Below are 57,671 nucleotides of genomic sequence, written 5' to 3' on the forward strand. Positions count from 1 at the left end.
ACTGTACAATCTTGTACATCACTGGCCACATCGGATATGGGGCTTTCTATTATTAAAAGAATCCTGCTCAATGGTATTGATAAAGGAATGGGAATCTACGGGAACAAAGAGGCCTTTCTTCAGAATAATATGGTAGACAAAGCGCTTCCAAAAGAGCTGAGAGATATCAACTCCATGCTGGAAAAAGTAGCTCCGTCGCTGGTAGCCAAAGAAAGAGATTATATTGCACAGGCAGCAGCTTATACAGTAAACACCTCAAAACCTATTTTACAAGATGCTGTAAACAGCCTGAACGCTCAGGATGTAACAAGAATTATGCAGGGAACCACTGCTACACAGATTCTGAAGGAAAAGACCTCCCAGCAGCTTATTTCTGCTATTGCTCCCAAAGTAGATGAGAAACTGAATGAATATGGAATTGTAAAAACAATCAATTCAGCATTATCGGGAAGTAATTTTCTGAGCGGTCTTTTAGGAGGAAATAAAAATACAGTGAACTCAGGTGGATTGAGCCAGCTGGCTTCTGAACAACTGGTCAATGGATTATTCAATATTATTGAAGATTATGAGCACCAGAACTCCAAATCTCTGCTAGGACCATTTGGAAAATAAGAGAAATTTCGTTATATTTATATTATATTAACAATTGGAGATGGACATATTACAAGGAAATCAACACGCAAATCCTGAAGATTTTTATAAGTCTTTGAAGGAGAAACTGGAAGATCATCATGATTTTCCGGAAGATTATTTATTTAAATTTATTATTCCTACAGACCAGTCAAAACTTACTGAAATTTATAAGGTTTTTGATGGTATCAGATTCACATTAGGAAACCGTGAAAGTAAAAATGGAAAATATACTGCCTGTAACATTAATGCATTTGTTTTGGATGCGAATCAGGTTGTAACGATTTATCAGGAAGTTGCAAAAATAGAAGGCGTTATTCTATTATAAAAACACAGACCGTTTCATAGTAATGAAACGGTTTTTTATTGTATAAAAAATAAACAAGAACAGCATGAACATCCAATTGATCCTATTTAATGTTATTTTAGGAATATCTTCCACCAGCTGTATGCATCAAAACAATAGAGGAAATAACGAAGCTAATATTACCTCTGAAGTCCAGAAACAAAGAATTGAAAAGATCCAGTTAACGGAGAGAACAAGAGGATTTAGCAAAAGCATTGTTCTTACATCAGCTTCAAAAATGGTGAATACAAACGAAGTGATAGACAATTCTAAGACTGCTCCTTCAGAATGGAAAAACATCTCCAAGCTGGCAGAAAGTATTTCCTTATCCAAAATAGCAGATCTCCCATCACCAACTACAGGAAGACATTCTGACCGTGCATTGGCAGCTACCATTATTATTACTTCCAATGGAACGGATTATACGTCTGGAAGTTTCGACTCCGGCTACCCTCCAAAAGAGCTGGAAGCTTTATATAATGCTATCATGGGAACCCAAAGTGAAAAGAAAGCTCCATAAAATAAAAAAATCCGCTCTTTTATAGAACGGATTTTTTTTGCTATTTTATTTCTCAATAAAGAATTTCACATTTTCAATAGGCCTTCCCAGCATCGCCACTGAGCCTTTTACCAGAATCGGCCTTTGGATCAAAGATGGATTTTCAGAAAGAATCCTGATCCATTCTTCTTCAGAATAGTTTTTATCTGCGTAATTTTCAACATACATCTTGTCCGTTTTACGAATGATATGAAAAACACTCTGATTCAGTTTTTTCAGTACAGTTCTTATCTCAAGAATACTTAACGGATCCTCAACAATATTAATGATCTCAAAAGGTACTCCGTTTTCGTCAAGATACTCCAGTACGGCATTTGACTTTGAACAGTTCCCGTTATGTAAAACTTTAACTACCATGATATAATTATTCAAAAAGTTAAACTTGTTGTAAACAAATTTAAAAAGAATTAAATTGAGTATGTCTTAATGTTCTGATAAAAATATGTTAAAACAGCCCGTGAAGTTCTGTTTCAATTTTCTCCAGAATCAGCCCGAAATCTTCCGGTTTTTCAACAAAATCAAGATCATCTACTTCAACAATCAGAAGCTTTCCTTCTGTATAATTGGAGATCCATTTTTCATATTTCTGGTTCAGCTTTGAAAGGTATTCAATACTGATAGATGCTTCGTACTCACGACCTCTTTTGTAGATTTTTTTTACCAGATTGGGAACATCTGATTTCAAATAGATAAGCAGATCCGGAGCCGATACAAAAGACTTCATCAAATCAAAAACGGACGAGTAATTGTTGAAATCTCTGTCCGAAAGAAGATTCATATCATTTAAGTTTTCTGCAAAAATATGGGCATCTTCATAAATGGTACGGTCCTGAATGATATTCTTACCACTTTCTCTGATCTCCTTCACCTGACGGAATCTGCTTCCCAGGAAATATACCTGCAGGGCAAAACTCCACTTGCTCATATCCGAATAAAAGTCTTCCAGATAAGGATTGTGATCTACGTCTTCAAATTGTGCATCCCATCCGTAATGCTTAGAAAGCATCGTCGTCAAAGTTGTTTTTCCTGCTCCGATGTTTCCGGTAACTGCAATATGCATATTCTTTTTCCTTGTATTTACTGATTAATAAGCTTTTCTACTTCTACAGACTGAACTTCGGAAACATCTTCAATCAATTTCTGTAGGGTATTGTCTGAAGGTTTCTCTACTGTATTCTCATTGGGTTTTTCTTCAGTTTTTTCTACGGGTTTTTCTGTAGAGGGCTGTAGAGTTTCCGGCTGAGCATCCAGCTGTTTTTGCTGTTTGGCTTTCTTTACTTTTTCAAGGCTGTAAAGATAGAGTTTGTTCCCTTTGATTTCAAAATAAGAAAGGATGTTTTTATCCACAATTTGCGCATCCTGATCTTCAAAAACGGTTACCATTCCTTTTTCAGGAACATATTGTGAAATGAAATTATTCGCAATGACCAGAATGGCATCATTCTCTCTTCTAAATCTTTTCCCGTTATCTAAAGGAGCTTCGAAAAGTTTTTCAAATTTCAGGCTATAAATCCTGATGTGTTTTCTCGTTAAAATATAGACTTTATTTTCATAAACCAGCATATCCGTCAGATCCTCAAAACTAATGTCAAAAGGGTATGAATTGATCGTTGTATCGTTTCGGAAATTATACTGTATCAGCCGTTTTGTACTGTCATCCAGAAGCCACAACTGCTGCTGATCTTCTGCATAAGCCATTCTTATAAAACCAAATTTCTGCTTAAAATCCAGCTTTTGAATTTCATTCATATTCTGGTCTACGAATTTCATATCCTGTGCATTTTCAGAAAATAAAGGCACATTCAGAGGATTTTGTACCGACTGCACTTTGTAGGGAACAGTAAACATCATTTTGCCAATCTGCTTTCCTAAAGAATCATATTTGGTAAAACTAAAATCTTTGTTTTTATAGATATACAGACTTCCGTAGTCATCGGCAAGCATATCTTTGGCTTCCTTCAATTTCAAAGTATCCAAAGAAATAACATTCTGCGCCGAAACCGTACAGAAAAGGAAAAAAAATAGTATGTTTAAAAACTTCACTCTGTTTTTTTAATGTGTTGAATATACTGAAAAATAATTTCATCCAAAAGAGGGTAAAACTTAATAAAATTTTCTTTACTAGTAATCAAAATCGAGACCATCTTGCCGATGAAAAAAGAACACTCTACCCAATGTAAACCTTTTGATATATTGAAGGTTACTTAAAAGCAACTTCATAAATTTTTGACCAGTTTTTACCCGTCACCAGCATATTGTCCCCTTTAAATGCAATTCCATTTAAAACATGTTCACTGTCACCTCCATTATTCTCCTTTGTCAATTGGGTAAAATCAAACTTCCCTACAACTTCTCCGGTTGCTGGATTAATCTTTAAAACAACGGGTTTATGCCAAACATTGGAATAGATAAAACCATTGTGGTATTCCAGCTCATTCAGTTGATCATAAATTGTGGTATTTCCTGCGACACAAACCGTCCTTACTACTTTTGACGGATTGTTTACATCCAGAAAGTAAAGATTTTTGGAACCATCTGTAGCGATCAGGTTTTTCCCGTCATACGTAAGCCCCCATCCTTCTCCGATGATGTTGGGTAAAGGAAATTCGGATATCTTTTTCAACGTATTTTTATCGTAAATAAATCCAATTTTATTCTGGTAAGTGAGCTGATATATTTTATCGCCAACAATGGCACAACCTTCAGAAAAAATCTTGGCAGGCTGCTTTGCAACAATCGCAGGAGCAGTTGATCCTAAAGTATATTTTATAAGCTGCGAGGCATTGTTCATCCCATCGCTTTCATACACTGTATTTCCTTCTACCACAAAACCTTCAATAAAATTCTTCGGATTATGAGGATAGTCAGCTACTATTTTGTAGGGAATATTCTGTTCGGGGATTTTTGAAAATACATTGATGGTAGCATCCTGATTCAGCACTTCACCTCCTTTTGTTTTGATGATAAAGATGACATTGTTATCTCCCAAAGTGAAAAACTTCGGATCAATCGCTAAGTCCGTTGTTTCTTTATCTCTGAAGCTGACCGCTATGCTTTCTGTATTTTCTGTAATTTCTTTCGGCAATTCAATTTTATCTCCGAAATGATAGCCTTTTTTCTCTTTTGAGTTATTATAATCTGCCAGAGAATCAAGCATTTTTTCGTTGTTACTACATGATGCAAGCAAAAGAACTGCTGCAAAACCAACAGTAATATTTCGTTTAATAAAATTGTTAATCATTTATCAAAAATACTAAAATTTTAATCCTTAAAAAGGAAAATAGCGCCCCATAGAGCGCTACTATATTTTTCATTAATCCATGAAGGTCTTATTTGATCTGAACTTCATAGATCTTTGGCCAGTTTTTCCCTGTTACCAGCATATTATCTCCTTTGAAGGTAATTCCGTTCAATACATCATCACTTCCTTTGGTATTCTGTTTTGCAATTTCTGTAAAGTCAAACGTTCCAACGACTTCTCCATTGGCTGGGTTGATCTTTAAAACAATAGGTTTCTGCCATACATTCGCATAGATAAATCCGTTGTGGAATTCTAGTTCATTCAATTGGTCATATGCCTGAGAACTTCCTGCAACAGCGATATATTTGATCAGTTTTGAAGGGTTATTTACATCGAGGAAATACAATAGTTTACTCCCGTCAGAAGCGATAAGGCTTTTTCCGTCATACGTCAATCCCCAACCTTCTCCCAATACATTGGGATAAGCAAATTCTGACAACAGCTTTAAAGAACTTTTATCATAGATATATCCTTTTTTACTCTGCCATGTCAATTGATATACTTTATCTCCTACGATGGTACTTCCTTCAGAAAAGTCTTCCTGAGCCTGTTTGGTAGAAGCAAGCGGAGTGGTTGTTCCCAACGTATATTTTAAAATCTGAGAAGATCCGTTTTGCCCGTCACTTTCATAGATGGTATTTCCTTCGATCTGGAATCCCTGTACAAAGTTTTTAGGATCATGAGGATATTCTGCTACAATCTGATATGCGATATTTTTTTCAGGATTTTTTGCAAATACATTGATGGTAGCATCCTGGTTCAGGACCTCCCCCCCTTTTGTTTTGATATTGAATGTAACGGCATTATCACCCAGTGTAAAAAATTTCGGATCAATAGTCAAATCCGTTGTTTCTTTATCCCCGAAACTGATCGTTACGCTTTCTGCATTTTCTGTCACCTCTTTCGGAAGCTCAAACTTATCTCCGAAATGGTATCCTTTCGCCTCCATAGAAAGATTATAGGTATTTAATGTATTAAGAATCTCTTTATCCTTATTACAAGATGCCAATAATAAAATCGCTGCGAAACCTGCTATTATATTTTTTTTCATTGATTTTCTAAATATTTCCCCAAAAATAGCAAATTTTATTCCGTATTGCCAAGATTATCTACAGCCTGTCCAAATTGTAATCTATATCCGTTGTTGTCATAGACTGCAAATTCTCTCATTCCCCATTCAAAAGTCTCAATCTCATAACAGACTTTGGCTTTTGTTTTAAGGTCTTCCCAAAGGTCATCCACGTCATTTACGTTAAAATAAAATGATCCTGAAAAGCCAATTGAAGCAGGATTTTCATGCCGGTTAGGCTGAGAAAGCATAATAAGTACCTCATCTTTACGAAGAGAAGCCCATTGCCAGTCGTCATTTCTATCCATAAGGGTAAAACCAAGGATATTCATATAAAATGCTATGGTCTCATCAAGATTTTCTGTCCAGAGAATAGGACGAAGTGCCGTAAACTGTGTCATAATTCCTTTAATTCAAAAGTATTTTTATGAATTTTCATATTCAGGGAAATCCATGTTTCTTGATCAATCTTTGCTTCGCTTTTAACGTTAGGATCGAATGCAAAACCAACTTTCCTGTAACATTCAATAGCTCCGGTATTCCAGTCGTAAACGTTAAGTTCTGCAGTTTCTTTATCAAAATGACTGAAACCGTATTTCAGAAGCTCCTGCATTACTTTTTTGCCATACCCTTTTCCCCTGTTGTTTTCATCCCAGATCAGAATTCTTCCCAAAAGGAATGTCTTTTCTTTCAAAAAAATCTGAGCATGCCCCATTGTATTTCCGGTCTGGTCTGTAATTTTAAATAAGGTTCTGTTTTTATCAGACAAATCGGTTTCCAGCTGTTGTTCTGTAAGCGGAAATTGGTAGGCAGGTCCGGCAAACTGAAGAAGCATTCTTTCATCGGTTATCTTTGAAATAAGCAACGGTACATCTTCAATTGTAAAAGGCAGTAATGTAATCATGATTTAGTTTTCCAGATATATTTTTAAACTTTGTCCTACGATAGCTTTCCAGCCTTGTGTAAAGTTTTCTCTTGAAAATCCGTCGCCTAAATCTATGAAGTTTTCAATTCCCTCATGGGTCAGCGTTATCACAGTCTGTCCATCTTCAGATTGTAATTCCCAGGTGACCACTGTTTTCAAAGGTGAAGAATCAGGATATGACCATGTATGTTTTAGCTTCTGATTGGGTATTATTTCTAAAATTTCACCTTGATGATGGTATTTATTTTCCCCGCCAGGTTCGTAGAAATTGAATTGCTTCCCTATTTCTAAGTCAAAATCCTGGATATCAAAATACCAGGATTTCATTTCATTTTTATCGGTTAATGCTTTCCATACTTTTTCAGCCGGAGCATTTATTGTGTACTGAACAGTGATTGGTGTGTTCATATTATGGATTTAATATGTTTAATTTTACAATATTTTGGTTGAAATATTTAACTACAAAAGTCACATTTTTTTTAAACACTTAAGTTGTTTAAAGTTTAAGTTTCTACTAGCGAGAAGTACACTTAAGTTCTGAAAATCCTAAGATTTTCATTTTGTAAACTTTTTACAAGTGCCTGTTCATTTTAGACTAAATTCTTTTGTGACTTTTGCGGTTTTCTTTTTAATTACCCATGTGAAAAGCCGGTGATCTTCGCTTCATCAAAATCCAGCTGCATTTCAATCGCTCTCATCACATGATCATCAAATATCTTTTCTCTTTTCATTCTGTGCAATTCGTTTCTCTGTGCCTGAATAACCTGGCGCAAGACATCTTTATTTTCATTAATCGCCGTTACATAATCTCCTGTGGAAGCCATACATTGGGCTTTGTCTGCCATCAGCATCATTTCGTTTTCCAGTTTATGTTTCTGATGACGTACCAGACTGTTTGTTACGGCCAGCTCAGAAAAATCATTATCCAGTTTATGCAATGCTGTTTCTTTCAACTTACGCATAAGAATTACTTCCTGTTTTTCTTCCGGCAGTTCACTTCCGGAATCCTGGATATTCAATAATTTCAGGATCGGACTCAGCAATAATCCTTGTCCTACCAGAGTAATCAATATGATAACGAAAGTTACAAATAAAATAATATTCCGGTGGGGAAATGCTTCTCCGTTTGGTAAAAAAGCGGGTATCGACAATGCTGCTGCCAATGAAACCACCCCTCTCATCGCTGCGAAACTGATGATAAACGGCTCCCGCCAATCCGGTTTGGGAACTTTGAGTCTTAATTCTTTGGAGCATACTCTTGGGAAATACATCAGTGCATAACTGTATAGAATTCTTGTCCCGATAATAGCTCCCCCAATAACCACACTGTAGAAAATACCTTCTGAAATGGTGTATTCTTTCATTCCTTCGACTACGATAGGAAGTTCAAGACCAATCAGGATAAAGATGATCGTATTCATCAGGAATATCAGGACACTCCACACATTTCCGGACTGAATCCTTGAGGTATGGCTTAGATAACAATGCGAATTGTATGACATCAGCAATCCTCCGGTAACTACTGAAAGCACTCCGGAAAAATGAAAATGCTCCGCTCCTACATACATGATATAAGGTACAATAAGTGTGATGATCGTATCTATATTGGAGTTAGTAGGAATGATCCTCAATAATGCTCCAAACAGAAAACCGACAGCCACCCCTACTGCGATTCCTCCAATTGCCATGGTAAAGAAATCCTGAACAGCATCTCTCCAGATAAACTGTCCTGAAATAACTGCTGCCAGAGCAAATTTGAATACAATCAAACTGGATGCATCATTAATCAGACTCTCCCCTTCCAGAATACTGGTGATCTTTTTAGGGATTTTCATATGCTTCAGTACCGAAGTAGCCGCTACCGCATCCGGCGGGGAATTGACCCCTCCCAACAGGAATCCCATGGCTATTGTAAGGCCAGGAATGATAGAGGACGAAAGATAAGCCACGACTATTGAGGTTAAAAATACCAATCCAAAAGCCATTGAAAAAATCTGCTTTCTCCATTTATGAAAGTCCTGCCATGAGGTGAACCAAGCCGCTTCAAACAAAATAGGCGGCAGGAAAATAAGGAAAACAAGGTCCGGTTCTATTTCAATACGGGGCATCCCCGGTATAAAGCTTATCAATAATCCCGCAATCACAAGGAAAATCGGGTAAGCGACTTTTAATTTTTGCCCGATCATTACCAATATCATCACAGACAGCAGTACTGCAATGGATATTATAACATAGCTGTGAATCATTTTGAGTCAGTTTTTTTTAAGTGTTATTTTTATTTCCGGATATAACTTAATGTATTATCCAAACCTATAAGGTTTCCTTTATATTCTAAGTCCAACTCTTTTAGTTTTATAAGAATATAAAACTGAAGGGGTTAAAGTACAATATTATTCTTCGGAGTAATGGCCGGCGGAAGGTCAGATTCATCCAGCATATCTCTCATATCAATTTCAATGGTACGGCTGATCTGAGTGATGGGAACATCATTGGGACTTCCTTCAAATGGATTGACAGAAGCTTCTCCTACACTGTCCAGGGTATGAAAACACCATGTTACCAGTAAAGAAAACGGAATATTAAACCATATTGCCCATCCTTCCACGATGGTTCCTTCTCCTAATTTATCAAATTCTTTCAGCAATCCAAAAGGCACAAAGACAATAAATAACAGCAAAAGATAAGTGGTAATGGAAGAAAAATTTCTGGGATAAGGAAAGTTTTTAATTCTTTCTGCTTTTCCCTGACTATCGGTAAACTTTACCAATTGCTGATTGATCTGTGTCCATTGAAAATCGTTCAACTCTCCTTTTTCATAGGCTTCAGACAATGCTTTACTTTGGCTGGCCATCAATTGTGTTGCTCTGTTCTTTTTGCTTAAAATATACTGGACTTCAGGTTCTGAAAGATAATTTTTTAATTCCTCATCCAGTTTGGAAAGTCTCTCCGGAATGTCATATTTTTTGGAATATTCATCGAACTGGGCTGTCCCCATGTTTTCCCATGCTCTTGGCTCGCGAAGCTGAAATCTCAGCGCTGTAAGCCATGCATAATGACGAAGAAACATCTCTTTTACTTTAGCGGAATCTTTTGAAATCAGCGCATCTCTGAGAATATATCCAAAACTGCGGCTGTCGTTAATGATAGCTCCATAAATCTGTCTTGCTTCCCAGAGCCTGCTGTAACTGGCATTGTTTTTAAATCCTACAATGAACGCTACTGCGGTTCCCATGATCGCAATCGGCTGCCAGGGAACAGAGAGAAATGTCCAGCCTAAAAAGTACAGGACTGTAGGAATAGCTGATAGTACAATCAGTGCGTAAATACTTCTTCTGGTCCAGCTAATGAACTCATAAGCTCCAAACCTTTTTCCTGAATGCATAAGTGTTTATTTATTTGTGTTTATTATTTTATTTTTTAAATAATGATTTCATCAGAGCATTCAGCGATACCGATCAATATTAGTTTTTAGTAAACGGAATATTGTTATAAAAACCAATCTGAATCTGCCCCCGGTTCCTGTTTTCCTGAATCTGATTCATATAACCTGCTTCAATCCTCATGTTTTTATTGATGACATATCCTAAAGCTCCATAGACTCTGTTTCTATCGAAAACCGGACTATTAAAGTGAAGAAAGATCTCATTATATACCGAAGCATACAAGGTTTTTGGCAGCATTTCCTTTTGGGTAATCGGAATATTCACTCCAATCATATAACGGAATCTCATCCTGAAATCATCTTCCAGAAAACGTTCTTCCAAACGGTAACGGTGCTGAAGATTAAAACGTCCGAATTTCTGCTTGGTTATAAACTGCTGGAAAATTCTGTGTTCAATATTTTCTTTTTTCTCACCATTTACATAGGGCTGGCTCAGAATGAAACCATATCCTAGTAAAACATTATTGTTATTTTCTGTAAGATCATATCCAATCCCTGTACGGATCAGCAATTGTTCCAGGTCTCCTACTGCGTCGAAATTACGGTACTGAATCTCATTGTGCCAGTTCAGCTTCTTGCTGATCTTGTTATTTCCAAAATACATATACCATGCTCCCATATCATTTTTTTGAGCATATGTCAATATTGATCCTAAACTTAATACCGTGAATGCCAACTTCGTAAAAACCTTTCTCATGCTTAATAATTATTATTATCTATCGTTTTTAACAAAATTAATAATTTAAATCAATAATAGCAAACAATATTTTATACTGTGATTTAAAGAGATTCTGATGAAATGGCTGACAACTATTATCTATAAAGTATTATCCAGGAACCTGTTCTGCCAGAATATCATTTTCATTCTGGTCAAAATAAGTACAGGTCATCGCATGGAGATCCATTGTCCAGCCGTTGATTCCGTTTTCTGCACAATCTTTACAAAAAGTCATGTAATCTGTTCCTCCCCGTTGGTGAAGCTTCAGCCTTACTTTAAAATTTTCAAGGTTTAAGGTATCGGAAATGGTGAGAGAATCATACTTGTTTCCGGTCTGCACAGATTGCTTTTCGGCATTGAAGTATTGGGTATTTCCTTCCGAGACATATGCTTTGTAGTGAGAAACACCCAACGCCTTTATAGCTTGGATATATTGGGGGAAATCGGCTCCGCTTTTTACTTTTTGGTGTTCTGCTTTAATGTTTTCAATTGTAAATTTCATTCTTTTGTATTTTCTGAGTGTTACTTTTTAAGGGTATAAAATTATTATTTTTTCATAAACAAATCATCTGCATCTGCTTATAAAAACAAAAACTCATGTCATCAGAAAATATAAATTTTATTTAATTTGTTAATGAAAACAGTTCTAAGAATACTTATTCGAACCTGTCTTTTAAGTAGTTCATATCTGCAATCTTACTCTCTATGGCATACACCACTAAACCTGCCGTATTTTTGGCCCCGGTTTTCAGCAGAAGACTGTTGCGATGCCCTTCAACGGTTCTGGAGCTTAAAAAAAGTTGATCTGCGATTTCAGAAGTGCTGTATTGTTTACAGATTAATTCCAATACCTCTTTTTCTCTTTTGGAAATGTGATTGGCATCAAAAATACTGGAAACTTTCTTTTTAGGTTCTGTAAGGTTTTGATGTAATGCTTCCATTACGTCATTATTATAGAAAAAACCTTTACTATATACTTCCCGGATTGCAGTGAGTAATTCTGCGGGACTTGAGTTTTTTTTAAGAAAGGAACAGGCTCCCGACTGTATCATATTGACAATAAATGCTTTGGTATTATAGCTCGTCAATGCAATAATCTTGATCTGAGGATATTTGATATGGATTTGTTTGGTCGCTTCTACTCCGTTAATTTCCGGCATATTGAGATCCATCAGAATGATATCCGGCAGTTCTTCCAGCGTTATAAGTGCATCAAGCAGCTCTTTCCCATTGCTGAAATCGCTTACCAGCTCAATATCTTTCTCTCGCTGTATCAATAATGAAATTCCCTGACGAAACAGCGCTTCATCATCTACAGTTATTACACGAATCATATCCTTTTCCATCTTATAAATATTTAAAATGTAAATTCAACAGTAATTCCTTTAGTGTTTTCACTTTCAATGTTCAGTGTTCCATTGATAAGTTCTACCCTGCTTCTGATATTGCGCAACCCTAATCCTCCTTTCAAAGTATTTTCATCAAGATTAAATCCTTTACCATCATCTTTATAAATACAGGTATTCTTTCCGTCTCTCCCCAAAAATTCTATGTCAATATGAGTACTTTCACCGTGTTTTATAGAATTGTTAATGAGCTCCTGAAGTATTCTAAAGATATGTAAATTTTTTTCATCTTCTGCTTTTGCAAAATATAGACTGTTAGAATAAGTAACCTGTAAGGTTTTGGATAGGTTAATTTCTGAGCACAATGCATCTATTGCAGCATGCAGTCCAAATTTTTCTAAAATGGGAGGAAGCAGATCATGAGAGATTTGTCTGGCGCTTTCGGCAGTTTTATTGACCAGATGTATGATTTTATTTTTCTGATCGTTGTATTCTTCTCTGGCCATATTATCAAAATCCAGGAGATGGATATGTAAAGAAACCACGCTTAGTTTTGAGCTGATGTCATCATGCAGATCCTGAGCGATCCGCAGCTTTTCTTTTTCCTGAGCACTTATAATAGCGTGGGTAAGATCTTTCTCGTATCTAACCTCCAGCTCTTTTTTCTGAATAAGATTTCTTGTTATTTTCTTATTTGAAAAATAATAAAATATGATCAGGGTAACAGCCAATAAGGTAAATGCCAGAAAGGTATAAACGATAGTGGAAATAATTGTATTCTCATTCATCTTGTAAAATCATAACAGTAATTACACATTTTTTCTACGGGAAGAAAGATATTCTGTCAGAATAAAAATCTGGTACACAATAAACATAACAACATTGAATACCCATATTTCTTTATGCAGTTTCCTATTCATCACCGTATACAGATTTCCGGACAAAAATATAACGGTACTGCTTATCAGATACAGTAAAAGTCCCAGACTTATATAATTGTATTTCTTGTTTGTATCCAGTATATTATATAAATGAAATAATGCCAGAATTATAATAGAATAAGAAGTGACAAAAATTTCGAATAGATTAAAAACATAATATTTTTCCGGATATATGATATACTGTATAACGAGAACAATAGGAATGATAATTAAAAGAGTACGTGCCGTTTTCTTCTGATATTTTTCCGTTAAAATTTCATGAAAGAACAACCCCAGTAACAAAAACTGACCTATCAGATAATAATGAGAGAAAAACAGATTATTAATCTTCTGATAATTCATTACATAGAAAACAATTTCACATAGTAATATCAAGGCCAAATAGCCGATGAAAAATGCATAGGCTTTTCCAGAACCGGAAAAGCCTATGCAATATACTGCCAGATTAATCAGCAGAATGCCTTTTCCAATTAATGACAATATTTCAATCCAATGATCCAATGATCTCTAGTTTTTCAGATTACAGATTCAACCATTTCACAACGGAACATACACTTGGACAAGGGGTCGTCATATCATACACATAATATCCTTTATCATAATCTACAATATCATTATCATCTGCATCTACCCCCACCATCAGAAATTTAAATTCTCCTTTATTGGTAATTGCATTATAGCCCCGATATTTTTCAAATCCTTTGTCTTTAATGAAAATATCATGAACGTCTTTTGCAGGGATAAGGTGAGCCCGTATAGACATTCCGTCAATCACTTTTGTATTTTGCCAATTTGCAATCCATGTTTTAGCATCATCTAATGATACTGCATGTTTAGGTAGTTCCATAGTTTTTCTTGTTTTAAATTATATAATAGGTTTAGAATAAAATTACTGTAAGTGCACATTACAAGTTATGAAAAAAAACTAACCATACTGTGAAATAAATTCATTTTAATTAACATAATATCCATTTTTCAAAATTATAACAATACCAAATAATAAAATCGCGTATTTCTACGCATTTTTCAATTTGGCATTTAATACGCTGTTATCGCTTTGTATTTCACTGTTTCTTTGTGGTATCCTTTATAGGAAAACCTCGTGAGAATACAAACAGTACCGGAAGCTTATTGTCTTCTGTAAACACTAAAAAATCTGTATCATGAAAAAAAATATCTTTTTTGCAATTTTTGTTATCCTAAGCAATATTGCAGCGATCAATGCACAGATAACCACTGTAACTTTTGAAACTTCACCTGGCGGTAGTACAAGTTTTACCAGCAATGGATATACATTCAATATTGTTTCACAAGCCGGAACTTTTAGAATTCAAAGCAATTATCCGGGCACCGGATGGAACGGAACAACTAATGACAATGTCTATATCGACAATACAGGAACAACCAATATCAATGCTCCTTCCTTCAGTGTTAAAAGCAGTTCTTCATTCACTGTGTCTAAGTTTTGGGTATTCTTAAGCAATACTGCTTTAAACCAGACTACCTCATCAGGAACGCTGATCATTACAGGAAAATTAGCAGGAGTTACAAAGTTCACCACCACAAAAACATCTGGCTTTAATACAACATTCAATGCAACAGCGGGAACAACAGGCATCAACAACGGGTTTACTCTGATTGATCTTGCTACCCTGAATAATCAGAATAACAGCAATACAACTATTGATGAAATCCAGCTGCAATCCACCGGAGGATACCTCTATATGTGTCTCGATGCGTTTACATGGACAAAAGTTTCAATGCTGGGAACCTCAGAAAACACGATCAAAGACAAAGTGAATATTTATCCTAATCCAACTTCAGGAGTCTTCCATATGGATCTGAAGAAAAATGATAAAGTCTCTTTATATGATCAGTCTGGAAAACTGATGAAAGCTACAGAAGCGGTAAAAGGTGAAAATAAGTTTAACATCACTGAACTGCCCGACGGAATTTATCTCATCACAACAGAATCAGCAAGCTATAAAGTCATTAAAAAGAACTAAGAAGCTATTTCCTACAAACAGCTTACAAAACATACTAAAAAAACCGACAGATATCTGTCGGTTTTTCAATATTTTGAATACAAAAATAAATTTACGGATGTTGCTGCATTTTAGCAGGATCATCATAATTTACCATCCAGTTGATCCCGAACTTATCAGTAAACATTCCAAAGTAAGCTCCCCAGAAAGTATCTGCCATTGGCATAGTTATCTGTCCGCCAGCAGAAAGACCACCGAATAATTTGTCTGCTTCGTCTTTAGATTCTGCGTTCACAGAAATAGAAAAATTGTTTCCTTCTTTGAAGTTAGAAGCCCATTCTCCACCTGTATCACTTCCCATTAATATTGTTTCCTTAGAAATAGGAAGAGAAACGTGCATGATTCTGTCTTTATCTTCTGCAGAAGCTTCTTTCCCTTCCATTGGAGGCATTTCCCCAAATGTTCCGATGTAAGGATATTCTCCGCCAAAAACCGACTTATAGAAATCGAATGCTTCTCTGCAATTCCCATTAAATGTTAAATAAACGTTTACTGATGCCATAATTGTTTTTTATTAGTTAAGTTTGTTTTAAGTAGTCTTTATTGATTTTCAGATGTTTATCTGTGTTGATCTATAAGAATCATGTTCCCATCAGGATCTTTCAGATAGATATGTTCTGGTCCTGAAGTGGTTTCATCCGCTTCTTTCCCGATTTCTATCCCGCTTTCTTTTAATCTTTTCTGAATTTCACGCACATCTTCAAAAGATTCGAGATTCTGTGCATTTTCGTCCCATCCCGGATTGAAAGTAAGCATATTTCCGTCAAACATTGCCTGGAAAAGTCCGATCAATGTTGAACCATTCTTCATAATCAGGTAATTCTGTTCTGCAGCTCCTGCCATGGTTGTAAAGCCCAGTTTCTCATAAAAGTCCTTAGATTTCTGAAGGTCTTTTACACTTAGGCTGATTGAAAATGCTCCTAATTTCATATTTTTTTTGTTTTTAAAGCGAGTTGATGTCCTGCGAAAACCAGTCCCCAAACAAGAATTCCTGCGATCCAGAACCAGATTGGAGTAGGTAATGTTACCATCATATAAATGGTCATCAGTAAAAAAATAATTCCACAGAGTATTGCCGCTGTATTTTTCCCGTTATTTGAAATTTTTGTCGCTGTAAATCCGGAAAGAAAGGCAGCTAATGCATAGGCAAGAATGATAAAAAATAACGCCATAAAAGGAGCTTCACCCACATACACTTTCAGTGCCTCCATATCTCCGGCACCCGCTTTTGCAGGAGGAGGATATAGATAATGGCCAATATTTTCTACTAATGTAATGCATAGAGATCCCGCAATAAGCCCCACTAACACTGCCAATATTCTTCTCAGCATGATTATTGGTTTTTTAAATGGGTTGCAAACTCCAGAGTTCCATCGTAGCTTTTCCAATCGCCTACAAGCTCAATGTTTTGTCCTTCAATTTTTTCTGTTTTCTTATTCCATTTGAAGTTGTAGACCAATTTTCCTTTAAGAAGCCCTGAATGTTTTCCTTTGTTCTCTTCCGCCAGCTCATATTCCCCAAATACAGTTCCCTGCCTTTTGGAATCTTTATATTTCGAAATGGTAATCTTACCTTCAAATTTTGTATAGTTGGTATCTACAAGAGTGTATCCTGAAACAAAATATTCCTGATCATTCTTTTTATTCTGCTCAGAAATATTGATCTTAAGCTTCAGTTCCTGACCTTTGTTTCCAATAGTTCCTATATAAGGTTTACTATTGTTCAGCCAGGTATTTGAAATATCAGGCATCTGCCCCAACACAAAATTGGCGGTCAGAATGAGGAGTAATAAAAGTTTTTTCATGCAGTGATTTTTAAACGCCAAATTGTGACAGGTGGTGGTTCAGATGTTTGGCAAACATATTATTCCACTCCTGAGCTTTTAATTTTCCGAAAGAGAAAGATTCTTTACCATCAAAAGCATCTGCTCCCAATTGCTGGGTCTTTTGGATAAAACCAATCAATCTTGTTTTTTCTTCGTGAAAATTTTTTCTGGTCGTTATCAAAAACTGCGGAGCGGTAGGAGAATCTCTTGGATATGCTTTCTCTCCTACTACTTTAGGTTTTACAAAGGTCTTTAATATAAATTTTGCAATAGATCCCGGTTTCTTATGTTTCTCGGGTTCATAGATCATCTCATACGTTATACTGCAGTGTGCCAACATCTGATCTACCGTCATTTTACCCCACAAACCATGGGTATCTTCCACCAGTCTGTTTATTCTATCAATATAGTTTTGAGCATCTTTTGCATCAAATACATTTTCCATATAATTTCTATTTTACTATGGACAAATATATTAGTTTTTTCGTTTGATTTTATAGTCGGTTGAAAAAATTGAGAGTTGCCGGCAACAAATTAATCAGCAACAAAAAAACTATTCAACATCCTCCTGAGAAGTATTCTCAACCACAATTTCCTGTGGTGCTGCTTTTTTGAAAATAAACCAAAGTTTGATTTTTAAAGCAATCCAGCCTATAATCGCATATACTACTAAAAGAATGCTTAAATGTTTCAGATAAGGGAATGTAAGTTCTACCGAACCTTTTTGAATTAATAGAATTTTAAAGGCCTGTAAAAAAGGAGTTAACGGAATAATATTGGCAATAAACTGAACGAAACCAGGCATTGCATTCAAAGGCCATGTAAAACCACTGATGATGAAAGCTGGTGAGGCAATTACCATAAGAATCTGTGTTGCCTTCAATGCGTCAGGAATCAGAATACTGATAAATACTCCTAAAAATGAAGCTGATCCCACAAAAACGGCTGTCAAAAGAATAAAATTGAGTATTCCTTGAGGCATCGGAACGTGGAAAATCATATGCATAAAGTAGTAAATACCAACAATCAGAATAGAAAACACCCAAATTGGAATCACTTTAATAAGCATGGTTGGGAAGGCCCATTTTTTCATTTTCAAATATTCTTTCACAAAAGATCCTCTTTCAAATTCGGCAGCAAAACTTACGGCCATCGCCAGGAGGATTACCTGCTGTAATACCACTGCCAGCATCGCCGGCCACATGAAGATAAGGTAGTTTCCCGTTGTGTTGAACAGGGTAATATAATTGGCTTTGAACGGTTCGTACTGTGTAGCCGCTTTCGCAGCAGGCATCCCTGCTTTCTGAAGGGCTTTGATGGAAGCTCCGGCAGAAAATGTTCCTATGGTCAGCTGAAGCGCTTTGGAAGCAAAATTTGCAGTTAAAACATTCCCTGTATTGATATAAACATTGAGTTCAGGGTATTTTTTCTGAAGCATATCTCCTTCAAACCTTGAAGGAATAATCACAACAGCCGCTGCTTCATGTCTGATCACCTCATCTTTGATGCTCAGAGGTTCCTGCAGGTATCTGATAATTTTGATGCTTTTATTATCATCCAGCATTTCCGTCAATTGGTTAGACAAAGGAGTATTGTCTCTGTCGACCACCAATACGGGAGTATTTTCAACTTTTCCGCTTTTGTAGACAAACCCCAGCAAAGTGGCATAGAAAACGGGAGCCAAAAAGAACACCGTCCTTAAGGTAGAATTGCCGATAAAAAGTTTGAACTCTCGTTTTAAAAGACGGAAAAATTCTTTCATCTGTATATTTTTATATTGTGAAGAACGAAATGAAGCTTACTTAAAGCTCATCTGTTCGTTTCAATTTATTTAAGGATTACATTGGCATTGACCAAAATACTTTTAGCCTTATTCATCTCTTTGGGTTTTACTTTGATCTCGTAGATTGCGTCCTGCAATTGATAGTCAGGATAAGCAGTAGTAATATCTGCGTACTTTGTCAGCTGCTTGATATACACAATATTTCCTGTCAGGTTTTCTTTATTATAAACCACTTGCATATTGACCTCCTGCCCTTTTTTATATTTTGAAATAGAACTTTCCGGGATAGTAAATCTGAAGTAGGTGCTTTCCGGAATATATCCGTTGAACAGGGCAAAACCAGCGGTTGCCAACTCACCAGTGTTCAGGCTGATGGTTTCTATTTCCATATCGTTGGTCGCAATGATGTATCTTTCAGAGTAAGCCACATTAGCTTCCTGTAAAGCTCCTTTGGCCTGTGATGCCTGACCTGCTGCCATTTCCACTTTTTCGAAACGGGTTCCTCTTTGTACATCATCCAGTTCTGCTACAACAGCATCATATTGTGCTTTTGCTCCCTGCAATTTTGCATAGATTTCGTCATGAGCCTGCGGAGACATTAAGCTGTCACGGAACATATTGTTTGCTCTTTTGTAAGATTTCTGTGCAAATTCATATTGTTCTTTCAACCCTTTATATTTTGCCTGAAGCTGCCTCATCTGATCGGCTGTAGCTCCGTTTTTCGCCATCTGCTCCTGGGCTGTGGCAGCACTTACGGCACCCTGAGCCTGGGCTATTTTTGCAGAAACTTCCGGTACATCAAGTTGTGCCAGGGTATCTCCTTTTTTCACAGTTTGTCCTTCGGAAACATATATTTTTAAAATCCTTCCGGTTACCTTAGGGGCAAAAGAAATCACATCTTTTTTTGTTTTACCTTCTGGATCTTTGATCTTTTCATTTTTTTTGTCACAGCTCCCCAGCATAAAGAAAGCAGCGAAGAGTATAGATATATTTTTATGCATCATTTAAATTTTTAAGGGATTAAATAAAATTTGGTGATATCCAGTTCCTGGGTAGATCTCATCAGTTCTATTCCCGCTCTTCTCTGGTTGAAAATGGCATTCTGATATTCCAGTTCGACAACTTCAAGGTCGTTTTCTGCATCGATCAGCTGAGAAGATTTACTCATCCCGTATCTGAATTCTTTTTCTGCCTGTATAAGTGCATTTTTTGCCAATTCTTTTTCTTTGGCTTTTAATGGGATCTGCGCAGAAGCAATATCATAGTTGGTTTGATTATTGGCTAGATTCAGTGTCAGTTTTTTCAGGGCATCTTCTTTCTGGTTTTGGAGTACTTCTTTTCCGACTTTGGCTGTTTCTTCTGCATGTTTTCCTTCTTTACCGTCGAAAATCTCCCATTTAAAGCCTACTCCTGCTGTAATCAATGGAAATACGTTGATATTATTGGGTCTCCAGTCCAGTTTTTTCCCTTCATATCCAAGTATTGGGACTGCCGGAATAACGTTTTCTGAAGACTTGATCCTGTTACCATACAATCCGATATAATAGGCGGAAGCCATCAACTGTACTTTAGGAATCATCCATGTTCTTTCAGCTTTTATTTTATAGTCAGCTGCACTAATGCCGTGTTCTAAGGCACGGATTTCGGCTCTCTGTTCTATTCCTTTTTCTGCAGCAAGCAATTCTACCGGTGACAATACCGGATCAATCATTCTGAGTCTGTCTCTGCTGATTCCGGTTAAAATATAAAGCTGGGTAAGAAGCAGTTCCTTCTTTCCTTCATATTCTACCATTTTGGCATCTAAAGTAGCCTGAGCCAGTTCGATTTTCTTATGATCGTAAGGTGTAATCAGTCCATAACCAAGCGCTTTATCTGCTGTCTTTCTGTTAATGTCCAGTCTTTTTTTACTTTCATCCAGTACTTTTTTAGACTGATGGATCAGGGCTAATTGATCATATGCTTTAGAAATAGTGGCAATAACCTCATCTTTTGTTTTCTCCAGCAGAATATCTTCAGACTTTTTCTTTTCTTCAACGGCTTTTTTCAGGTACTTGACCTTTCCTCCTGAATACAGAAGCATTTTAGCATCTGCCTTGGCAATCCCTGAAAAACCTGACACATTGAAATTATTGTTAAAAGCTCCTTCCGGAATATTGATAAAGGGAGCGAGATTGAATTCCGGTGACGTCAGTCTTGCTGTTCCGTTGAGATAGCCGGCTTTACCACTTAATTCCAAAGTAGGAAGAAAGATATCCTTTAGTTTGTGTTCGTCAAGATCGGTAAGTTTATTTTGGGTAATCTGCATTTTGAGGTTCGAATCCTGAACCATAGCACTATCCAGAAGTTCTTTAAAATCCGGCGCAGACTGAGCCCAGCCAAAAGCAGGGAAAGCAAAAAAACTAAACGTAAAAATCAATAAATTGTTTTTCATGGTTTATGTTTATAACAAATATAATGCAAAAAAAGATAAAATCCTTAAAGATAATTCTACAATATGGTGAATTTAAAGTAAGTTTAAAATATGTTTAAGTTTAAATCCCTACAAAATAAAGTTTTGGCCAGATCGTTTAAATGTTAATTAAAAACTAAAAAACTTTGAAAAAATATTTAACTCTACTTTTTCCATTCACTTTCTATTATGATTTCATAAGTAAACAAAGGGATAAAATGATATTCTTCCGAAAAAAATCACTGATTATTTTTTATTCTATCCTGAATTTTGGAGGCCGAATTCCTACGGAATGAGAAACCGAGTAGATAGACTTTTTGGAAAATAACAAAAACAGCATTTAATCTTAAATTCACAACAACCTATTTAATAAAAAATATATTTTGAAACAAATTCTCACCTTATTCTTCTCTTTACTATACATCTTTTCCGCAGCACAAGATCAGGAGATCTGCAAGTGTGAAGCTTTAAAAAAAGCCAGGGACAGTTCAAGAAAAACTGATTCTTACCATTATAAAATAACCAGAAAACAAGCACTTACTCCTCCTTTTAAATTCATATCTATCCAATATTTAAAAAGGTTTTCAAGATCTGAAAACATAATAGATTCTTTAGAAACAAAAATAGCTTCTGCAGCACGCAAAGTGGCATCCGACAGTCTATTGGGAAATTATAAAGTAAGTGATTCCATAAAAAAAATAGAATTTGCAAAACAATATGGAGATATTCCCTGGCCATTAATTGTTAAGACAGGCAAATTTAATAATACCATTGCTATCCTTTATCAGACTGATTCTTCTTTCAATGTGAAATACTATCTGAGAATCTCAATGGATAATGGAGAAACATGGAAGAATTATTATACCGGAATGGAAAAGAATAATAACTATTTTTTTAAAAGTAATTCTCAATTCCCATTGTGGAAAGACAGCCGCCATCTACAAATTGAAGCAGATATTGTAAGAATGACCAGACCATTGACCTTTCCCCATGGCGAACCTGAATATGAGACCTTAAAAAACAATGCACTGGTGGTTATTAATATCGATGAGATCATAAAAGATTCTGACGGTGACGGGTTTAATGATCTTGAAGAAAAAATGGAACTTTTTACCAATCCTCATTCAAAAGATACCGACAACGATGGAGTTTCTGATTCCGAGGATAATAACCCCAAATATAAAACGACAGACAATGATTTTACAAAAGCATTACTAGCCGCCATATATGGAGAATATGATCTCATTAATAATCCTGATCCCTTAACCATTGAGTTTATCGTGAATTTAAAAACATTTAAAGAAGACTTTGCTTCACAGAGGGAAAGGTATAATTCTTATCCAAACAACGATAAAAAGAGTTTCCTTGATAAGCTGCAATATGATGTTATTGTAACTGATGACGAAAACTTAAGAAGAGCCGATACTTTGGGTAAAAGGATAATTTTTCTCACCTCAAAAGAGTTTTCAAAATACGTCCAACAAAGTTTTAGCAATTTATATGTTCCTGTTTACAGCAAACTTTTCAAATGTGATGATAAAAAAGACACTTACATTTTAATTCACAATGGAGTTTCCAGAGGTGAAACTTATGTCATAACAAGAGTTCCTGAAGGTTGGAATATTAAGGTAATTAATCATTGGATAACATAATAAAATTCGCTTTATTCTTTTAATCCAATCTAAATTTTGGAAGCTGGATGCCTACGGAATGAGAAACTGAGAGGACAGGCTTTTGGAAAAATGATCTGCTCAATCAGCAAAATCTGCGAGAGATAATATTCAATTATAAACGAAAACTCCCCACATCACTGTGAGGAGTTTTCTGTATAATTATAATAAGCTGATTTACTTTTGAACTGCTTTTTTCATCGCAGCATCCGGACGTAAAATTCTGTAACGTACTTCAATATCTTTTGGTACATAGAATACCAATGGAAGTTTGCTGTTGTATCTTACGATTTCAGGTTTTAAGGTAACAAACTTCTTAGTCTCTTTCTGACCAGGACATCCCATCAATGTTCCGGCTGTTTCTCCTTTAGACTCTACTTCATAATAGTTGTATCCCCATCCCTGAAGATCCTGAGTTTTCATTTCTCCCATCAGGAAGTAATTGTTACAATCTACCATTTTTTCAGCACCCACGAAAAGCTCAACTTTTAAATCGTTTTCATTTTTTGCCACGGGAAGTTGAATATATACTTGCTTATATCCTTCTTTTGCTTTTGGGAACATTTCAATCTGTAGTTTTTCAAACTTTTCTGCCTTCTTTTGTGCGAAAGCATTTACTCCAGCCATTAATATCAATCCTGTAATTAAAGTTTTAGAAAATTTCATCTTTTAATAATTTTTTTAATTTGTATTACCTTAATTCCAAAAATCATTCCATAATTAAACAATTGTTTGGTTTTTCGATTTAATTATATTTTTACTTGAAAGCTTTAAACAAAAAAACTGTAGTAAAATCACTACAGTTTTTATGTTTATCAATTACTCTGAAATTGCTACATTACTTCCTTTTGTATGGGCATTCATCTGTGGTGCGTAATAATTTTGCATCGTTGTAATTCCGTTTGAGAATTTACCGGATGCATTGGCTACCACATCGTATTCAAAGACATATTTTCCTTTCGGGATGTACTGAATATAGAAATTGGTAGAGGCGTCTTTGGTCGACTGATAATACCCAAGGTTATTTTTCCATTGGTAACCTGAAAGTACATCTGTAGGCTCAAATCCAGCTGCACGCATATCTTTAATATGAATAAACTCCATCGCTCTGTCGGTATTCAGGATCATTCTTACCGTTATCTTATCTCCTACTTTCAATGGGGTTTCGGTTGAGATTTTCTGAAGTTCTTCACCGTTTACGGTTTTCACTTTCTTATAGAGTTCTTTTGTCACGGAAATATAGTTTTCAGAAGATTTGATTTTATCGAGATCTTCATAATACTGCCAGAACAATCCTCCCTGAACAATTCCGGGACCAGGTTTTGTAACAGTTACAGTTGCTAAGTTTTTATCTACTGTTTCTGTTTTCACTGTTGATTTCACATATCCTGTCGCTTGCGTCTGAGGGGCTAATTCTTTTCCACCCCAAACGATGGTAGCTTTATCACTTTCTGTTCCAGTCCATGATTTTCCTGAATTCAAAATAGTGAAGATCACTTCTGCCGTACCTCTTGAGCTTCCCCATGAATTGACTTCTTTCTGGGTTACCAGCCAGATTTTCATGTCTTCAATAAAGTTTTGGTCATTGGATTTTAACTTATTGAAAGCTTCCAATGCTCCTGCGTGGTTTACGACTTTAGAACCAAACCATCCCCAGTCATTCAGGTTTTGTTTCCAGTAAACCCCTTGTGTTTTTGTATCTGTGGAAGTTTCTTTAAGGTAGGTCATCAATTTATCAGATACCTCTTTCAAACCATAATCATTCATCAATAATGCTGAACGGTGAAGTCCGAAGAATGTGAAATCTGTGATTTTAGCTGTTTTTGCTTTCTGTTTTACCAACGTTTTAAGAGAAGCTCCTTTTCCTTTTAAAGGATATTGCTTTTCCCAATAGTTTCTGGTATCAAGGTAATCCATCGCCCAGTTGTTCCAAACGTTGCCTTTTTTCACATCAAAATATTTGCTGACCTCATTGTCTACATATTGAATCAATTTTGCTATTAAAACTTTCTGTTCTGAGCTCTGATAGTCTTTCACATTATCTTTTAACCATGAATTGATTTTTCCTAAGTTTTTCAGGATATACAACGATGTTCCGTAAGAACTTGGATAACCGGGATACCATGAGAATCCACCGTCAGGGTTTTGCAGTTTTTTGAAATCATCCCAATCCTGATTGACAGAATTCTTCATCGTATTAACATCAAATAGCAATGCCAGCTTCTGCATCTGCTCTCCTTCATTTTTACTTTCCAGTACCCAAGGAGTTTCTTCAAGCAGCAACTGTTTCAACTCCTGATTTTTCTCAAGATTTGAATTTAATAATCCTTTATTCTGATATTCTTCAAAAACGGTTTTCATTTTCGGGTTGGCTTTGAATATTTCTGAAGCCAGTACGTCTGCAAACCATTTGTTAAAGATCACATCCGCAGAATTATTCTGATCATTTTTCAGACTTGGAAGCGCAAACATAATCTCCCAGATCGGATTTGTAGTCAGTTCCAGTGTATTGGAAACATTAGACGCTGTTGTAGAGGTATTATTTTTAAGATTATCCAGTACAAATGTTTTCGTTTCACCTTCTTTCACAAAAACAGGAACGGCATCCGTCACCAGCATTCTGTTAGGTAATACAGCTACGGCCTGTTGTTCACCATCAGAATAGGCTCCAGCTTTGGCAACAACTTTGAAAATAATAGAGGAAACATTGTCCGGAACTTTCAATTTCCATGTCAATGCACTGCTTCCATTTTCATTCAGATTGAAATTTTGTACTCCTGAAGTGATTCCGAATTTTGAAGAAATATTTTCATTGGTAAAGGCATCCAGAATCTGTAATTCGGCAGAACCATTCAGTTTTTTATCGGTAAGGTTTGATAGTTTAGACTGCAGATTCAGTTCATCCCCTTCTCTCAGGAATCTCGGATAGTTTGGAGTCACAGAGAATTCTTTCTGGGTTACCACTTCTTTTTCTAAAGTAGCCGCTCTTGCATCTTTAGTATGAGCCAGGAACATCAATTTCCATTTTGTCAACGCTTCCGGAGAAGTGAATTCAAAGCTTACATTTCCTTCGGCATCGGTTTTCAGATCCGGATAGAAGAATGCCGTTTCGTTCAGATTTTTACGAACAGCTACTTTTTCCAGCTCTTTCTCTGCATCATCATGATCTGAAACGCCATCTCCATCGGCTTCCATTTTCGGAGCTTTTACAGGTTCAGGAACTACATTTTGAATAACTTCAAATCTATCTTCTGCAACCGCAGCTCTGGCAGTTTTAAATTTCGCCCCAGCAATGGGTGATGGCGGCGGTGCATAAGCCGGAGCTTTCACTCCTTCCTGATTGCTAAACCCTACAATTGTTTCTTTTGAAATCGAAAAATACGAAAAGTCACCATCAAACCAGTTAAACTGAGGAACTGCGATATACCTGTCTTCGAAATATCTCAATCTCTTTTGATAGTTTTGCTGCTGCAGATAATTTTTGATCCCATAAGAAGTTACTATCACAAATGGGGTATACAATTTTCTCCAACTGTAATTATTTGCGGCAAACTGATCCAGAGACATATCATACATATTGGCCAATACCTCAGCATTGATCTTTTCTTTATCATTTCCGGTTACTTTTACCGTCCATTTTTCCTTAGCATTCGGCTCAAGTTTATCTCTGAAGGTTACCGTTTCAATTTTTAAAGGTTTTTCTGTGTCTTTTATTTTTAAAGAAACAGATTCTGTATTCACATCATTGAATGCCACCAGCTGAAACTGAAGGTTCAGATCTGATACATTTTTATCTTTAGGTATTTCAGCGGTATATTCTAATATTCCTTTTTTCATCTGATGAACTTCTGAAACAGTTTTTCCAGATCCATCCTGTACAAAAACATTGACCAACGCATCAGGAACTGCTGAGAACACATACACTTTCGCCTTTTCTCCTCTTGACAATTCTTCTTTCGGAGCAATCACTGTAAGGAATATTTTTTGAGTAGGTTGTAAAGCTGTTTTATCCCAAACACTGAAATACTGAGAAGTCTTGATGGTATCTTTTCCTTCTATATTGAAAAGTTCCAGTTGGTAATCTCCTGTTTCCAGTTTTCCTAAATCAAGATTGGTTGAAAGCTGAGTATTGTCAGTAGATGGCTGTTGTTCTCTTTCAACTAAAACTTTTTCCGTTTTCCAGTTTTTGATCTCATCATTTTTATCAAAAAGATCATGTGGGAATTTGCTGATAAATTCTTCTTTAGAATACTTCGGAAGATTCTGAACATCAGATTTGAAATTATCTCTGAAAATCCTGTCCGGAGCAATCAGTTTTGATAGCTTAACCTGATATGGCTTTTTAAGATTCTGTTCGTTATAATTTTTAGTTTCTACCTTTAATTTTACATTTTCGTCTGTAAAAATATTGCTGATATTTTCTGCCTGAATATAGTGAGAAACCGAAGCTACTTTCAATTGGGTATCCGCTGTCTGCGTTTCACCATTGATATCTGTAACGGATGCATTGATGACATAGTTGTCAATCTGTATTCCTTCCAGTTTTTCATCTTTTTTAAGCTCCAGACGGATAACAAATTCTCCTTTTTCATTGGTTTTTGCTTCTCCAAGAATTGAGTTTTCATTATCATCATTCTGTGGATACCAGCTGAAGTACCTCCATCTGATATTCTGTTTCTTGATTTCATAGTTCACTGTGCTATTGTTCAATGGAACACCGGAGAACATAACCGCTTTTCCTTTCAGTTCTATAGTCTGACCGTATTTGTACTCCTCTTTTACAGGATCAAAGGTGACTTCAAACTTAGGTCTTTTATATTCTTCTACTTTGAAATTTTTATATCCCTGGCTTTCTCCGTCTATTCTCAGATAAAAATTACCGTTTAGTTTTCCTTTTGGAAGAATGAAACTTCCATGATAAGAACCAAATTCGTTGGTAGTGAATTCCTGTGAAGAAACCTCTTCACTATTGGTATTTAATAAAGTTATTTTTTGTTTTAATCCAGAAAGAACTCCTTCAACTTCCTTATCAATTCTTGTATTAATAACCTTGAAATAAACAGTCTGTCCAGGACGATATATCCCTCTGTCAATGAAAATCTGAGCGGTTGATCGGGTCTGTTTATTAGGATTATAATCAGCAGCAGATCCTCTGTTTCCATACACCTGCATGATCTGGAAATCATTCGTCTTAGGCTGCTGGATCAGGAAAGTTCTGTAATACTCTTTACTTTCTGTTGATGGGAACTTAAACACTCCATTTTCATTGGTTTTACCTTCAATTTTATTCAATGTTTTATTGGAAACAAATTCATAAAATCTAAGACCTTCATTGGCTAAAGGTTTACCATTTTCACTATTTACCAGCTTCAACTCATCAGAAAGAGGTTTTCTGTCTGTTTTAGACTGGTAGATAATTCTGTTTCCGGAAACCAGAAAATACAAATTCTGTCTGGAATCTGTATCTTTCATATCCGCTCCTGCAACGGTAAATTCTGCAACATATACTCCTGAAGGAAGCGGTTTTACCTCCAAAGAAGTTTTATGATTCTGATAATCCTTAGGATCCGGAAGCTGGAATGTTTCTTTCCTTACCAGATTCTTTTTCAGTTTTCCAAAGGTATTGGAATAAGAGTCCTGAACATATTGAAGCAACGAAGTAAAATCGTCTTTCACTTCATAAATATTCAGGGTAAATTCTGATACATTCTGGTATTGTGCCACAAAATGAATCGGGAGATTATTCTGAGTCTGGGATTCGTATTTTAGGGTCAGATAAGGATTTACAATCTGCGCTTCTTTACTTTTGATATTCTCGAGGAAAAGAGATTTCGGATATTCACTTTTAGCCTGAGCAGCCAATGCAATCGCTTCTTTAGGTTTCTTCTGGACGACAAGTTCATCCATAATGTCTCCCATAATCATCACTTTATAATCCCCTTCTACATTAGATTTCAACAGATTCTGAAGCTGCTGAAGTTTATCTTTGCAATGATTGAAATTACAGTTCTCCGTCAACTTTTCCTTCATGAAATACAGCTTTGAATTTCCGCTGTTCTGTTCGATCAGTTCATCATAGATGGCATTGACCGTCGTATGGTTTGCTGTCAGTTCATTTTTGGTGAAAATATTGTTTTCAGATAAAAATGCCACCTTCTTTATTGCATACCAATCTGCCAGTGTTGGGAAATAGGCTATATCACTCGTTCCAGAAAATATATTCTTATACTTTTCCAGGGAAATCTTTTTCATTTCAGGCTTCTCCTGATCAAGTTCCTGGAAGTTTTTAGTCAAATAGTTTTTAAAATCAAGCTTACTCCAGGTTTCAATCTGTGAAACATCCTGAGAGTTGATATTGGTTCTTCCGTTTATTTTCCATGAGTTCTGGTCGTAATAATCCATGAAAAAACCATTCAGTAAGACTTTGTATACCAGTTTACCTTCTCCGTTCACTTTCCCTTCTGCATCCTTAAGTTTTTTGAAAAATTGGGAAGCAGAATCGTTCTGGTCATCATCCACGGTTTGATTTACAATACTGAACTCCGCTTTCAGAGATCGGATCAGTTCGAAGGCATTATTTTCTTTCATGGCTTGTTTTTGTATGTCTAAAATAATGGGAAGATTAGATTTATAAGCTCCTTTCGTACTATTTTCAGCAATTTTTTTCCATTGAGTATCGTAGTATTTCTGTGCGGATACCGTTGAAAAGCTTAGCATTACAAGCAAAAGCAGAAAAATCTTGGAAAATCTTTTCATATATATTAATTTTGATAAATGAACATCTTAAAAATACTCAAAAAAACCATCATAGACAGCCAGATTTATGTCTCCCTTATGGGAACTCTTTTTGCAGTATTTTTCATGACAGAGCAAAACACATTCCGTTTCCCTACTTTCGCACTTATTTTCATCACTTATTTCAGTGGTTATCTGTATACTAAATATCAATATACCAGGCATTTTTTCAAAATACTGGTTGTAAATGCACTCGCAGGAATCATCTGTGCTCTCCTGATCATCTATAATCATAATGAAATAAGACTATTGAAATGGTTCATCATTGTGGTGCTGGGATTACTTTACAACAGCTTTTTCCTTGATGTTTATATCCGAAAAATACCCTTGCTGAAAGTTTTTTATGTAGGATTGGTATGGGCATTGGTCAATTGCTGGCTCACTCTTCCGGAATTCAGTATTCCGATTTTTCTGATCAGTTTTTTCTTTATCACGGCACTTGTACTACCTTTTGATATCCGGGATATGAATAGTGACACAGTAAAAACTTTCCCCATGCTGATAGGGGTACAAAATACCAAATATATTGCGTATGCTCTTGTTTTCATCAGCAGTATTATTGCTACTTTCTATCTTGAACTACAATATGCTTTGGCTTTTTTTATGGCAAGCATTATAACTTATATCCTCATCTATTTCTCTGATAACAAAAGAGATGACGCTTATTATTCATTCGGGGTGGAAACTTGTTCGGCACTTCCTTTTTTATTTTTACTAATAATGGAGTATTTTTGACGAATGATTATCAAGAAGCTTTCCCTCTACAATTTCAAAAACCACTCAGAGAAAAAATTTGAATTTTCACCGCAGATCAATTGTTTTGTGGGGAATAACGGCGTGGGAAAGACGAATCTCCTGGACGCTCTGCATTATTTATCCGTAGGAAAAAGCTTCTTGGGAAATACTGATCTTAACAATATTAAAGCAGAGGAGGATTTCTTCACCATTGATGCTGAAATTCAAAATGAGGACAGTGAAGATATCATTAGAATTACCCAGCCCAAGGAAGCTAAAAAGGTGATCAAAAAGAATGACAAAAGCTATGACAGGCTTGCGGACCATATCGGTTATCTTCCGAGTGTGATGATTTCTCCCTATGATTCTAATCTTATTTCTGATTCTGGAGAAAGCAGACGGAAATTTCTGGATTCTATGATCTCTCAAACGGATTCAGAATATCTTTTTGACCTTATCCAATATCAGAAAACCATTCAGCAGCGAAATGCGTTGCTGAAATATTTTGCCAAAAATAGGACATGGGATAGAGATTCACTGGAAATCTATGATGACCCTATAACCCGATTCGGGACCAAAATTTTCAAGAAAAGAAAAGAGTTTGTAGAACAGCTGAACCCTATCGTTCAGAATTTCTATGAGATTATTTCCGGCGGAAAAGAAACGGTATCTGTTATTTATGAATCACATCTGCTTGAAAATTCTTTTGAAAACCTTTTAAAAGAGAGTATTGAAAGAGACCGCATGCTGACTTATACTTCAAAGGGAATTCATAAGGATGATCTGCTTTTTGAGATGGATCATGTTCTGATCAAAAAGATCGGGTCTCAGGGACAGCAGAAATCTTTCCTAATCTCTTTAAAACTGGCTCAGATGAGTCTTGTAAAGGAGTTAACAAAAAAGACCCCTATCCTACTGCTTGATGATATTTTTGATAAGCTTGATGACAACAGAGTTTCACAATTGATTGAGCTCGTTAATAAAGAAAGCTTCGGACAGATTTTCATTACGGATACTCACAGAGAACGTACGGAAAGTGTGGTGAAGAAAATCAATGAGGAAAGTATAATTTTTGAGATATGACATCAAAAACTCTTATCTTATTATTTTCAGTACTTTTTCTATTTTCCTATGGGCAAAAGAAAAAGAGAAAACCTGTAGATCTGTTAGCGGAATATCATTCTTTCAAGGAGGGTGATCTCAGAAAGGATTTTAAACCCACACCACTCCATAAGAGAATAGCCACATTTCCTTTTAATAAAGCAACGAAGGTAAAAATCATTTCTTATAATCTGAATTTAAAAAGAAGTACTGCCAATTCTTACACGCCTGCTCCTCCGCCGCCAAAAACGAAAGAAGACTCTATTAGGCTTACAAAATATTACGATAGTATTAAAAAAAATAAAAAGTTTGAATTAAGAGAAGCTGTTGACCAATCTGTCTTTACGGGCATTCAGGAATCCAAAATTTTAACTTTGTCTGAGATTTCTGAGCTTACCGATGTAATCTACAATACCTGCGACAAATATTATATTAAATCAGTCTCCTCCAGCGGATGTTTTTTTCCAAGAAATGCAATCTTATTCTATGATGAAAGTGATACGATTTTTGCTTATTTAGAAATTTGTTTTGAATGTTCAGGAATTGAATCTTCCCCCAGAAATATACTAGATCCTTTCAAAACTTGTGAGTATCTTTATCCTGATTTGCAAAAGTTTTTTAGAAGTAAGGGACTAACAACTGAATATGTAGAGAAAAAATAGTATGAAGAAGAAAAAACGTGAATATCAATCCTCTGAACTGGTAAAATCTTTTGCCAGGATCTACGGTTTTGAACATAAACTTATTGCTTTTGACATCAAAGATTTCCTTGAAGAGTATCTTGATGAAAGCCTTTTCAAGGAAATAAGAAGTGTCAACATTGAAAAAGAATGTATTATTATTAAAATTGATTCCCCTCTTTTGAAACATGATTTTAAAATGCGTAAAAGCTTTTATCTCAAAAAGTTTCAGGATAAATTCGGAGCGGAAAAATTTAAAGACCTTCAGATATTGTAAGCATTACAGGGAAAAATTACCCTAAAATAATTCACCATCGTTGAAATTATTTTGATTTATTGTATTTAATATGTATCTTTAATATTCATTAAATAAACTATTTTTTACCATGAAAAAGATACTTACATCAAAGAAATTATCCCGAAAAAGTTTAAAAGCAGTGCAAGGTTCAGGTGATCGGATGACATGCTGTGCATTAAGCTGTCAGAACCTAAATGAATGTGGTTTTTGGGAGCAGCTTCCTGCAGAATGTCCGGAACTTCCTTATTGTGTTTAAAAACAAATACCTATAGAAAAATGCTACCCGCGGGTAGCATTTTTTATTTTAAATACTGTTAATGTTCTTCTGATTTATTAGAAATGGTACTGCTCATTAAATCATCTGCTTTTTTATCCAGTCCTGAGCTTAATGGCAGGAAGAATTTCAGCGGATGTTTTGCAAAGTATCTGAAAATTTCTTTATAGATCTCACTTACCTGTCCGAAATTCATCTTTCTGGATCTGAATGCCAGAAACATCGATAAACTGAAACTTACCAGAAAGTTAAAGAAACCGATCAGAAATACAGTTATAAAAGACATCCAGAATGTATAGGAATCTACTGAAAAATCTTTTCCATACAGTCCCAGTGCAAAGTTACCTGCAGCAAAGGTAATGTGTCTGATATCCAGATCCAGCCCAAAAAACATTCCTACCGGAGCTGTCGCCCCAAGGAACACCCCAAACCAGAAATTGGAAATGATTCCCGGCCAGTTTTTAGCATAATATTTTGAAAGTCCTTTTGCAAATTTCTTCCCAAAGAAGCTTCTTATCGAAAGGTTTTTAGCAATTCTTTCGGGAATCTGATAAAACACAGAATTGTTTCCGATATTCCCCGAAATAATTCCGGAAATGAAAAGATAGAACCCCGCAATACTTGCATGCAGAATTGCTTTTGATTTAAAAGGATCCAGATCTTTTAATAATTTATCAGAGCGTTCTACGGCAAGGTTTTGCGAGAAAAATACATCCAGTCCGTAAATGATGGCGAGTGCTATCGGAAAGGCAAGCAATACATTTCCTACAAAGGCAATAAACTGACTTCTGAATAACTTAGAAACTAAATGGGCAAACTCTGTATTATTTCTTTGGGCTTTTCCCTCTTCAGATAATACTTTCGTCATCGTAGCAGCCGTCATAGCAGGCTGTTTTGTAGCAAGAGTAAATCCCATCAGATAGATCATCACAAATCCCATCGCGTAGTTCATAGAATACAGAAAGGCATGTGAAAAATCACTTCCGGGGATGTATCCATACAGCATTTTCAGAACACAAAGCGCTCCTACAATGATTCCACCACCACTCGCTTTGTAGAACATGGTCATATATTCTTTTCTTGTAGAAGTAATATAATGGGTTCCGGCTTCTGCGGTATGATTGGTAATAAGGTGGGAAATCAGCCTCGTACTGTCGTTGATGAGATCTGAAATATTATTTTTATGAGATTTATAATTTAGAATATTAAAGATCAACTGCTTAGACTTTATCAGAACGTCCTCATCGGTATCAATAACCAAGAGCTGAACAATCTCATATATTCTTTCGGTCTGCTGGCGAATCTTTAACAGGGACTGATTGATCTTTCCAGAAATACCATATTTGGCTGAGTTTTTAAAAGCAATATTAACAAACTCCTGGCATTGTTCTGCATAGATTTTTATCTGCTTATATCTGCTGTCCTTAGAATGCAGCTGCATTTCAGGATCTTTTACCAGATCTTCGGCTAATGTTTCCAGCTCATTCTGAAGGGCAAGAAACGGATTGTGTAAATTCCTGTACTGTGGAGCCATTCTCACCACTTCCACTTCCATAGCCATCCCTGTAACCCTCCATGAAAGGATATTCATAGAGAATATAAGTTCTTTTTTCACGTTGGGCCGGATAATAAAATCCGAAGCGCCTAACATGTTTAAAAATTCATCAATCTCATTTTCAGGAAGATTGTGAAGATATTTTAAATCCTTATTGGGTCTAAGACTGACATTATCAATCATATACCACACCGTTTTTTCATTTTCAACGGGTGGCAGAACCTTGTTCAGAATTCTTTTTTTAAGTTCCGGAAAGAAGGCATTTTCTGAAAGAATATTAGCTTCCGTCAGCGAAAGATTGAATGGTCTTCCTCTAAAAATATTGTGAATGTAATGTTTAAAGTTCTCGGCAAAATTAGGATTGCTTCTGAAAAAATTGAGCACATCTGTAAAGTCTGCTTCTTTGATCGTCTCTAAAAACTCTGCAAAAGGTTCTAAAGAAAGGGTTTCATTCTTAAAAGAAAAATATTTTTTAAGAACTGACTCAAAGTTTGTGCTGGAATTAAAGAATTTCATTAGTACAAAGATACTATTTCAAACTCACATTCCTCATCTGTCTCATAATCCAATTATGTTTCTTTCTCAAATAAGGAGATGGATTTTTAGGATCATATTTCTTTGGATTAGGCAATACAGCAGCAATCCAGGCTGCATCTGAAGCACTTAGATCTTTGGATGGTTTTCCAAAATAGTATTGGGCAGCCGCTTCTACCCCAAATACTCCCTGCCCCATTTCAATGGAATTCAGGTATCTTTCAAGGATAATATCTTTGCTCCACACTTTTTCGATGATAAAAGTATAGACCGCTTCCAGTCCTTTTCTCACCCAGCTTCTCCCCTGCCAAAGAAAAACATTTTTAGCAGTCTGCTGAGAAATCGTGCTTCCACCTCTTACTTTTTTGCCTTTCTCATTATATTTCATGGCTTTTTCGATGGCTGTATAATCGAAACCGTCATGATCAAAGAATTTCTGATCTTCAGAGGCTATCACAGCCTTTTTCACATTGCTTCCCATCTCGTCATAGGAAATATAATCTCTGTGTAGTTTTCCGTATTCAAAAAGCCCTCCTATCTGGGTAATCGTTATAGGAGGATTAAAAAATCTACCCCATATAATAAAAACAACATTCAGAACAAGAACGATGAAGATAAGCTGTTTAATTTTTTTCCACATAATCTATAAAAAGGAAAGGCAAAAATAAGCAAATAGTATGAGTTACTGCAATTCTTTCATATAAGTAAGCTGATAATTGGGTAAAAGTTCTGGATGGAAGATCTTAATGTAATCTTTAAGGATCAGATCCGCTCTTACCACGCCACTTTCGAAGAAATCATTCGCTTTCAGTTTCTCTTTTCCTGCAATAGTGTATATTTTTCCTTTATTGAAGACATCAAGCTTCCCATAGAAAGGATTCATGCCCAGCATTTCTTTTTTTGAAGTATGGCTTCCTGCATTTACCCAATACTGAACGCCCCCTGCTTTTGCATAGACTTCCTCAAAGCTCATTGTCAAAGCTTTTTCATCTTTATTATCCTTCATGATATAATTGGCATTGGCGTCAGAAATATAATGAGCAACGGAAGTATTTCCTCCAGGAAGATACCATACATCTCCATACATTTCATTAGCTAGAACAACAGGTTTCTCTTTTGCTGTTGAAGCCAGTTTTTTCAGCTCACTATAGTTTTTCTCAACTTCCTGATATTTAGCTTCAGCCTCTTTTTCTTTTCCTAGAAACTCCCCGAAAAGCTTGATATAAGCTGTTTTTTCTAATGGCTGCTGTTCCATATATTCATCCAGGAATATCACCTGAATTCCATTATTTTTCAACAGTTCATAAGTATTGTCAAAACTGGCAATATGATTGGTGAAAATAGCATCCGGTTTCATGGAGATGATCTTTTCCACATCATATTTCTGCTCGCTGCCTACATTTTGGATTTTCCCTTCTTTGAGCAGATTCTGTATTTTTTCCGAATAAATATATTCCGGACTGGAAACCCCTATGATTAAACTTTCTGCTCCCAACTCGGAAATATACCCGGCCATACTAGCATTCAGCAGAATTATTTTCTTAAAAGGAGTTTGATTTTGCTTAAAATTATAAGTGAAATTCCCCGATTTTAGTTCAAGAACTCCATTATGTTCCTTAAATTGGGTACGACCTGAGATATTTGTCCAATCTGAGGACGAAATTTTTGATTCTCTTTTACAGGCTATTAGCGAAAATACCGTAAATAAAAGTAAAATTTTCTGTTTCATCTTTCAAAGAACGGAAAAAAGTGCTATATTTGCAAACCTTTAAACAACAAGGTAACACAAGGCCTCGTGGCGCAACTGAATAGCGCATCTGATTACGGCTCAGAAGGTTACAGGTTTGAATCCTGTCGAGGTCACAAACGCCCAAATGGCTCCAATTTAATCTAAATTGAGCCATTTTTTTTGTTTTTGATTCCAGAATAATCCAGATTAATCTTTTTTACTGTTTTGGTAAATCTAGATGCGAAACATTAAAAAAAAAAATTGTAAATGATACCTCACAAATTATTAAGATTTTCTTGGTACATTAAAGTACATAGTAACCAATTGTATTTCATTGCCTTGCTTACTTTTCTCATCAGACTTACATTTATTTCTTAATACTCTTAATATATTTAGCAATGTCTCTTTCAGACGTATTCTTGCTTTGTTCAAGATGTTCAGCAATGCGCCTTCTTTCTTCAGCTGTTTTATTTTGGCTGAGTTTTTTTTGAGCTTGCAATTCTTCAATTTCAATTTCGAATGCCACAATCCCATTCATCATTCCCAATTTGAATGGATCCGATAAACTGTTCCACTGCATCAAATAATCCTTTTCATAAAAAACTATCATATCTTTCAGTGCATTAATTTTTCTTTGTTCGTCCCTGATTATATTTGCTCTGCCATAGGCATGCACTGCTATATAATCCCAAGTTGGAACACTTTCCTTTTTATCATAATGAGAAGGAGAAATGTAAGAATGGGGTTCAGTAAATATAATTAACGACATCTGATCTTCAATACATATAGATTGTTCATTTGATTTAGCAAAATGAGAAGTAATGAACAACTTACCATCTAACTCAGCAACTGAAAAAGGTAATTGCGTAGCGATCGGAAGTTCATTCTTAGTATTGATAATCGTAGCAAAGCTATACCTTCTCATAAAAGATATTATTTCCTTCCTATCATCAAAATAGAAACTATTTGGGATATACATAGTTGATAAATTCTGAATTTACAGGATTAAATACTCCATTCGTAGCTGAGCCACTCTGTATTCTCCTTTGCACCCAAACGTTCGTAAAATCTTTTACCTGAATCGTTCCAAGGTGCAACAGTCCATTTGATCTGTGTACAATTATGCTGTTTTGCTTCCTCTTTCAATGCATTCATCAATTTCTCTCCTATCTTTTGGCCTCTATAATGATTATCAACGTATAATTCCTTTAGATAAATTGCAGGTCGATTTTGTGCAGTATAGGGAAGAAAATAATACACCAACATTCCTGCAATCTCATCTCCATTCTCGGCAACAATACAATAAAAATCAGGAGGCGTCTTTCTAAATCCACTATTTCTCACAATCTCAGGGGTGATTGCGAATGAATCTATATAATGTTCAAAAACGGCAAGTTCTTTCATAAGAACCCAAACCTTGTCACTATCCGATTCAACTGCTTTTCTGATTATAATTTCATTTTTATTCATAAAAAGTAATTTAAAGATTTGTAATAAAGAATTTTATGATACAAAAATAAAAGCAAATTGGTTTATATTTGTAGTCCAATATTAACATTATGAATAGTCCAATTATTGAAACTTTGTTTAGTCAGATATTAATAAATAATCATAATGACAGACCTGTCTATCTGCAAATTTCAGATGAAATACTCATGCTTATTAAGAATGGGAAATTAGGATCTAATCAAAAACTTCCGTCATCAAGGGAAATTTCAAAAATGTTAGGAGTTAATAGAGTTACAGTATCCAAAGCTTTTGAAGAATTGCAAGCTCAAGGGTGGTTAGAAAGTTTTGTAGGACGAGGAACTTTTGTCTCTTCTCATATTCCCACATTTGAGCCCAAAAAGCTTCAAGACTCCATTATTCAACTTGGATTAAAAACAGCTGGATTTAAGGTGAATGACAATCAATACGTGGCAAATCCTTATTTTATACCCACCTCAATGCTACATTTGGATGATGGTTATCCTGATCCAAAACAAGCTCCTTTACAAGAACTTTACAGAGCATATCGCAACCAGCTGACACGTAGTGGCCTTTATGATAAATTTGGTGCTTACGGCTCTCCAGATGGTTCAGAAATGTATAGAGATTCAATATCTAAATATTTAAATGAAACCAGAAATTTAAAAACTACAAAAAAAAATATCCTGTCCATTCGTGGAACTTTAATGGGAATAAATCTCGTCTGCACATCATTAATCAATCCGGGAGATGTCATTGTATCTGGAATTCCAGGATGGCAGCGTGCAGAACATAATTTTCTGCACGCCAGGGCAAAGCATATTGGCATACCAATAGACGAAAATGGAATTATTATAGAGGAATTGGAAAACATATGTAAAAAATCCAAAGTCAGAATGGTATATGTGACTCCGCATCACCACTATCCTACTACTGTCTCATTGCGTATTGACAGAAGACTTGAGCTTCTAAGGCTGGCCAATGAATATGGTTTCATCATTTTTGAAGATGATTATGATTTTGATTTTCATTACAATAATCGTCCTCTCTTACCTTTAGCAAGTGCAGATGAAAATGGGATGGTTATCTATTGTGGTTCATTTAGTAAAAGTTTTTCGCCGGCCTTTCGTATGGGATATCTGGTAGCTTCTGAAAATGTAATTGAACATCTTGCTAATGTTAGAATTCTACTGGATCGTCAAGGTGATCATATATTGGATAATGCAATGGCAGAAATACTAACAGATGGAACGGTTCAACGCTATACTCGAAAGGCATTATCGGTGTATCATGAAAGGCGAGATTATTTTTGTTCCTTGTTGAAAAATGAGTTGGGTGATATCATAAACTTTTCAGTACCAGAGGGAGGTATGACTGTATGGGCTGAGTTTGAAAAAAATCTAGATTTGAAAAAAATTACTGAGCAAGCGTATTCAAAAGGATTATACTTTTCTGATGGGAGCGTTCACAAATACGCCAGCTTTAATAAAAATGCAACAAGATTGGGTTTTGCGTCCTCAACGACAGATAATCTCTCACAAAGTATTGATATTCTTAAAAGAATTGTTTTATAATAAATAATTGGACTATAGACTTTATAAGAATTGGACTATTAACCTAAAATCTACAGGACTTAAATTTGTTATATTTTTATTTATCTAAATTAACTTATTTATCAATGAATAATATAATAATACGCAAAGTAAACACAGATGATCTAATTGCACTTCAACAAATTGGAAGAAAAACTTTTTCAGAAACTTTTTCAGAAAGCAATTCAAAAGAAAATATGGAAAAATACTTGCGAGAGGGTTTTTCAGAAGAAAAATTACTGGATGAATTGGCTGATGAAAATTCTGAGTTTTACTTTGCTATTGATGGTGTTGACATAATAGGATACCTTAAAATCAACTTTGGTAATGCTCAAACAGAGCTAAAAGACAATAAAGGTCTTGAAATTGAACGTATATATGTATTAAGCACATATCATGGTAAGAAAGTCGGGCAACTGCTTTATGATCACGCCATCGAAATAGCTACTAAATCACTTGCTAGATATGTGTGGCTAGGCGTATGGGAGGAAAATCCTAGAGCAATAAACTTTTACAAGAAAAACGGCTTTGTGGAATTTGACAAACATATATTTGTTCTTGGAGATGATGAGCAGACAGATATTATGATGAAAAAAGAGCTGTAAAAATGTAATTGCTCCTCATTGCTATGAATCAAAACTTTTTTAAGGGGGCTATTGATTGGTATATTAACTCCAGCTTTCATGTTGCTGCAGCTGCAGTTGCATTGGTTGGAGTTACAAATTATTATGCAAAATTAGAGTATAACTATAGCCTTTTGATTTTTGTTTTTTGCGCTACGATGTCTAGTTATAATATCACAAAGTACTATGAATACGTGCGTACGCATATACACTTTAAAAAGACATTACAATCTATAATTATTTTTACAATTATTGGATTGATTGCGTCTATATATTATTACTTCACTTTTAATTACAGGACACAAATAACAATTTTTCTGTTTGCCATTTTAAATAGCTTATATGTTATCCCATTTGGTAAAAGCAAACTTAACCTCAGAAACAGGGCAGGTATCAAAATTTATATTGTATCAATTTGCTGGTCTGCAATAACTCTTCTTTTACCAATTTTAGAAGCAAACGCCCCTTTACAGCCCTATGTAATTTTTGCGTTCATACAGCGCTTTATTTTGACTCTCATTTTGATCTTAATTTTTGAAATTATTGATCTTGGTTCTGATGACTCCCAACTTAAAACTTTACCACAAGTAATCGGGACTAATAACACGAAAGCTTTTATATACATACTTGTTGTCGCCTTTTTTGTTTTAGATTTTTACAAAAGGACACAATTTCACTATCAAATAATTATAAATCTAATCGTTATCGCATCAATTATCGCATTTACCTATTTTGCAGATAAAAACAAAACTAAATATTATACACTTCTTTGGGCGGAAGGAATTCCATTGTTGTGGTTTACATTAATGCTTATCATTTTCATTTGTAAACTGAACTAGTAATCTCTGAATTGCTTTCAGAAATTGACAATACCACTCCTCTAGCTCCCTGAAAATGGATCTGAAAGTCATAATGACAGTGGAGATCTATTATTAAAACAACACCTCCACTGATACACTAAACGCATTAAACTATTACAAAATAGCATTTTTCTGAATTAAAAAAGAAGCTAACTTCGCAAAATAGTTAAAGGTTAAATTAATTGTAAAACATTATTTATAATAGGATTATGATCATCTTTTCGCCATGTAATAAATAATTCGCTTTCAAAAGGAAGAGTAATAAATCTGACCCCATCACTGGTGTTTAATGAATAGGAATGAGGAAGAATAGAAATGCCCAAGCCTTTTTTTACCAAGGAAATAATAGTTGATCCAAATTCACTTAGGATGTAAGGTTTAGGACTTATTTTATAGAACGAAAAAATTTCATCAATTTTTGAGGTATAACTACTCTGATAATCACTAGTGGTTAAAATAAATTTCTCTTTAAGCAGCGATTCTGTAGAGAGATCTGATAATGTATTAAAATAGTGTTTTTCAGGAACAATAAGAGTCAGATTTTCGGAGGACACTTTACGGGAACTGAGAATTGAGGACTGATTGACATCTCTCGTAAGTGCGATATCTATTTTATAGTTTTTAAGATAGTCATCTTGATTTTCATAGGGCAATTGGATCAGTTCTATGCTGAGATTAGGAAACTTTTTTAGAATGCGATCTATTAAATCAGGCAAAATTGATGATGAAATAGAATCAGGATGAGCAATTTTAATCGCTCCCATTTCTCCTAAATGGATTTGTTGTGCAGCTTTATGAATTGTCTGCAGTTGATCAAGCTCAGCACTCCACTTTTCCTGTAAAAATATTCCGGCAGGAGTAAGCTTAACATTCCTTTTATCACGAAAAAAAAGTTGAACCCCTAACTCTTTTTCTAATGACTGAATGTTTCGGGTTAAGGCTGATTGAGTAATATTCATTTTAGAAGCCGTATTCCAAAAATGTAACTCTTTAGCTAAAGCAAGAAAATATTTTAACTGATATAAATCCATTAATGCAATTTAAGAAAATGCAAAAGAAAAACATATATTATATACTGCTTATTATAGGTACAGCCTTTTGGGGTATCTCTTTTCCAGTTACAAAGAATGCAGTAACAAGTTCACCTTTAGCTTTATTTTTATCCTATAGGTTCCTGATCGCAACGGTTGTTTTAGCAATATTTTTTTCAAAATATTTAAAATTAATCAATCTAAGAACATTAAAAGTTAGTTCCAAACTTGCCATCCCGTTAATGCTAGGTATTGTCTTTCAGACTTTAGGATTAAAATATATTGAAGCATCACAATGTACCTTTATAGCAGGTTTATGTGTAATTGTAGTACCCATTTTGAAATGGATATTATACAAAATAAGAATTCCAAATAAAATATGGATAGCCTCACTTATAGCGTTAACAGGCTTATGTATTATTGCATTAACGAATGATTTAAAAATCAACAAAGGTTCGATTTATACAATGCTGGGGACATTAGGTTTTAGCCTATATCTGATACAGGTAGAAAGAGAAAACAAAAATATAGATATTGTAACTACAATAGTACCCATGTTTGCAATCTGTTCATTATTATCTTTCTGTTATACGAGTACAGAGACTATTACAAATTGGCTTCCCACTGACAGCGATTTCTGGTTATCAGTAATATTTTGTGCTTTATTCTCTACAGCATATATGTATACTATTTCTATGTTAGCGCAAAAGTATATCAATGCCGAGAAAGTCGCAATAATTTACTTATTTGAACCAATTTTTGGAACTATTGCATCCTATTTTATTCTTGATGAGCTTATTACAATACGGATATTAGTGGGAGGAGCCTTTATAATGTTAGCAACATTTTATTCAGAAATTAACTTCATAAAAAAATCCGTTAGGGCAACAGATCTTAGTGAATTTAATTGAGTTAAGAAAATTAATATCTAGAGTAGCTTCTGTGATGAAATAAAATAAAATCCTACCTTTCAGTAGGATTTTTATATTTATGAGCATCGAAACAAGACTATCTAATATACCTCACTCTTCAATTAAGCTGTGAATAAGTAAAAATTCTATAAATGTGAATGAATAAAGTAAATCTGTATAAAAATATTGAAGACAGGAAAAGTAAATTAAAGTCAAGCAATGCCAATATCGATTGTTTCAAATAACTATAAATTAAATTACAAAATATTAAAATTGAATGATAAGTTAGCTATATTCAATTCTTTTTTAATTTGGCTCAAACGAACCAAATCATCGATAAAAGTGTTTGAAGATACGCTCGTCTTGGTCACAAAAAGCCAAAAGGCGCCAACTAAAGATAGTTGGCGCCTTTTATTTTAAGATACTTTTAATAAATTTCCAGTTCCTGAAATACCAAAATATAGATTTTCTTACTCTTAAATTAAAATAACTGACTAGCATATTCTTATTTTGAATTCTTTATTTTTTAATGATTTTTATGGTCTCAAGACCTTCTTCGGTTTTTATTCTAATCCAATAAGAGGCTGGAGTAAGAGATGACAAATTAATTTCTGCTTCAACACTGTTTATTTTTTGTGTTATAACAGTTTGCCCTAGAAAGTTAATCACTTCAACATTTAAAATTGGTTGTTGGGATGTCAGGAACAACTTGTTGGTAGCAGGGTTAGGAAAGAATTTAAAATTCGTTTTTTCTACTGAGGATACATTTAAATAAGTAGTACAGGTAATTCCGGTATTGATAACACTATTACCAACCCAGCTAGAGGAGCTTCCGTTTAAAGCAAAACCATGAAGAGTTCCATGGTAATTATTTCCGCTGCTGTCTAGCAAAGTTGTTACGGAAGCATTATTCGCATTAACGATGCCCTGATTAAATTTATAATACGCTATTAATCCTGTTTCCGGACCTGACAGCTCACAGTTCATCGTGTTTGCTATTTCACTGGAAGACAAAGCTCTATTCCAGATCCTTACTTCATCCATAGTTCCTGTAAAACTATTGGCAGCATCATTAAAAGCGCCTATTCTAACCGTATTTCCCTCATCAACCGGATCAACATCGGTCTTGGTAGATCTCAATTGTCCATCTTTGTATAATTTCATTGTGGTAGAAGCAGCATCATAAGTTACTGCAACGTGATGCCAGGTATTAATAGACAATGGAACACTATCTTCTAAAGCATACCAATCACCGTTATGCCCCGCAGAAAGCTTACCGGAACTATTGGGTATCCAGAAAGCATGCAGTCCATCTGAATCACCACCAGAGATAATGTTATTTTGGCTGTTTAAACTTTTAACATAAATCCACGCTTCTTTGGTGTAAGATAAAGGCAAAATATTTCCACAGCTTACATAATCATTTACCCCATCAAAATCTAGCGCAGAACCTTGCTGGGAAAATCCAATTTGGAAAATTAAAAGAAAAAAGGCCACCCAAATTTTTTGAAAGTTTAGTTTGAATGGCATTAAAAGTATTTTACTTTTCATAATGATAGTTTTATTAATTAAGTCACAAAATTGTATTATTCTTCCGGAGATTCATACAAGGGTAAACCCTTGAATTGAAGATTGCATAATTTTTAATATTAGAAATTGATACATTTGTAAAAAAATACCTGTATGCCTACGATTAAGAAAATCATATTCTTATTCATTACTTTTTTCACATTATCATGTAGAGAAAAAAAGGAAAATTTTTATTTTGAAAAAACAACTCCGCCAAAAGAAGAGCCTACAAAAGTCTGGTTAAGAAAAAATGAAAGCTATAATGCAGATAAAGAACATTACCTGAAAGTTTTTTTGGACTACTATCAAAGTAAAATTGCTAAAAATGATTATTCAAACGCTTCCAAAATTCTGGATTTAGTGACTACAAAATTTGTTTATTATTATGATTTTGATCCTCGTCTTACCAAAGTTGTAAAAGAATTTGATGAAAGGTATAGGAGTGAATTACCACCCATAAAAACAATTTACATTGATAGTTATTATGGCAATTTAGAATTTGACAGAGACCATCTAAACAAGGCTAAGGATTACTTTTTAAAAATTACAGCTTTAGAGCCGGATGATTACCAAAGTTGCTACAAAATAGCCCGTTCTTATTATGACTTATCATATACTTATTTTGTTTTAGGGGATTTAAAAAACAGCATAGAAGCGAATGAAAAATCGAGAAACTACTCCATAAGAATCAGAGATCAGGAAAGTATAGCTTCTGTAGAATCGAATTATGTCAATATTTACAAAGCAAACGGTTCTTTTCAGAAGGCGGCCGCAAGTGCAGATGAAGTGATAAAGGTATCTAAAGAAATTGGGAACACCTATGATTATTTTATGGGCAAATATAACAAATGTTCTGTTTATGGTTTTTTTAATATGCGTCAGTTGAAAAATAAATACATCCACGAAACTTACAAAGAATATTTAGCCAGCAAATATGATAATGATGTACTTCTTCTTTGTATCTCTGATTACGAAATAGAAGCTTTAATTGAAGAGAATAAATTAAACGATGCTCAAATAGTTTTAGACAGAATAAAGCCTGTCGCAGAAAAAAACACCTCTCAAAATTGGCAAAAGGATTACCAGGCGACATTAGCTTTATATCAAATCAACAGGGATGTAAAAACGTGTAACACAAAATATCTAGAAAATTCACTACCCAATTTGCTTGAACATAAAAACTACGAAAGAGCCAACTTATTTTACGATGTTTTATTAGAAAAAGCAATTCAAAGCAGAGATCTGGACAAGGTTGTTTTTTATAATAATGAATTTTACCGTACCAAGGACAGCTTATCGAGCGCAAAAAGTAGGCTGATCAACTTAGAACTCGCTGCAAAATATGAAACTAAAGAAAAAGAACAGGAAATTAAACTCCAGCAAGAAACTATTATCAACAAAAACGCTGTTATTGTGGCTTTAATACTCGTTTTTATTGCATTGCTATTAGGGATTATTATCTATTATTTAAAACAAAAACAAAAGAAATTGTCTTTAGAAAAAGAACGATCATTGCAGTTTACTAAAAACCTTCTGGATAAAACCGAGGAAGAACGCAAAAGAATTGCATCTGATCTCCATGACAGCGTGAGCCATGAACTATTATCGCTTAAGCATTCGTTTGAGGTAAGCCAACTTCAATTAAACGAAAAAGTGGATAGCATTATTAATGACATTAGAGCAATCAGCAGAAATTTACATCCCGTTCTTTTTGAAAAAATAGGACTTGAAGCCAGTTTAGAACAATTCATAGAACGTATCCAAAATACACATCGTTTTATGATCTCATCTGAAATCAATTATCAAGATGGTCTCACGACTGAAAAAGAATTACAAATCTATAGAATTGTGCAGGAAGCTGTTTCAAATATTATAAAATACGCAGATGCTATCGCGGCAAAAGTAATTTTAACTGAAAATAAAGACACCGTTATTTTAGAAATTATGGATAACGGAAAAGGGTTTAATGTAGAGGAAACTCTGGAAAAAAAGGATGCTTTTGGTTTACACAATATTATAGAAAGAAGCAAAGCAATTGGTGGACAAGCCCATATCACCTCAACTTATAAAGGCACAAAAATAGTGGTACAAATAAAAAAATAATACAATGAAAATTCTAGTTGCAGACGATCATCCTTTAACCCTGAATGGAACTGTTTCTTACCTTAGCAATTTGGGGTATAACGTAGTTAGTGCTTGCTCTAATGGAACTGCAGCCCTTAATTACATTCAGGTTTATTTGCCGGATGTAGCTGTTTTAGATTTAAATATGCCGGGTTTGGACGGATTGGAAGTGGCAAAAAAAGTAATGGAAAATAAATGGCGTACTAAAGTTATCATCCTTACCATGCATAATGAAATTGGAGTTCTGAACAAAGCAAAAGAATTTGAAGTAGATGGTTATATTTTAAAAGAAAAAGCTTCTCCTGATTTAGAAAAATGTATGAAAGAAATTGCTTTAGGAAAGAAATATTATTCTGGAGCTTTACTTCAAAATTACACGATAGAGCAAACAGATGACCCCGGAAAACTAAACCTATTAACAGTTTCTGAAAGAAAAATAGTAGAATTAATAGCTGCTCAAAAAACCAGTAAGCAAATTGCAGAACTTCTTTTCCTGTCCGAAAAAACAGTAGAAGGACACCGTACCAGAATTATAGAAAAATTGGGTATTCCAAAAGAAAAAAATGCATTACTGATTTGGGCAATACAGAATTATAAAAAATCCTTGTAGATTTAAAAATAATGATTAAAAATGAAAGATATCTTTCGCCTTATTATAAACCTACGGGAACATTATTAATATCATAATTTATTGAAAGTGTATTCATCATAGATTGTGTTAATGAGCTCATCAGAATGAATGTTTCGTGAGAAAATAGGATAATGAAAACGATCTAATTTATTGAGAATACGGATCAGATCCATTTTTTCATTATGATTAAGATTCCCGGCAACAATATTGGTAGCCTGACGAATTTTTTCCATTTGCTTTTCCAGGACCACTAATCCTCTCTCAGAAATATGGATTAATTTACTTCGTTTATCCAAATCAGAATCTGTCTGTTCAATCAATCCCTGACGCAGAAGTCTTGTAATGATCAGCATGCCAACAGGCTTATCGTGAATATTTTTTTTGATGAGAGCCATCTTAGTCATCTCACCAAAAGCTTTTAAGTTGATCAAGTAAATAAAGTCTTCCTGAGTAGAAAATTCAGAATCTGTGATAGCCGACTTTGAATAGGTTTTAGCATATCGGTTAAGATGAACAAGTAATGTACTAATTGCACTTTCCGCTGTTCTTCCATTCTCTTTTCCTTCCCAATATGGCTCATCATCAGCACGCGCAGACTCAACATTATCCTTACCAGAAACCCACAATTTAAAGTCCTCAATAGTGGGTGGATAGGAATTCGGAGATGTTTTATTATCTGATTCGAATTGCTCAAGAAGAGTCATAAAGTCTTTGATAAGGGTAAAATTCATGTCAATTAAAATACTATACAAATATACCTGCTTTTAATTTAATCTCAACTTTTTACTCGAGTGTATACAATTTGATTTTTTTACATTTAATAGTAAATGATACCTAAGGAACACAATCGAAATAAAAACTGTATTAATTATAAATAAGTATATTCCTGGAACGAGAAAAAGATAAAACTACCTATATTTTTCTATAAAGGCATTTACTTTAAATAATCTGCCAATCGAAAAAAAAAGAATACAAATAAACTATATCTGCTTATTATATACACTGTCCGAAACTTTAAAAGCTCCGGACAGTATATATTAAACTAACATTAATTGGTTTTTTTTCTCCATTCAGCCTTGACATCTTCAGCGGCATCTTTGGTATTTTCCCAAGCTTCATCAGCTTTATCCTTAATATCATCCCAGGCATCTGAAATATTTGACTTCACCCTTTCCAGCCAGTCTTCATGAGAAGCTTCCTGATCATTATCTCTTTTTTCATTGATATAATCTTTGGCTTTATCCGCTAGCTCACTGATCTTCCATTTTGCATTATCAGCTGCATTTTTTAAAGAGTTTTCGGTTTCATTAACTGCATTTTCTGCTTTGTTATAATCTGAATTATTCATAATAATATATTTAAAGTAATTGGTATATAAATAAACAATGTTTGTGCCTAAAAAACCATTTAGAATGTTAAAATTTATTAAATTTTAAGCACCATTGAAGAAACTCATCTCAATTTCAGCTACCGACCTCATATTCAAAACCATAAGTCTTCTATTGTCCGACTCTCAGTCTCAATCATATTTTTCATGTAAAGAATAAACTATCTATTTCTGCTAAGCTTATTAATCATTCCTTTAAAAATAATCCCATGAAACGGAAGAACCATAAACCAATATATTCTACCCCACAAACCCTTTGGACGAAATACAGCTTTCTGCCATATCTTATTTTTATAGATCTTAAACATAAGCCAGGCTTCTCCCGGAAGTTTCATTTCAGCCAGTAAGATAAGCCTTCCTTCTTTACGGTCTGCGTACAGTACTCTCCAGAAATCCAGAGCATCTCCATCTTTAAGATCTGTAGGGTGCCTTCTTCCTCTTCTGAGTCCGGGGCCGCCAGCAAGTTTATCAAGAAAACCCCTTATTTTCCAGAAACCCTGTGCATACCATCCGTTTTTACCCCCCAACTCAAAAATTCTGTTGATACAAGCCTCCCTGTTATCATATTCTTCACTTCTGAGATCGGTAAAACAGCCGTATTTAGGTACATCCTGATATTCTTTTAAAGTTGAATCATTTCGGCTACTAATAAAACTGTCTTTCCAGCTTGATACGATTTCGTTGGCCTGAATTTTTGCCAGCGTCCTTTTAAGTGCAGTCTCATAAGAAAACGGCTGTATATGTGTAATTAATTTAATTAAGGCCAGATTTTCCGGTCTGCAGACAACTTCTACTTTCATACTTCCCACAAGAGCCTTTGCCAGATTATAAGAAGTGGAAGTGATAAAATACAACCAGTAAGAAGAAAGCTTGGGAGTCATTACCGGAAGGGTAAAAATAGTCCTTTTCAATCCTCTTACATGAGCAAACTTAAGGAGCATATCTTTGTAGGTAAGCACATCATCACACCCGATATCAAAATCTTTCTGATAAGCCTTCTCTTTAAACAAAACGAAAATCAGAAAATCCAGAACGTTAGCAATTCCTATTGGCTGGCACTTCGTATAAAGCCACTTAGGAGCTACCATCACCGGTAATTTTTCAACGAGATCTCTTATTATTTCAAAAGAAGCACTTCCTGAGCCAATAATAATACCTGCCCGGAGAACAGTGACAGGAACTTTACAATCCATAAGAATTTTCTCAACCTGATATCGCGAACTTAAATGTTTTGAAAGTTGCTTTTCATTAGCCAGACCAGAAAGATATACTATGTGTTTGCAATGAGTCTTTTCTATATATTCAGAAAAATTATGGGCACATTTCTTTTCAGAATCTTCATAATCTTCAGCAGTACTCATGGAATGCATTAAATAATAGGCTCCATCAATATCTTCAGGAATATTCTGTAATGTTTCCGGTTTTAAAAAATCGACTTCAATAACCTCAACAAGCTTATCATCAATATCCATATTTGCCGTGAAACGATTGATATCCCTGCAGCAGCATACTACTTTATATCCTTGTGCAGCAATGACACTAATCATTCTTTTACCAATATATCCGGTAGCGCCGGTAAGCAGTATTTTTTCCATGATGACACGATTTAAACGTATGATAAAAAAACATTACCCTTCGATAAAAGATTATATCTTCTCCAAAAGATGACCAAAATAGTCCTTTTTTCTAACAAGATAGCCTTCATTTATCCCATTGGATTCAATTTCTAAAGGAATTCTACGGTTGAGATTGATGCTGCTGTTCTCAACAGACTTGATCTTCTCCGGATTGTTGGTCAGCAGGTTTATTTCCTTAATATTTAAAATATCCAGCATTTCAACTGCTATATCAAAGTTTCTTCCGTCTGCTGGCAGCCCCAGTTTCAAATTAGCCTCAACAGTATCAAAACCTTTTTCCTGAAGTTCATAAGCCTTCAGTTTATTGATGATTCCAATATTTCGTCCTTCCTGTCTGAGATAAACAATAACTCCCCCATTTTCAGACATATATTTCATCGCAGCATCCAGCTGTTGCCCGCATTCACATTTTTTTGAATGAAAGACTTCTCCGGTAATACATTCCGAGTGAAAACGAACATTGACCACCTTATTAAAATCAGTATTATCGGCCACTAAAACCAAATGAGGGCTCCAGTTTTCTTCATTTTCTGAAAATGCATACATCGTGAATAATCCGTAATCTGTAGGGATTTTTGATTTTGCTTGTATTTTGAGCATAAGTTCGATTTTAATTTAAAATTAATTGATCATCTATTTGACAAACGGACTTTCTTTATCCTGTTTCACCCAGATGAGCTTTGATGTATCATAGCCTATTTCCTGTGCTTTGATAATAAAGTTCTGTTTTACACTTTCAGGTATGCTTTTTTCACGGGAAAGAATCCACAGATAATCTAAATTTTTCCCGGCAACCAATGCATATTGGTAATCTTCAAGTGCTACAACATTATACCCAGCATAAAAGGGTCCGAAAAAACTTACCTTCAATGCAGCTGTATTCTTATTCCCTCTAAATTTCGCAGTACCATTAACAGAAACCCATTTATTCTTTTTAAAATTGTATCCGCTGTTAACTACTTTTACACTTCCGTCTACATTAAGACTGTATTGAGCCATAGCATTATCAAGGTCTTTTTCAAAACGATAATCAAATCTTGCAATTTCATACCATGTCCCTAAATACCTGTTAACATCAAACTGATTGACTGGCTGTGCTTTTTCAGGCATTGAAGAACAGGATGTGAAGACACTAAATAATCCTAAAATTATTAAGAACGTGAGAATGATTTTATTTTTCATTTTTAGTTATTTTTTTAAAGAAATAAATATTGAGTAAAAACTGACTGTATCCGTAAACGGCATCTTCAATAGGGATGGTTCCCATTCTGACCCCCAAAAAATCATCAGGATTGTAGTTAACAACTGGTGAAGGTATTATAGAGCCCGTCAGTATTCCATTCACCGCGAAAAATCCGGGCATCAAAATCAGATATACAAAACTTGCCTTTCCTATCCATTCTTTTTTAGCAATAAAATGCAGATAGCAAAGGGTTATTAACGTTACAATAACTGTCAGCAAAGTATATATTCTCTCATAGTAAAGAAGTCCTGCCAAACAGAGAACAATAACAGCCGTAAACACAATGAGATTATTAAAGAGATCAGCCCATGCCAGCTTAAAAAATTTTTCAAGGCAATAGTAAGTAAAAACACAGGCGAATGGAATACAGTAAAAGAACAGCCACTCTTCTATAGGGAGCCCTGAAATTTTAACCCCTAATGTATACCTGTAATCAAACCACCATACACCTTTTCCGGTGAACCATATATCCCACACAATAAAAGGAATTGCTACGATCGTAGATGACAACAGAAACTTTCCGAAAAGTTTATTAAACTGTATTCTTCTGTCAAAAGAAGCCAAAAAGCAAATAATGACCGTGAAAAAATTAATCAGTATGTAAGTATATTGCATCATTTTTTATTGAAATACATTTTAAAATAGATCATAGGAACCCACAAAAAGCCAAAGCACTCTCCTTCTTCTTTTCCTAAATGTTTGTGGTGCTGTTTATGGGCACGTCTGATGGCAAGCAAATATGGGTTCTTTGTTTTGGTAAAAACCTTTGCTCTTTGATGAATAAAAATATCATGGACAAAGAAATAGGCCATTCCGTAAAGACTTATTCCCAAGCCAACAAAAAACAGATAGCTGAATTCCTGCCTTACCCCTGCATATAATAATGCAATAGCAGGGCTGGCAAAAATGAAAAAGAACAGATCATTTCTCTCCAGCTTCCCGTCATGGCTGTGATCATGATGATCGCGGTGCAGGCCCCACAGAAAACCATGCATAATATATCTGTGGATCAGCCATGTGGCGCCTTCCATGGAAATAAAAACACACAAAACGATCAGAAAATTCATATTAATTATGTTCTTGGTTAAAAAGATCATTCAAGACTCTGTATCTGAAATCGAAAATACTTCTGAGCTTTTCTTTAACAAACAAGCGATGGGCTATTCTTCCTAAAACTCCAAACGGGAGTTCATAATCTACAGTATCTTTCATCAATATACCATTCTCATCAGGAATAAACTCATGAAAATGATTCCAATGCTTATAAGGGCCTTTTTTCTGAAAGTCCGTAAAGCTTTTACCGTCTTCTACCTGGCTGATAATGGTTTTCCACTTCATCGGAATTCCCAATACAGGGGAAACTGTATAATCTATTTCCATTCCTTCAAAAATAGATTTATCCTTAATATCTGAAAGAACCACAAAACTCATGTTTTCAGGCGTTATTTCGGATAAGTTATGAGGGGATGAAAAGAATTTCCATGCCGTCTCAATATTGCACTTCAAATGCTGTTCTCTATATAATCTGTACATCATTTATTTTTTTATTAATATGAAAATTCTAAAAATTCCTTTTAAACAGTACAGGTATTACAAATAAGCAGATTTGTATCTTATATAGCTTTTGAATGCAACCAACAGCTTCTGTGAATTGGCAATCCTGATTCTCTGCTGCAAAATATGCTGAGAACTTGTTTTCTTTATTTTTTCAAATAGCAGCAGATAGTATCTGTATGCCAAGTATACTCCGAACATGGAAGAGCTTGGCAGCTTCTTAATTCCTTGTAATGCTTCTTTAAATTCTTCTTCAATTTCTTTTTCAATCTGGGCTTTTACAGTATTATCGAAGACAGACATATTCAGAGACGGGAAATAGGTTCTACCCAAAATCTGATAATCATCTTTCAGGTCCCGTAAAAAATTTACTTTTTGAAAAGCAGAACCCAACTTCATGGCAAATGGTTTAAGTTTTTCAAATTGCTGTTTATCGCCTTCTGTAAATATCTGCAGGCACATAAGACCTACCACTTCTGCAGAGCCATAGATATACTCATTATAAAGATCGGAGTTGTAGTCTATTTTTTGCAGATCCATTTCCATGCTGTGCAAAAACTGATCGATCAATTGAATATTAATATCATAGTGACGCACCGCTTCCTGAAATGAATGTAAAATGGGATTGAGTGATATACCGTCCTTCAGCGCTTCATAAGTTTCGTTTTTTAGGCTTTTCAAAAGCTTCTCTTTATCATACCCATGAAAGCTATCAACAATTTCATCTGCAAGACGTACATACCCATAAACAGCATAAACAGCAGGTCTGATAGAAGGCTTCAAAGCCAATATTCCTAATGAAAAACTGGTACTGTATTTTTGAGTAGTATACTTGCTGACCTTGCAAGACAACTCATCAAACAATTTTTTCATATTATTTTATTTTTAGTTTATTAACCTCTCCTGCTACAATCTTTCCAGAAATAACTGATGGGGGAACTCCTGGTCCCGGAACAGTTAACTGTCCGGTATAAAAAAGATTGCTAATCTTTTTATTCCTTATTTTAGGCTTCAGGACAGCCGTCTGTGATAAAGTGTTGGACAGCCCATAGGCATTCCCCAGATAAGCATTATAATCCGAAATAAAATCACTTACACAATAGCTTCTCTTGTATTCAATCCGGGAGATAAGATCGTTTTCTCCTGTATGTTTTTCAATTCTTTCAAGCATTTCCTTCAGGTATTTTTCTCTTACAGCCTCCTCATCGTGTATTCCCGGTGTGAGGGGTAGCAGTAAAAAAAGATTTTCACACCCTTCAGGAGCTATATCCGGATCTGTTTTGGAAGGACAGCACGTATAAAAAAGTGGTTTAGAAGGCCATTTTTTATTTTTATAAATACAGTCAATATGATCATCAAGATTGTTTTCAAAAAATAGAGTATGATGTTTTAAATGAGAGATTTTTCCTTTGATTCCCAGGTAATAAATCAGACATGAAGGAGCAAAGGTTCTCGTTTTCCAATAGGCATCATTATAGTTTCTAAGTGATTTGGAAATTAATGTTTCTGTATGATGGTAGTCTGATGATGCAATCACAGCATCAAATTCATAATCTTTACCATTTGCTGTTATTGAGACCACTTTCCCGTCTTCTGTATTGATTTTCTGTACCTCATGATTGAAATGAAAAGTTACCCCCTGCTTTTCTGCAACGTCTTTCATACCAAGAACAAGCTGATAAAAACCTCCCATCGGATATTTGGTTCCCAAAACATATCCTCCGTAATTCATAAGACTGTAAAGTGCGGGAATATTCTGGGGTGAGGCACCAAGGAATATAACCGGGAATTCCATCAGGGATCTGAGCTTAGGATCAGAAAAATAACCTGAAACATATTTCCTGAAATTGCTCAAAAGATCAAGTTTCAGTGCACTGCCTGCTATTTTTAAAGAAGCAAATTCCAACCAGTTATAACAAGGTTTTGTTACAAAGTCTTTCATTCCTACCTCATACTTGAATTGGGCAGACTGCATGAATGTATCATACTTCTTCCCCGCTCCTTTTTCTGTTTTTTCAAATAACTCACGGATCTCATCATTTTTCTCAGGAACTGAAATCTTTTCTTCTGAAAAAACTATCTCAAACTGGGGATCTAAAGAAACAAGCTTAAAAAAATCAGAGACTTTGCAGTCAAAATCGTTGAAAAAGCCTTCGATAATATCAGGCATCCAGTACCAGCTGGGGCCCATATCAAAAACATACCCTTGTTCTGTTCTAAATTGCCTTGCACGCCCTCCCGGCTGGTCATGTTTTTCAAATACATGCACTTCATTTCCTGATTTGGCGGCATATGCAGCAGCAGACAGCCCTGAAAATCCAGAACCAATTACAGCAATTCTCTTTCTTAAGTTTCCAGTATCCATTGTTACTTATTTAATAGTTTTAACAACTCTATTTAATACGGCATCAGCTCAACCTTTTATATGCAATATCCAACAGATCCCTCGTATCCAGATTCATATGATAAAAAGAATTATGAAATTCATCCAGTTTAGAGAGTATCGCTATGAGCAGCATTTGTTCAGAGTGAGCAAGATTCCCCACTACAACATTTGAGGCTTTACGGATTTCATCCATATTTTCCTCCAATACAGTAAGTCCTTTCTCAGTTATCTGAATATGCTTTGTTCGTTTATCTTTTTCAGAGACTGTCTGCTCAACCCAACCATGACGAATTAATCGATTAATAATAAGTATGCCTGAAGATTTTTCATGCACATTATGTCTTATCAATTCCATTTTTGTCATCGCTCCCATCGTTTTCAGACCGATCAGATAAATAAAATCATCCTGGCTTGAAAAAACTGAATTGCCAATTGATCTGGAGTAAGTTTTTGCATACCTTCCCATTCTTATCAATAATGTATTGATGATACTATCAGAACTTCTTCCCGATTCTTTACCTATCCAAGATGGATCTGCTGATTCAGAAGTATTTTTACAGGAAGAATTGATCCACTCCGTGAAACCCTGAAGATTGTTACTGTATAACGCCTTACCTTCATTTTGCTCCATAAATTGCTGAACAAGTTCTACAACTGATTTTATAAGATCAAAATTCATAACCGACATATTAGTACACAAATATACTTATAAAAGTTTATAAATATACTTTTATATTACTTTATTTTAAAGCTAAAGAATTATAATATGGAGATTTAAAGATTTACCTCTAAAGAAAGAGTAGATAAATCAAAACGTAAAACAATAAAAATCAGCAATTTAAACAATAAAAAAGAAAATTTAAAAAGAGAGAATCATGAAAGGGAGATTAACAGCCAATAGTATATTTATAAACCTAAATATATTTTTAATATAAAAATTTGATAAACAAGAAACATTTTAATACAAATCTAAAGCGGAATTGAAAAACATCTTTATAATAAAAAAAGCTTTTTAAAAACACTTAATATCTACCAAAATAGGAAAGAAGAAAAACAGTATAAAGAAGACAATAAAAGTCATAGGAACTTGCACTAACCCTTTTAAGTTATTCTAATTTTTTTACGCTCTTCCTGGTCACAAACAGCCAAATGGCGCTACATTAAGACAGGTAGCGCCATTTTTATAAACTTTGGTTATAAATTTAATTAAGACTATACTCTACTTTTGAGCACCAAATTAAATCTATTTTTAAAGATTGATTGGGCATAGCCTTAGCCTAAACATTGGCTCCATATCATTTCCTTACATTAAATCGTAAATATGTCCGGCACTATACAGAAACTTTCAATTGTTCCACAAAATAAGAGGGTGTAAAGCCTGTCTGTTGTTTAAAAGCATTCACGAAAACCCTTGGCGTAGCATATCCGCATTCTTCTGCAAGATAGGCAATCTTGTACTCTCTATACATTGGATTATCGTAAAGCTTCTTAATGATATAATTGATCCGAAGTTCATTAATATAGCTCGTGAAGTTATGACTTCTCTGTACTTTAATTACCTCCGAAAGGTATTTTGTATTGGTAGCAAGATTATTGGCCATCCAGGTAAGACTCAGATCTTTCCGAAGGTACTTTTCTGAATTTTCAAACTTTTCAAGCTTAAAGAGTAATGTCTTTAGTGTTTCATCGGTAATGGTTACAGAGGTTTTTATTTTACTATTTTTCTCTGATATAGGCTGTTCTGATCTGGCTTCTTCATTTTTAAAATGTATTTTAGCGATCAGGTCTTCATATTTTTTATGAATAATCTTATTGCTTCTTCTTCGATAGATCAACATAGCTCCGGTTATAAGAAGAAGAGTAACAAAGGAAACAATGGCTATTGTTTTTATCTTTTTATCTCCGC

General features: G+C 34.9%; 61 protein-coding genes and 1 tRNA gene (2 of these 62 cut by a window edge). 17 read left to right on the forward strand and 45 right to left on the reverse strand.

The features are described from left to right. The 3 genes from DBR39_RS17530 to DBR39_RS17540 form a co-directional block, all read left to right on the forward strand. Positions 1-612 carry the 3' portion of a DUF4197 family protein gene (locus DBR39_RS17530; RefSeq protein ID WP_124535265.1) on the forward strand. 60 nt of this gene lie to the left of the window's left edge, so the window shows 612 of its 672 coding nt (coding positions 61-672); its start codon lies beyond the left edge, outside the window; it ends in the stop codon at positions 610-612. Between the two features lie 40 nt (positions 613-652). Continuing rightward, positions 653-958: a DUF493 family protein gene (locus DBR39_RS17535; protein ID WP_103233488.1), complete on the forward strand. Its 306-nt coding sequence runs from the start codon at positions 653-655 to the stop codon at positions 956-958. 64 nt (positions 959-1,022) lie between these two features. Continuing rightward, positions 1,023-1,496, forward strand: coding sequence for a hypothetical protein (locus DBR39_RS17540; protein WP_124535267.1), 474 nt, complete (start codon positions 1,023-1,025; stop codon positions 1,494-1,496). 45 nt (positions 1,497-1,541) lie between these two features. Here the strand turns inward: DBR39_RS17540 and DBR39_RS17545 are convergent, their stop codons facing one another. From DBR39_RS17545 to DBR39_RS17620, 16 genes are all read right to left on the reverse strand, one after another. Beyond that, a complete protein-coding gene (locus DBR39_RS17545) occupies positions 1,542-1,892 on the reverse strand; it encodes an ArsC/Spx/MgsR family protein (protein ID WP_124535269.1) in 351 nt (116 codons plus the stop codon). A gap of 88 nt (positions 1,893-1,980) precedes the next feature. After that, positions 1,981-2,595, reverse strand: a complete 615-nt coding sequence (locus DBR39_RS17550; RefSeq protein ID WP_103235575.1) for a deoxynucleoside kinase — start codon at positions 2,593-2,595, stop codon at positions 1,981-1,983. A gap of 17 nt (positions 2,596-2,612) precedes the next feature. Next, positions 2,613-3,578: a hypothetical protein gene (locus DBR39_RS17555; RefSeq protein ID WP_124535271.1), complete on the reverse strand. Its 966-nt coding sequence runs from the start codon at positions 3,576-3,578 to the stop codon at positions 2,613-2,615. 157 nt (positions 3,579-3,735) lie between these two features. Then, positions 3,736-4,761, reverse strand: a complete 1,026-nt coding sequence (locus DBR39_RS17560; protein ID WP_124535452.1) for a glutaminyl-peptide cyclotransferase — start codon at positions 4,759-4,761, stop codon at positions 3,736-3,738. A gap of 103 nt (positions 4,762-4,864) precedes the next feature. Then, positions 4,865-5,887, reverse strand: a complete 1,023-nt coding sequence (locus DBR39_RS17565) for a glutaminyl-peptide cyclotransferase (protein WP_124535273.1) — start codon at positions 5,885-5,887, stop codon at positions 4,865-4,867. A gap of 35 nt (positions 5,888-5,922) precedes the next feature. Next, complete coding sequence (locus tag DBR39_RS17570) at positions 5,923-6,306, reverse strand: VOC family protein (protein ID WP_124535275.1); 384 nt, start codon at positions 6,304-6,306, stop codon at positions 5,923-5,925. Next, a complete protein-coding gene (locus DBR39_RS17575) occupies positions 6,303-6,809 on the reverse strand; it encodes a GNAT family N-acetyltransferase (RefSeq protein ID WP_124535277.1) in 507 nt (168 codons plus the stop codon). The genes DBR39_RS17570 and DBR39_RS17575 overlap by 4 nt, the downstream gene beginning before the upstream one ends. Before the next feature lie 3 nt (positions 6,810-6,812). After that, on the reverse strand, positions 6,813-7,238 hold the full coding sequence (locus DBR39_RS17580; protein WP_124535279.1) for an SRPBCC family protein: 426 nt from the start codon (positions 7,236-7,238) through the stop codon (positions 6,813-6,815). Positions 7,239-7,462: 224 nt separating this feature from the next. Further along, the gene (locus DBR39_RS17585) at positions 7,463-9,076 is read right to left on the reverse strand and encodes a Na+/H+ antiporter (protein ID WP_124535281.1); all 1,614 of its coding nucleotides are present in this window, start codon (positions 9,074-9,076) and stop codon (positions 7,463-7,465) included. Between the two features lie 131 nt (positions 9,077-9,207). Continuing rightward, complete coding sequence (locus tag DBR39_RS17590; protein WP_124535283.1) at positions 9,208-10,212, reverse strand: bestrophin family protein; 1,005 nt, start codon at positions 10,210-10,212, stop codon at positions 9,208-9,210. Positions 10,213-10,291: 79 nt separating this feature from the next. After that, positions 10,292-10,969, reverse strand: coding sequence for a DUF2490 domain-containing protein (locus DBR39_RS17595; RefSeq protein WP_124535285.1), 678 nt, complete (start codon positions 10,967-10,969; stop codon positions 10,292-10,294). Positions 10,970-11,099: 130 nt separating this feature from the next. After that, positions 11,100-11,492 (reverse strand): DUF1398 domain-containing protein, encoded by a 393-nt coding sequence (locus DBR39_RS17600; RefSeq protein WP_124535288.1) that lies wholly within the window; start codon positions 11,490-11,492, stop codon positions 11,100-11,102. 154 nt (positions 11,493-11,646) lie between these two features. After that, positions 11,647-12,336 (reverse strand): response regulator transcription factor, encoded by a 690-nt coding sequence (locus tag DBR39_RS17605; RefSeq protein WP_124535290.1) that lies wholly within the window; start codon positions 12,334-12,336, stop codon positions 11,647-11,649. An 11-nt stretch (positions 12,337-12,347) separates the two neighbouring features. After that, positions 12,348-13,124: a sensor histidine kinase gene (locus DBR39_RS17610; RefSeq protein WP_124535292.1), complete on the reverse strand. Its 777-nt coding sequence runs from the start codon at positions 13,122-13,124 to the stop codon at positions 12,348-12,350. Positions 13,125-13,145: 21 nt separating this feature from the next. Then, on the reverse strand, positions 13,146-13,778 hold the full coding sequence (locus DBR39_RS17615; RefSeq protein WP_124535294.1) for a hypothetical protein: 633 nt from the start codon (positions 13,776-13,778) through the stop codon (positions 13,146-13,148). Between the two features lie 19 nt (positions 13,779-13,797). Then, the gene (locus DBR39_RS17620) at positions 13,798-14,124 is read right to left on the reverse strand and encodes a hypothetical protein (protein ID WP_124535296.1); all 327 of its coding nucleotides are present in this window, start codon (positions 14,122-14,124) and stop codon (positions 13,798-13,800) included. Positions 14,125-14,440: 316 nt separating this feature from the next. On the opposite strand from DBR39_RS17620, the gene DBR39_RS17625 reads away from it, so the two are divergent. Then, on the forward strand, positions 14,441-15,283 hold the full coding sequence (locus tag DBR39_RS17625) for a T9SS type A sorting domain-containing protein (protein WP_124535298.1): 843 nt from the start codon (positions 14,441-14,443) through the stop codon (positions 15,281-15,283). 91 nt (positions 15,284-15,374) lie between these two features. Here the strand turns inward: DBR39_RS17625 and DBR39_RS17630 are convergent, their stop codons facing one another. The 8 genes from DBR39_RS17630 to DBR39_RS17665 form a co-directional block, all read right to left on the reverse strand. Further along, on the reverse strand, positions 15,375-15,824 hold the full coding sequence (locus tag DBR39_RS17630) for a VOC family protein (protein ID WP_103235231.1): 450 nt from the start codon (positions 15,822-15,824) through the stop codon (positions 15,375-15,377). Positions 15,825-15,880: 56 nt separating this feature from the next. Beyond that, positions 15,881-16,252, reverse strand: a complete 372-nt coding sequence (locus DBR39_RS17635; RefSeq protein ID WP_124535300.1) for a VOC family protein — start codon at positions 16,250-16,252, stop codon at positions 15,881-15,883. Continuing rightward, the gene (locus DBR39_RS17640; RefSeq protein ID WP_124535302.1) at positions 16,249-16,653 is read right to left on the reverse strand and encodes a hypothetical protein; all 405 of its coding nucleotides are present in this window, start codon (positions 16,651-16,653) and stop codon (positions 16,249-16,251) included. Before DBR39_RS17640 ends, DBR39_RS17635 begins: the two co-directional genes overlap by 4 nt. A 2-nt stretch (positions 16,654-16,655) precedes the next feature. Then, positions 16,656-17,126 (reverse strand): hypothetical protein, encoded by a 471-nt coding sequence (locus tag DBR39_RS17645; protein WP_124535304.1) that lies wholly within the window; start codon positions 17,124-17,126, stop codon positions 16,656-16,658. 10 nt (positions 17,127-17,136) lie between these two features. Then, complete coding sequence (locus tag DBR39_RS17650; protein WP_124535306.1) at positions 17,137-17,592, reverse strand: DUF1569 domain-containing protein; 456 nt, start codon at positions 17,590-17,592, stop codon at positions 17,137-17,139. Positions 17,593-17,700: 108 nt separating this feature from the next. After that, the gene (locus DBR39_RS17655) at positions 17,701-18,909 is read right to left on the reverse strand and encodes an ABC transporter permease (protein ID WP_124535308.1); all 1,209 of its coding nucleotides are present in this window, start codon (positions 18,907-18,909) and stop codon (positions 17,701-17,703) included. Positions 18,910-18,974: 65 nt separating this feature from the next. Further along, the gene (locus tag DBR39_RS17660) at positions 18,975-19,931 is read right to left on the reverse strand and encodes an HlyD family secretion protein (RefSeq protein ID WP_124535310.1); all 957 of its coding nucleotides are present in this window, start codon (positions 19,929-19,931) and stop codon (positions 18,975-18,977) included. Positions 19,932-19,942: 11 nt separating this feature from the next. After that, entirely contained in the window at positions 19,943-21,361 is a 1,419-nt protein-coding gene (locus DBR39_RS17665) for a TolC family protein (protein ID WP_109739228.1), read from the reverse strand. 401 nt (positions 21,362-21,762) lie between these two features. On the opposite strand from DBR39_RS17665, the gene DBR39_RS17670 reads away from it, so the two are divergent. Further along, positions 21,763-23,031, forward strand: a complete 1,269-nt coding sequence (locus DBR39_RS17670) for a hypothetical protein (RefSeq protein ID WP_124535312.1) — start codon at positions 21,763-21,765, stop codon at positions 23,029-23,031. Between the two features lie 195 nt (positions 23,032-23,226). Here DBR39_RS17670 and eco read toward each other — a convergent pair whose 3' ends face one another. Then, positions 23,227-23,715, reverse strand: coding sequence for a serine protease inhibitor ecotin (eco, locus tag DBR39_RS17675; RefSeq protein ID WP_124535314.1), 489 nt, complete (start codon positions 23,713-23,715; stop codon positions 23,227-23,229). 153 nt (positions 23,716-23,868) lie between these two features. Continuing rightward, on the reverse strand, positions 23,869-29,805 hold the full coding sequence (locus DBR39_RS17680; RefSeq protein WP_124535316.1) for an alpha-2-macroglobulin family protein: 5,937 nt from the start codon (positions 29,803-29,805) through the stop codon (positions 23,869-23,871). A gap of 18 nt (positions 29,806-29,823) precedes the next feature. Between DBR39_RS17680 and DBR39_RS17685 the strand changes: the two genes are divergently transcribed. The 5 genes from DBR39_RS17685 (at position 29,824) to DBR39_RS24330 (ending at position 32,914) form a co-directional block, all read left to right on the forward strand. After that, a complete protein-coding gene (locus DBR39_RS17685) occupies positions 29,824-30,579 on the forward strand; it encodes a hypothetical protein (protein WP_124535318.1) in 756 nt (251 codons plus the stop codon). Positions 30,580-30,582: 3 nt separating this feature from the next. Then, positions 30,583-31,662: a DNA replication/repair protein RecF gene (gene recF / locus DBR39_RS17690; RefSeq protein ID WP_124535320.1), complete on the forward strand. Its 1,080-nt coding sequence runs from the start codon at positions 30,583-30,585 to the stop codon at positions 31,660-31,662. Next, positions 31,659-32,342, forward strand: a complete 684-nt coding sequence (locus DBR39_RS17695; protein WP_124535322.1) for a hypothetical protein — start codon at positions 31,659-31,661, stop codon at positions 32,340-32,342. The genes recF and DBR39_RS17695 overlap by 4 nt, the downstream gene beginning before the upstream one ends. A 1-nt stretch (position 32,343) precedes the next feature. Continuing rightward, the gene (locus tag DBR39_RS17700) at positions 32,344-32,637 is read left to right on the forward strand and encodes a hypothetical protein (protein WP_124535324.1); all 294 of its coding nucleotides are present in this window, start codon (positions 32,344-32,346) and stop codon (positions 32,635-32,637) included. Between the two features lie 109 nt (positions 32,638-32,746). Further along, positions 32,747-32,914, forward strand: a complete 168-nt coding sequence (locus DBR39_RS24330) for a hypothetical protein (RefSeq protein WP_185147213.1) — start codon at positions 32,747-32,749, stop codon at positions 32,912-32,914. A gap of 58 nt (positions 32,915-32,972) precedes the next feature. On the opposite strand, the gene DBR39_RS17705 is transcribed toward DBR39_RS24330, so the two are convergent. Genes DBR39_RS17705 through DBR39_RS17715 form a run of 3 tightly spaced genes read right to left on the reverse strand, consistent with a single transcriptional unit; the run spans position 32,973 to position 36,750 of the window. Continuing rightward, positions 32,973-35,003, reverse strand: a complete 2,031-nt coding sequence (locus DBR39_RS17705; protein WP_124535326.1) for a recombinase — start codon at positions 35,001-35,003, stop codon at positions 32,973-32,975. Between the two features lie 13 nt (positions 35,004-35,016). Further along, complete coding sequence (mtgA, locus tag DBR39_RS17710; RefSeq protein ID WP_109739223.1) at positions 35,017-35,661, reverse strand: monofunctional biosynthetic peptidoglycan transglycosylase; 645 nt, start codon at positions 35,659-35,661, stop codon at positions 35,017-35,019. 42 nt (positions 35,662-35,703) lie between these two features. Beyond that, complete coding sequence (locus tag DBR39_RS17715; protein ID WP_185147214.1) at positions 35,704-36,750, reverse strand: ABC transporter substrate-binding protein; 1,047 nt, start codon at positions 36,748-36,750, stop codon at positions 35,704-35,706. Positions 36,751-36,810: 60 nt separating this feature from the next. On the opposite strand from DBR39_RS17715, the gene DBR39_RS17720 reads away from it, so the two are divergent. After that, positions 36,811-36,884: transfer RNA gene (locus DBR39_RS17720), tRNA-Arg, on the forward strand. 233 nt (positions 36,885-37,117) lie between these two features. Here the strand turns inward: DBR39_RS17720 and DBR39_RS17725 are convergent. Beyond that, positions 37,118-37,729 carry an FMN-binding negative transcriptional regulator gene (locus DBR39_RS17725; RefSeq protein ID WP_124535328.1) on the reverse strand — a complete coding sequence of 204 codons (612 nt, stop codon included), beginning with the start codon at positions 37,727-37,729 and terminating at the stop codon, positions 37,118-37,120. 26 nt (positions 37,730-37,755) lie between these two features. Beyond that, complete coding sequence (locus DBR39_RS17730; protein ID WP_124535330.1) at positions 37,756-38,220, reverse strand: GNAT family N-acetyltransferase; 465 nt, start codon at positions 38,218-38,220, stop codon at positions 37,756-37,758. Between the two features lie 89 nt (positions 38,221-38,309). On the opposite strand from DBR39_RS17730, the gene DBR39_RS17735 reads away from it, so the two are divergent. The 3 genes from DBR39_RS17735 (at position 38,310) to DBR39_RS17745 (ending at position 41,271) form a co-directional block, all read left to right on the forward strand. Then, positions 38,310-39,791, forward strand: coding sequence for a PLP-dependent aminotransferase family protein (locus tag DBR39_RS17735; RefSeq protein ID WP_124535332.1), 1,482 nt, complete (start codon positions 38,310-38,312; stop codon positions 39,789-39,791). A 104-nt stretch (positions 39,792-39,895) separates the two neighbouring features. Further along, a complete protein-coding gene (locus tag DBR39_RS17740; protein WP_124535334.1) occupies positions 39,896-40,414 on the forward strand; it encodes a GNAT family N-acetyltransferase in 519 nt (172 codons plus the stop codon). A gap of 23 nt (positions 40,415-40,437) precedes the next feature. Then, positions 40,438-41,271: a hypothetical protein gene (locus tag DBR39_RS17745; protein ID WP_124535336.1), complete on the forward strand. Its 834-nt coding sequence runs from the start codon at positions 40,438-40,440 to the stop codon at positions 41,269-41,271. Positions 41,272-41,465: 194 nt separating this feature from the next. Here DBR39_RS17745 and DBR39_RS17750 read toward each other — a convergent pair whose 3' ends face one another. Further along, entirely contained in the window at positions 41,466-42,323 is an 858-nt protein-coding gene (locus DBR39_RS17750; RefSeq protein ID WP_124535338.1) for a LysR family transcriptional regulator, read from the reverse strand. A gap of 2 nt (positions 42,324-42,325) precedes the next feature. On the opposite strand from DBR39_RS17750, the gene DBR39_RS17755 reads away from it, so the two are divergent. After that, positions 42,326-43,234, forward strand: coding sequence for a DMT family transporter (locus DBR39_RS17755; RefSeq protein ID WP_228447858.1), 909 nt, complete (start codon positions 42,326-42,328; stop codon positions 43,232-43,234). A 519-nt stretch (positions 43,235-43,753) separates the two neighbouring features. Here the strand turns inward: DBR39_RS17755 and DBR39_RS17760 are convergent. Then, positions 43,754-44,785: a LamG-like jellyroll fold domain-containing protein gene (locus tag DBR39_RS17760; protein ID WP_124535342.1), complete on the reverse strand. Its 1,032-nt coding sequence runs from the start codon at positions 44,783-44,785 to the stop codon at positions 43,754-43,756. Positions 44,786-44,917: 132 nt separating this feature from the next. On the opposite strand from DBR39_RS17760, the gene DBR39_RS17765 reads away from it, so the two are divergent. Together DBR39_RS17765 and DBR39_RS17770 are read left to right on the forward strand one after the other, a co-directional pair. Further along, positions 44,918-46,906, forward strand: coding sequence for a sensor histidine kinase (locus DBR39_RS17765; RefSeq protein ID WP_124535344.1), 1,989 nt, complete (start codon positions 44,918-44,920; stop codon positions 46,904-46,906). Positions 46,907-46,910: 4 nt separating this feature from the next. Further along, positions 46,911-47,537 carry a response regulator transcription factor gene (locus DBR39_RS17770; protein ID WP_124535346.1) on the forward strand — a complete coding sequence of 209 codons (627 nt, stop codon included), beginning with the start codon at positions 46,911-46,913 and terminating at the stop codon, positions 47,535-47,537. Between the two features lie 71 nt (positions 47,538-47,608). Here DBR39_RS17770 and DBR39_RS17775 read toward each other — a convergent pair whose 3' ends face one another. The 12 genes from DBR39_RS17775 to DBR39_RS17830 all read right to left on the reverse strand — a co-directional run. Then, a complete protein-coding gene (locus tag DBR39_RS17775; protein WP_124535348.1) occupies positions 47,609-48,289 on the reverse strand; it encodes a MarR family winged helix-turn-helix transcriptional regulator in 681 nt (226 codons plus the stop codon). Between the two features lie 317 nt (positions 48,290-48,606). Further along, positions 48,607-48,906 (reverse strand): hypothetical protein, encoded by a 300-nt coding sequence (locus tag DBR39_RS17780; RefSeq protein ID WP_124535350.1) that lies wholly within the window; start codon positions 48,904-48,906, stop codon positions 48,607-48,609. Between the two features lie 200 nt (positions 48,907-49,106). Continuing rightward, complete coding sequence (locus DBR39_RS17785; protein ID WP_124535352.1) at positions 49,107-50,540, reverse strand: SDR family oxidoreductase; 1,434 nt, start codon at positions 50,538-50,540, stop codon at positions 49,107-49,109. A gap of 51 nt (positions 50,541-50,591) precedes the next feature. After that, positions 50,592-51,182, reverse strand: coding sequence for a GTP cyclohydrolase II (ribA, locus tag DBR39_RS17790; RefSeq protein ID WP_124535354.1), 591 nt, complete (start codon positions 51,180-51,182; stop codon positions 50,592-50,594). Positions 51,183-51,215: 33 nt separating this feature from the next. Continuing rightward, positions 51,216-51,764 carry a lipocalin family protein gene (locus tag DBR39_RS17795; RefSeq protein ID WP_124535356.1) on the reverse strand — a complete coding sequence of 183 codons (549 nt, stop codon included), beginning with the start codon at positions 51,762-51,764 and terminating at the stop codon, positions 51,216-51,218. Further along, on the reverse strand, positions 51,754-52,443 hold the full coding sequence (locus DBR39_RS17800) for a lycopene cyclase domain-containing protein (protein WP_124535358.1): 690 nt from the start codon (positions 52,441-52,443) through the stop codon (positions 51,754-51,756). Before DBR39_RS17800 ends, DBR39_RS17795 begins: the two co-directional genes overlap by 11 nt. Beyond that, positions 52,440-52,892 (reverse strand): sterol desaturase family protein, encoded by a 453-nt coding sequence (locus DBR39_RS17805; RefSeq protein WP_109711040.1) that lies wholly within the window; start codon positions 52,890-52,892, stop codon positions 52,440-52,442. Before DBR39_RS17805 ends, DBR39_RS17800 begins: the two co-directional genes overlap by 4 nt. Before the next feature lies 1 nt (position 52,893). Beyond that, complete coding sequence (locus tag DBR39_RS17810) at positions 52,894-53,361, reverse strand: SRPBCC family protein (protein WP_124535360.1); 468 nt, start codon at positions 53,359-53,361, stop codon at positions 52,894-52,896. A 54-nt stretch (positions 53,362-53,415) separates the two neighbouring features. Next, a complete protein-coding gene (locus tag DBR39_RS17815) occupies positions 53,416-54,252 on the reverse strand; it encodes a phytoene/squalene synthase family protein (RefSeq protein WP_124535362.1) in 837 nt (278 codons plus the stop codon). A 1-nt stretch (position 54,253) separates the two neighbouring features. Continuing rightward, positions 54,254-55,744 (reverse strand): phytoene desaturase family protein, encoded by a 1,491-nt coding sequence (locus DBR39_RS17820; protein WP_124535364.1) that lies wholly within the window; start codon positions 55,742-55,744, stop codon positions 54,254-54,256. A gap of 43 nt (positions 55,745-55,787) precedes the next feature. Further along, positions 55,788-56,444: a MarR family winged helix-turn-helix transcriptional regulator gene (locus DBR39_RS17825; RefSeq protein WP_124535366.1), complete on the reverse strand. Its 657-nt coding sequence runs from the start codon at positions 56,442-56,444 to the stop codon at positions 55,788-55,790. A 652-nt stretch (positions 56,445-57,096) separates the two neighbouring features. Beyond that, a protein-coding gene (locus DBR39_RS17830; RefSeq protein WP_185147215.1) for a helix-turn-helix domain-containing protein crosses the window boundary here: on the reverse strand, positions 57,097-57,671 show its 3' end. Its footprint extends 1,111 nt past the window's final position; 575 of the gene's 1,686 nt are visible here — the last part of the coding sequence; the start codon falls outside the window, past its right edge — the gene reads right to left on this strand; its stop codon occupies positions 57,097-57,099.

It is taken from the genome of Chryseobacterium sp. KBW03 (assembly GCF_003852415.1).
GTDB lineage: Bacteria > Bacteroidota > Bacteroidia > Flavobacteriales > Weeksellaceae > Chryseobacterium > Chryseobacterium viscerum.

Bases quoted from the DNA above. Each gene is read 5' to 3' on its own strand.
- DBR39_RS17610 (WP_124535292.1), bottom strand. From the start codon at position 13,124: ATGAATGAGAATACAATTATTTCCACTATCGTTTATACCTTTCTGGCA.
- DBR39_RS17815 (WP_124535362.1), bottom strand. From the start codon at position 54,252: ATGAAAAAATTGTTTGATGAGTTGTCTTGCAAGGTCAGCAAGTATACT.
- DBR39_RS17705 (WP_124535326.1), bottom strand. From the start codon at position 35,003: ATGAAATTCTTTAATTCCAGCACAAACTTTGAGTCAGTTCTTAAAAAA.
- DBR39_RS17680 (WP_124535316.1), bottom strand. From the start codon at position 29,805: ATGAAAAGATTTTCCAAGATTTTTCTGCTTTTGCTTGTAATGCTAAGC.
- DBR39_RS17605 (WP_124535290.1), bottom strand. From the start codon at position 12,336: ATGGAAAAGGATATGATTCGTGTAATAACTGTAGATGATGAAGCGCTG.
- DBR39_RS17740 (WP_124535334.1), top strand. From the start codon at position 39,896: ATGAATAATATAATAATACGCAAAGTAAACACAGATGATCTAATTGCA.
- DBR39_RS17810 (WP_124535360.1), bottom strand. From the start codon at position 53,361: ATGATGTACAGATTATATAGAGAACAGCATTTGAAGTGCAATATTGAG.
- DBR39_RS17730 (WP_124535330.1), bottom strand. From the start codon at position 38,220: ATGAATAAAAATGAAATTATAATCAGAAAAGCAGTTGAATCGGATAGT.
- DBR39_RS17765 (WP_124535344.1), top strand. From the start codon at position 44,918: ATGCCTACGATTAAGAAAATCATATTCTTATTCATTACTTTTTTCACA.
- DBR39_RS17620 (WP_124535296.1), bottom strand. From the start codon at position 14,124: ATGGAACTACCTAAACATGCAGTATCATTAGATGATGCTAAAACATGG.
- eco (WP_124535314.1), bottom strand. From the start codon at position 23,715: ATGAAATTTTCTAAAACTTTAATTACAGGATTGATATTAATGGCTGGA.
- DBR39_RS17570 (WP_124535275.1), bottom strand. From the start codon at position 6,306: ATGACACAGTTTACGGCACTTCGTCCTATTCTCTGGACAGAAAATCTT.
- DBR39_RS17585 (WP_124535281.1), bottom strand. From the start codon at position 9,076: ATGATTCACAGCTATGTTATAATATCCATTGCAGTACTGCTGTCTGTG.
- DBR39_RS24330 (WP_185147213.1), top strand. From the start codon at position 32,747: ATGAAAAAGATACTTACATCAAAGAAATTATCCCGAAAAAGTTTAAAA.
- DBR39_RS17745 (WP_124535336.1), top strand. From the start codon at position 40,438: ATGAATCAAAACTTTTTTAAGGGGGCTATTGATTGGTATATTAACTCC.
- DBR39_RS17805 (WP_109711040.1), bottom strand. From the start codon at position 52,892: ATGAATTTTCTGATCGTTTTGTGTGTTTTTATTTCCATGGAAGGCGCC.
- DBR39_RS17755 (WP_228447858.1), top strand. From the start codon at position 42,326: ATGCAATTTAAGAAAATGCAAAAGAAAAACATATATTATATACTGCTT.
- DBR39_RS17770 (WP_124535346.1), top strand. From the start codon at position 46,911: ATGAAAATTCTAGTTGCAGACGATCATCCTTTAACCCTGAATGGAACT.
- DBR39_RS17800 (WP_124535358.1), bottom strand. From the start codon at position 52,443: ATGATGCAATATACTTACATACTGATTAATTTTTTCACGGTCATTATT.
- DBR39_RS17685 (WP_124535318.1), top strand. From the start codon at position 29,824: ATGAACATCTTAAAAATACTCAAAAAAACCATCATAGACAGCCAGATT.
- DBR39_RS17660 (WP_124535310.1), bottom strand. From the start codon at position 19,931: ATGCATAAAAATATATCTATACTCTTCGCTGCTTTCTTTATGCTGGGG.
- DBR39_RS17695 (WP_124535322.1), top strand. From the start codon at position 31,659: ATGACATCAAAAACTCTTATCTTATTATTTTCAGTACTTTTTCTATTT.
- DBR39_RS17575 (WP_124535277.1), bottom strand. From the start codon at position 6,809: ATGATTACATTACTGCCTTTTACAATTGAAGATGTACCGTTGCTTATT.
- DBR39_RS17645 (WP_124535304.1), bottom strand. From the start codon at position 17,126: ATGAAAAAACTTTTATTACTCCTCATTCTGACCGCCAATTTTGTGTTG.
- DBR39_RS17600 (WP_124535288.1), bottom strand. From the start codon at position 11,492: ATGAAATTTACAATTGAAAACATTAAAGCAGAACACCAAAAAGTAAAA.
- mtgA (WP_109739223.1), bottom strand. From the start codon at position 35,661: ATGTGGAAAAAAATTAAACAGCTTATCTTCATCGTTCTTGTTCTGAAT.
- DBR39_RS17775 (WP_124535348.1), bottom strand. From the start codon at position 48,289: ATGAATTTTACCCTTATCAAAGACTTTATGACTCTTCTTGAGCAATTC.
- DBR39_RS17545 (WP_124535269.1), bottom strand. From the start codon at position 1,892: ATGGTAGTTAAAGTTTTACATAACGGGAACTGTTCAAAGTCAAATGCC.
- DBR39_RS17715 (WP_185147214.1), bottom strand. From the start codon at position 36,750: ATGAAACAGAAAATTTTACTTTTATTTACGGTATTTTCGCTAATAGCC.
- DBR39_RS17640 (WP_124535302.1), bottom strand. From the start codon at position 16,653: ATGCTGAGAAGAATATTGGCAGTGTTAGTGGGGCTTATTGCGGGATCT.
- DBR39_RS17635 (WP_124535300.1), bottom strand. From the start codon at position 16,252: ATGAAATTAGGAGCATTTTCAATCAGCCTAAGTGTAAAAGACCTTCAG.
- DBR39_RS17580 (WP_124535279.1), bottom strand. From the start codon at position 7,238: ATGAACACACCAATCACTGTTCAGTACACAATAAATGCTCCGGCTGAA.
- DBR39_RS17825 (WP_124535366.1), bottom strand. From the start codon at position 56,444: ATGAATTTTGATCTTATAAAATCAGTTGTAGAACTTGTTCAGCAATTT.
- ribA (WP_124535354.1), bottom strand. From the start codon at position 51,182: ATGCTCAAAATACAAGCAAAATCAAAAATCCCTACAGATTACGGATTA.
- DBR39_RS17630 (WP_103235231.1), bottom strand. From the start codon at position 15,824: ATGGCATCAGTAAACGTTTATTTAACATTTAATGGGAATTGCAGAGAA.
- DBR39_RS17650 (WP_124535306.1), bottom strand. From the start codon at position 17,592: ATGGAAAATGTATTTGATGCAAAAGATGCTCAAAACTATATTGATAGA.
- DBR39_RS17780 (WP_124535350.1), bottom strand. From the start codon at position 48,906: ATGAATAATTCAGATTATAACAAAGCAGAAAATGCAGTTAATGAAACC.
- DBR39_RS17550 (WP_103235575.1), bottom strand. From the start codon at position 2,595: ATGCATATTGCAGTTACCGGAAACATCGGAGCAGGAAAAACAACTTTG.
- DBR39_RS17700 (WP_124535324.1), top strand. From the start codon at position 32,344: ATGAAGAAGAAAAAACGTGAATATCAATCCTCTGAACTGGTAAAATCT.
- DBR39_RS17820 (WP_124535364.1), bottom strand. From the start codon at position 55,744: ATGGATACTGGAAACTTAAGAAAGAGAATTGCTGTAATTGGTTCTGGA.
- DBR39_RS17595 (WP_124535285.1), bottom strand. From the start codon at position 10,969: ATGAGAAAGGTTTTTACGAAGTTGGCATTCACGGTATTAAGTTTAGGA.
- DBR39_RS17655 (WP_124535308.1), bottom strand. From the start codon at position 18,909: ATGAAAGAATTTTTCCGTCTTTTAAAACGAGAGTTCAAACTTTTTATC.
- DBR39_RS17760 (WP_124535342.1), bottom strand. From the start codon at position 44,785: ATGAAAAGTAAAATACTTTTAATGCCATTCAAACTAAACTTTCAAAAA.
- DBR39_RS17785 (WP_124535352.1), bottom strand. From the start codon at position 50,540: ATGGAAAAAATACTGCTTACCGGCGCTACCGGATATATTGGTAAAAGA.
- DBR39_RS17725 (WP_124535328.1), bottom strand. From the start codon at position 37,729: ATGTATATCCCAAATAGTTTCTATTTTGATGATAGGAAGGAAATAATA.
- DBR39_RS17625 (WP_124535298.1), top strand. From the start codon at position 14,441: ATGAAAAAAAATATCTTTTTTGCAATTTTTGTTATCCTAAGCAATATT.
- DBR39_RS17535 (WP_103233488.1), top strand. From the start codon at position 653: ATGGACATATTACAAGGAAATCAACACGCAAATCCTGAAGATTTTTAT.
- DBR39_RS17540 (WP_124535267.1), top strand. From the start codon at position 1,023: ATGAACATCCAATTGATCCTATTTAATGTTATTTTAGGAATATCTTCC.
- DBR39_RS17735 (WP_124535332.1), top strand. From the start codon at position 38,310: ATGAATAGTCCAATTATTGAAACTTTGTTTAGTCAGATATTAATAAAT.
- DBR39_RS17750 (WP_124535338.1), bottom strand. From the start codon at position 42,323: ATGGATTTATATCAGTTAAAATATTTTCTTGCTTTAGCTAAAGAGTTA.
- DBR39_RS17590 (WP_124535283.1), bottom strand. From the start codon at position 10,212: ATGCATTCAGGAAAAAGGTTTGGAGCTTATGAGTTCATTAGCTGGACC.
- DBR39_RS17665 (WP_109739228.1), bottom strand. From the start codon at position 21,361: ATGAAAAACAATTTATTGATTTTTACGTTTAGTTTTTTTGCTTTCCCT.
- recF (WP_124535320.1), top strand. From the start codon at position 30,583: ATGATTATCAAGAAGCTTTCCCTCTACAATTTCAAAAACCACTCAGAG.
- DBR39_RS17795 (WP_124535356.1), bottom strand. From the start codon at position 51,764: ATGAAAAATAAAATCATTCTCACGTTCTTAATAATTTTAGGATTATTT.
- DBR39_RS17565 (WP_124535273.1), bottom strand. From the start codon at position 5,887: ATGAAAAAAAATATAATAGCAGGTTTCGCAGCGATTTTATTATTGGCA.